The following is a 57,671-nucleotide window of genomic DNA, read 5'->3' as shown; positions in this document are numbered from 1 at the left end:
CCAAGGCCATCCTCGACAAGGTCATTGCGCTGTCCAAGGCCGACGAGTGCACCGCGACCCTGACCGGTTCGATCGCCGGCAACATCCGTTTCGCCCTGAACAACGTGTCCACCAGCGGCATCGTCAGCAACAGCAACCTGGCCGTGCAATCGGCCTTCGGCAACCGCGTCGGCACCGCCAGCATCAATGAGTTCGACGATGCAGCGCTCGAACGCGTGGTCCGCCGCGCCGAAGACCTGGCCAGGCTGGCGCCGGAAAACCCGGAGTTCATGCCAGCGATCGACAAACAAAGCTACAAGCCTAGCCCGACCTTCAGCGCCACGACCGCGGCGATCACGCCCGAGTTCCGCGCCCAGGTCGCAGCCGACTCGATCGCGCCGTGCCGCGCCGACAAGCTCACCGCCGCCGGTTTCCTCGAAGACGGCCAGAGCTTCGTCGCGGTGGCCAACAGCAAGGGCAACTTCGGTTACCAGCAGGCGACCAACTTCGACTACACCTGCACCGTGCGCACCGACGACGGCCGCGGTTCCGGCTGGGTCGGGCGCAACCTCAAGGACGCCGGCGAGTTCAAGGCCGACAACGAAGTGCGCATCGCCATGCGCAAGGCCACCGAGTCGGCCGAGGCCAAGGCGCTGGAGCCGGGCAAGTACACGGTGATCCTGGAACCGGCCGCCGCCGCCGGGCTGATCTCGTTCATGATGAATTTCTTCGACGCGCGCCAGGCCGACGAAGGCCGCAGCTTCCTGTCGAAGAAAGGCGGCGGCAACAAGCTCGGCGAGCAGGTCTACGACCCGCGCGTCAACATCAGTGCCGACCCCTGGGACCCGCGCGCTCCGGTGTTGCCGTGGGATGCGCAGGGCCTGGCGCGCGAGAAAATGTCGGTGGTCGAGAACGGCAAGGTCAGCGCGCTCGACTACTCGCGCTTCTGGGCCAAGAAGCAGGGCAAGCGCGCGGTCGGCACGCCCGGCAACCTGCTCATGGCCGGCGGCGACAAGTCCACCGCCGAGCTGATCAAGGGCACCCAGAAGGGCATCCTGGTCACCCGCACCTGGTACATCCGCATGGTCGACCCGCAGACCGTGCTGCTGACCGGCCTGACCCGCGACGGTACCTTCTACATCGAGAACGGCGTGATCAAGCACCCGGTGAAGAATTTCCGTTTCAACGAGTCGCCGGTGATCATGCTCAACAACATCGAGGAACTCGGCCGGCCGGTGCGCGTGGCCGGCGACGAGTCCAGCTTCGTGATGATGATCCCGCCGATGAAGCTGCGCGATTTCACCTTCACTTCGCTGTCGGACGCGGTTTGATCAACGCTTGAAGGGCGGCGCAGCCGGCGATCCGGCGCGCCGCCCGTCTCGGTTCGCTGCCTCAGCGTTCCTTCAGCCGTCCGCCCAGTGATTCCGCCGAACCCGAGCCGCCCGATGCAACGACGCGATTTTCTCAGTTTCACCGGCCTCGGCCTGGCCGGCCTCGCGCTGCCCTACGGCCGCGCGATTGCCGCCGAGGCCTTGCTGGAGCCGCCCGACCTCGCGCGCCGGCGGCGCCTGGCCGACACCGCGCTGAACGCCGCCCGCGAGGGCGGAGCGGATTACTGCGACGTGCGCATCGGCCGCTACCTGCGCCAATCGGTAGTGACCCGCGAGGCGCAGGTGCGCAACATCGTCAACGGCGAATCCGCCGGTGTCGGCATCCGCGTGCTGAGCCAGGGCGCCTGGGGCTTCGCCGCCACCGATGCCTCGACGCCGGACGCGGTCGCCGCGGCCACGCGTCAAGCGCTGGCCATCGCCCGCGCCAATGCGCGCGTGCAGACCCGCAAGGTCGAGCTGGCGCCGGTCGACGGCGTCGGCGAAACGCGCTGGGCCACGCCGCTGCGCAAGAACGCGATGGCGGTGCCGATCAAGGAGAAAGTCGAGTTGCTGCTCGGCGTCAACGCCGCCGCGCTCAAGGCCGGCGCCGACTACGTCAACTCGACCCTGTTCGTGATCAACGAGCAGAAGTACTTCGCTTCCAGCGACGGCAGCTACATCGATCAGGACATCCACCGCATCTGGCTGCCGCTGACCGCGACCGCGGTCGACAAGGCCAGCGGCAAGTTCCGCACCCGCGATGGTCTGTCGGCGCCGATGGGCATGGGCTACGAATACCTCGACGCCGATCCGGCCGGCAAGGTCGCGTTGCCCGGTGGTCTGACCGGCTACGGCCGCTCCTACGACGTGATGGAAGACGCGGTCGCCGCCGCGAAGCACGCCCGCGCCAAGCTCAAGGCGCCGTCGGTGAAACCGGGCAAGTACGACCTGGTGCTGGACCCCTCCAACCTGTTCCTGACCGTCCACGAGAACGTCGGCCACCCGCTCGAACTCGACCGCGTGCTCGGTTACGAGGCCAATTACGCCGGCACCAGTTTCGCCACCCTCGACAAGCGCGAGCAGGGCTATCGCTACGGCAGCGAGCTGGTCAACTTCGTCGCCGACAAGACCCGCCCCGGCAGCCTCGGCGCGGTCGGCTACGACGACGAGGGCGTCAAGACCCGCGAATGGGACCTGATCCGCGACGGCATCCTGGTCGACTACCAGGCCACCCGCGACGAGGCGCATCTGCTCGGCCACACGCAATCGCACGGCTGCAGCTACGCCGATTCCTGGTCGAGCGTGCAGTTCCAGCGCATGGCCAATGTTTCGCTGAGGCCGGGCAAGAACAAGCTCAGCGTGGCCGAGATGATCAAGGGCGTCGAACGTGGCCTGTACGTGCACGGCCGCGGCTCCTACTCGATCGACCAGCAACGCTACAACGCCCAGTTCGGCGGCCAGCTGTTCTACGAGATCAAGAACGGCCAGGTCGTCGGCATGGTCGAGGACGCGGCCTACCAGATCCGCACCCCGGAGTTCTGGAACGCCTGCGTGGCGGTCTGCGACGAACGCGACTTCCGCCTTGGCGGCTCGTTCTTCGACGGCAAGGGCCAGCCGAGCCAGGTCTCGGCGGTCTCGCACGGGTCGAGCACGACGCGCTTCAACGGCGTCAACATCATCAACACCGCGCGTGCGTTATAGCCGATGGGGTTGAGGCAGGGCATGCTCGTTCCAGGCAACCAGATCGACGCAGGCAGGGGCCGGTGAACCGGGCGCAGTTCCTGCGCCTGATGCTCGGCGCCGCCGCCGGCGCCTGGCTGGCGCGTTCGCCGTTGGCGCAGGCGGCCCGCGCCGACTACGACTTCTGGTTCACCCGGCTCAAGTACGACTCGGGCGACTGGGACGTCGACCAGCGCATGCCGGCCAACCTGATCACCTCCCTGATCGACTACACCAACCTGCGTGTCGACCCGAAAGAACACGTGCTGGCCCTGGCCGACCCGAAGATGCTCGGCGCGCCGTTCTGCTACCTGGCCGGGCACAAGCTGGTCGAGTTCAACCCCGACGAACGCCGCAATCTCGAACGCTATGTGCGCAACGGCGGCTTCGTCTTCGTCGACGACTGCAACCACGACATCGACGGCCTGTTCGCCAAGTCCTTCGAAGAACAGATGGCGAAGATTTTCGGCGCCAAGGCCTTGCGCCGCCTGCCGAAGAACCATGCCCTCTACCGCAGCTTCTTCGTTTTCGACGGCCCGCCGGCGACCGGTTTCGAACTCAACGGCTGGGGCGACGACCTGGTCCACGACTACCTGCAAGGCATCGAGATCGACGGCCGCCTGGGCGTGCTGTACAGCAACAAAGACTACGGCTGCGAATGGGACTACGACTGGCGCAACAAACGCTTCCTGGCCGAAGACAACACCAAGTTCGCGGTCAATATCGTGATGTATGCGTTGGGGGCTTGAGAGTCGAGGCTCGGGACTCGGGACTCGGCAGAGCATGGTAATGCCAGACTTGCTGTTGCCCCCTTTGACAAAGGGGGCGGCGACCGCGCAGCGGACGCGGGGGATTTGCTGTTGCCTTTGCTCTTGCTCTTATTGTTGTTTGCTTGAAGAACACGGAGAGAATCCGTACTGGCTTTCGGGATGACGAAATGAACACGAACGCGACCACCGGCGGCAACGAATCCGAACTGAAGGCGCAGCTCGATCGCCTCGGCACCCTGCGCGAAGCGATCGCCCAGGCGATCGTCGGTCAGCACGAAGTGGTCGAGCAATTGCTGATCGGCCTGCTGGCCGGCGGTCACTGCCTGCTCGAAGGCGTGCCCGGGCTCGGCAAGACCCTGCTGGTGCGCTCGCTGGGGCAGGCGCTGGAACTGCAGTTCCGGCGCGTGCAGTTCACCCCCGACTTGATGCCCAGCGACATCCTCGGCACCGAGCTGCTCGAAGAAGACCACGGTACCGGCCATCGCCATTTCCGCTTCCAGCCCGGGCCGATCTTCACGAATCTGCTGCTGGCCGACGAACTCAACCGCACGCCGCCGAAGACCCAGGCCGCCTTGCTCGAAGCGATGCAGGAGCGCACGGTCAGCTATGCCGGCGTGACCCATGCCTTGCCGGCGCCGTTCTTCGTGCTGGCGACCCAGAACCCGCTCGAACAGGCCGGCACCTATCCCTTGCCGGAAGCGCAGTTGGATCGTTTCCTGTTGCATATCCGCGTCGGTTACCCCAGCGAGCGCGAAGAGCACGACATCCTGTTGCAGACCACCGGCACCCGCAGCGCCGAAGTGCCGCGGGTGATGGGCGGCGAAGAGATGATCGCGCTGCAGTCGCGGGTGCGCGAGGTGCACCTCGGCGACGACCTGCTGGTTTGGATCACTCGATTGGTGCGGGCGAGTCGTCCCGACGAAAGCGCCTTGCCGGAAGTGCGGCAGTGGGTGAAGTGGGGCGCCGGTCCGCGGGCCGGGCAGTCGCTGGTATTGGCGGCGAAGGCGAGGGCACTGCTGCACGGGCGCTACGCCGCGACCCGCGAAGACGTCGTCGCCCTGGCCGCACCGGTGATGCGTCACCGCCTGCTGCTGTCGTTCGCTGCCGAGGCCGAGCTGAAGAGCGCCGACGACGTGATCGCCGCGCTGCTGCGCGGCGTGCCGTTCCCGGGCGCCTGAGCACAGGCGCCGGAGCATCGTGAAGGATTTCATTCCACCGGCGGTACGGGCGCGGCTACGCAGCCTGCGGCTGTTGTCGCGGCGCGCGGTCGGCATCCACGGCATCGGCCTGCACAACAGCCGCAGCCGCGGCGCCGGGCTCGAATTCGCTCAGTACCGTGCCTACGAGCCCGGCGACGAGCTGCGCCAGGTCGACTGGAAGTTGTATGCGCGCTCGGACCGTTTCTTCGTGCGCGAAGCCGAGCGCGAGAGCCCGCTCGCGGTCTGGTTGTTGATCGACGCCAGTGCGTCGATGAATCAGTACGATGCGGCGCGCCCGGATTGGTCGCGGCTCGACGCCGCCAAGGCCTTGGCGGCCTGCGTCGCCGAGCTGGCGCTGCGCCAGGGCGACCGCTTCGGCATGATCGCCTTGCGCGACGATGGCGTGCGCCTGGTGGCGCCGGCCACCGGTGCGCGCCAACGCGACCGTTTGTGGCTGGAACTGCACGGCTTGTCGGCGCAGGGCGCCTGGCCGAGCGCGGAACGCCTGCGGCCGCTGTGGGAACGCATCGCCGCCGGCGACCTGGTGCTGATGATCGGCGACGGTTTCGACGACGGCCGCGATGAGGGCGCGGTCGCCATCGCCGAGCGGCTCGCATCGGCGCGGCGCGAGGTATTGAGCATCCGCATCCTGACCGCCGAGGAGCGCGACTTCCCGTTCCGCGGCGGCTACCGGTTCCGCGACCCTGAGACCGGCGAGGAACTGCTCGGCGACGGCGCCGCCTTGCGCGATGAGTTCCTCGACCGATTCGCCGCCGCGCGCAAGGCGCTCGATGCGCGCTTGGATGCCTGCGGTATCCGCCACACCGAATACGTGCTCGACGAGGCGCTCGATCTGCCGCTGCGACGTTTGTTCGGCGCCCGCGACATGGCGGAGCAGGCGTGAACCTGAGTCTGCTGCTGCCCGCCGCGCTGGCCGCCTTGACGGCTCTGGTCTTGCCGCTGTTGATCCACCTGGCGCGGCGTAGCGAACAGCGCCCGACCGATTTCGCCGCCCTGCGCTGGTTGCGGCAGCGGCCCAAGCCGCGTCACCGCATCCGCTTCGACGAATGGCCGCTGTTGCTGCTGCGCCTGTTGTTGCTGGCCTTGCTCGCGCTATGGCTGGCGCGTCCGGTGTTGTTCGGCGCCGAGAGTGCGCGGCCGTGGATCGTGGTCGCGCCCGGCGTCGACGCGCAGGCCGCACGCACTCAGGCGGCCGCTTCGGATGCGCGCCTGCATTGGCTCGCGCTGGGTTTTCCGGGTCTGGATGCCGCTGAACCCGTTACGCCGGTGCCGCTGTCCAGTTTGTTGCGCGAGCTCGATGCCAGCCTGCCGGCGGCTGCGGCGCTGACCGTGTTCGTGCCCGAGCGGATGGGCGGCGCCGACGGACAACGGCCGCAGTTGTCGCGGCCGGTCGAATGGCGGGTCGTGCCGGGCGCGACGCCGACTGCGGCCCCGATCCACGACACCGCTGCGCCGTCGCCGGCGATCCGCTATGCCGCCGATCGCGCCGCGGCCTTGCCGTATCTGCGCGCCGCGATCGCCGCCTGGCGCGATCCGGCGACGCCGGCCTCGCCGAAGCAGGGTTCGGCAGCACCGAGTATGCAGCCATGGCCGGCCGACAGCCGCGAGTTGATCTGGCTGGTGCCCGGCGCGGTGCCGGCGCAGGTGCGCGAGTTCGTCCGCAACGGCGGTCGCGTGCTGCTCGATGCCGGCAGCGATTGGCCGGGCGATGTGTCCTCGCCGCGCGCACCGTTGTGGCGCGATGCGTCCGGTGCGGTCCTGGTCGAAGGCATCGCGTTCGGCCGCGGCCGGCTCATGCGGCTGACCCGCGCGGTGGCGCCGCAGGCCATGCCCGACTTGCTCGAACCAGGCTTTCCGCAACGTTTGCGTGGCTTGTTCGAGCCAACCGTTCCCGCGCCTTCTCGGGTCTCGGCTAAAGACCATGCGCCGGCGACCGGCGCTGCGGTCCATGCCTTGCCGCCACGCGACCTGCGCCTGTGGTTGGCGCTGCTGATCGCGCTGGTGTTCGTGCTCGAACGCTGGTTGGCGACGCGCGCACGACGCGGGGCGACGCCATGAGCGCGGCGACGATCCTGTCGGTTTGGCTGCGTTCGGCGCGAATGCGTCGCGGTTTCGATCTGGCTCTGTGGCTGCTGCCGTGGGCAGTGGTTGCGGCGGCGCTGGCGTGGCGCCTGCAAGGTATCGCGGGCGCGCTGGTGGTTGCGGTCGTGGTCTGCGCGGCGCTCGTCGCTTTCGTCTGGAACGAAGCCCGGCGTCTCGATGAGGCCTGGCTCGCGCGTCGTCTCAACGCCAGCCGCGGCGACATGGACGACAGCGCCGATCTGCTGTTCGTATCGGGCGAGAGCTTGAATGGTCTGCAGCGCTTGCAGCAGACGCGGCTGCGCGAACGCATCGAAACCGCGAACGGCCCCGACTTGCGCCCGGCCTGGTCGGCACGGCGCCTGCTGCTGTCGACACTAGCGGCCGTGGCGGCCTTGATCGCGGTCGGGTTGTGGCCGCGCGGGCAAAGCGGCGCGCAGGATCTCGAAGCCTTGTCGCCGGCGCCGCAGGTCGCTGCCTTGCCCGGGCAACCGCGGCTGATCGAACAAGGCCTGCGCATCGTTCCACCGGCCTATACGCGCTTGCCGCCGCGCAGCGAACCCACGCTCGAAGGGCGCGTGCCAGAGAACGCGCGCCTGCGCTGGAACCTGCGTTTCGAGCCGCAGCCGAGCGCGGCCGAGCTGGTCTTCCACGACGGCCAGCGCTTGCCGCTAGCCCGCCAAGCCGATGGGCGCTGGAGCGCCGAGCGCGTGCTGGCCAAGCCCGCCCTGTACCGCATCGTCGCCACCGCCGCAGCGGATGCGCAGACGCGCCGTCTTTACCGGCTCGACGTCAGCCCCGATCGCGCCCCGCAATTGCGTGTGCTCGAACCCGACCGCGGCCTGAGCCTGATGAGCGCGGGCCAGCGCAGTTGGCCGCTGGAGTTCGAGGCCAGCGACGACTACGGCCTGGCCGCGAATGCGCAACTGCGCATCACCCTGGCCCAGGGCAGCGGCGAGAACATCACCTTCCGCGAGCAGCGCCTCAGCCTGCGCGGCACCGGCACCGCGACCGGCAAGCGTTATGTGCAGCGTCTCGACCTGGCCAGCCTCGGCTTCGCCAGCGGCGACGATCTGATCGTCCAGCTCAGCGTCGACGACAATCGCTCACCAAAGCCGCAGACGGCGCTGAGCCCGAGCCTGATCCTGCGCTGGCCGGCCGACCTGGGCAGCGAGGCGACCGGCCTGGACGGCATGGTCAAGACCACCTTGCCGGCGTATTTCCGCAGCCAGCGCCAGATCATCATCGACGCCGAGGCCTTGATCGCGCAGCGGCGCAAACTCGACGCACCTGGTTTTATCGAGCGCTCCGACGCGATCGGTGTCGACCAGCGCCTGTTGCGCCTGCGTTACGGCCAATTCCTCGGCGAGGAATCCGAAGGCGCGCCGCGGTTGCCGACCAACGACCGCGACGAAGCCGAGCCGCACGACGAGCATGCGGCTGCGAATAAGAACGAGGGCGCGAATGCCGCCACGCCGGACGAACACGATGAGCATGCGCGCACGCCGAAGCCGGCGGCGCCGAGCTTCGGCGAGGAAGGCTCGGTGCTGGAGCAATTCGGGCATACCCACGATCACGCCGAGGCCGCGACCTTGCTCGATCCGGATACGCGCAAGCTGCTCAAGGCCGCGCTCGACGAGATGTGGCAGTCGGAATTGCATCTGCGCCAGGGCCACCCGCAGCAGGCGCTGCCGTATGCGTACAAGGCGTTGGGCTTCATCAAGAAAGTGCAGCAGGCCACACGCATCTACCTGGCCCGGGTCGGCCCCGAGCTGCCGCCGATCGACGAAAGCCGCCGTTTGAGCGGCGAACGCGCCGGATTGGCGCGACGCGGCGAGATGCTGGTCGCGGCGAACGCGGCCGATCCTTTGCTCGAATCGCTGTGGCGCGATCTGGAATCGAGCCTGAGCACGACCACGGCCACGGCCACGGCCACGGCCACGGCCACGAAGCCGGCCCCGATCGACTACACCGGTCTGCAGCGTTGGTTGCGCGAGCACGAATCGCGCGCGCCCGATCCCTTGGCCTTCGCCGCCGCTTTCGAGGCCTTGCGCAACGAACCCGAATGCCTGCGTTGCCGCGCCGAGCTGCGACGCCTGCTGTGGCCGCTGCTGACGCGGCCGCCGGCGAGCGTGCAACGACGCGGGCAGGGCGATGCAATCGACCGGCGCTACTTCGAGGCCTTGCAGCAGGAGGCCCGGCGATGATCGGCGCCATCGATCTCGATAGCGGCCTGCAAGGCAATCTCGAAGCCGCGATCGCCGGATTGCTCGGCCTCGCCGCCGTGCTGGCGATGGCGAGCCTGATCCTGCGGCAATACCGCGCCGAGGCCGGGACGCGTGCGCGCGGCTGGCGGCTTGCGCTGTTGCTGATCGCGCAGCCGTTGATGGCGGCCTTGCTGTATCTCGCGTTGTTCCCGCCGCTGCAGTACGGCGAAGCCGGCAGCATGGTGGTGGCGACGGCCGGTGCGAGCGCGAGCGACGCCACGATCGTCGGCGAGACCCGCATCGCCTTGCCGGAGGCCACGGCTTCGACCGACAGCGAACGCGTACCCGACCTCGCCACTGGGCTGCGTCGCCATCCCGGCACGCAGCGGCTGCGCCTGCTCGGCGCCGGCCTCGAGCCGCGCGATCGCGATGCCGCACGCGGCTTGACGATCGAATGGCAGCCGACGCCGTTGCCACGCGGACTGAGCGGTCTGTGGGCGCCGCGCGAAGTCGCCGGCGGCGGCGCGTTCAGCGTGACCGGACGAGTCGAAGCGATGCCCGGTGCGGTGGTCGAATTGCTCGACCCGGGCCTGCAACGGGTGGATCGCGCCACCTTGGCGGCGGACGGCGTTTTCCGGGTCGGCGCCATCGCACGCGTGCCGGGCTTGATGAATTTCAGGCTGCGTTTGCGTGACGCGCGTCAGAACGTCGCCGAAGAGATCGAGCTGCCCTTGTCGGTAGTCGCCGACACGCCGCTGCGAGTGCTGGTGCTGGCCGGCGCACCGAGTCCGGAATTGAAGTACCTGCGACGCTGGGCCTCGGACGCCGGGATCAAGCTGCACACCCAGATCGATGTCGGCGCTGGGCTGCAGCTCGGCGATGCACCGCTGAATTTGAACGTCTCGACCTTCGCCGGTTTCGATCTGGTCGTGCTGGACGAACGCGTCTGGGAAGGCTTGGGCGAATCGCAGCGTGCTGCCTTGCTCGGCGCCATGCGCGACGGCCTCGGCGTGCTGCTGCGCATCGGCGGCCCTTTGTCGTCACGCACGCGCACGCAACTGCGGGCGCTGGGCTTCGAACTCAGCGCCGGTGCGGACTCGGTCGAAGTGCGCTTGCCGCCATCGAGCGTGGATGAAGCGGCGACCCGCGCGCGCATAGGCCCGGGCACGAACGACGCGCCGCGTAGCCGCGATGAGGCGGTGGCAGAGTTGCCGGTCTTGAACCGACGCGCGCTCACCCTCGACGGCGCCGGTGCGCATAGCCTGCTGCGTGGTGTGGACGGCAAGGCCTTCGCCAGTTGGCGCAGTGTCGGGCGCGGCCGGTTCGGCTTGTGGACGCTGAGCGACAGCTTCCGCCTGACCCTGGTCGGCCGCGACGATCTGCATGGGCAATGGTGGAGCGCCGCTTTTGGCGCACTGGCGCGGGCCCAGTCGAAGCCGATGCTGCGGATCGATGGCGAGGCGCGGCAGGACCGGCGCGTCTCGCTGTGCGGCTTGAGCGATGGGGCGCTGGTACGTACGCCGCAGGGGCGGGACATTCATCTGTTGATCGACCCGGCCAGTGGCAATGAGCGTTGTGCTGCCTTCTGGCCTGACGAGGCGGGTTGGCATGTGGCGCGCCAAGGCGAGCGCGCGCAACCCTTCGCGGTACGTGGACGCAACGAGGCGCCGGGCTTGCGCGCGAGCGAGCTGCGTGAGGCGACCTTGAGGTTGATGGCCCAGGCGCGATCGCCGACTGCTGCGGCTTCGTCGCCGGTGGATTCGGCCTCGTCTGCGCAGGTTCAGCGCGGTGCGTCGTGGCCGTGGTTTCTGGGCTGGCTGTTCGTCAGTGCGGGAGTGTGGTGGTTGGAGCGCTCGCGGCGGGGACGGATTTTGGTTGGAGCAGGGGTCGAGTCGTAGAGGTAGCGACGGTCAGGACCGCGGGTCCTTTGTAGGAGCGGCGTGAGCCGCGACCGCGGGACGCGCAGAGGGAACGATGCCGATGATATTCATCGAGGCGGCGTGCTTTCGCCAGGGTAGGAGCGGCGCAAGCCGCGACCGTGCAACTGGCGGTTGCTGCGTTTTTTACTGCAAAGCGATGAAGCAACATCTACAGCTTCCGTCCGCTAACGCGGCCGGGTTACTTTCTTTTGCTAAGCCCAAAAGAAAGCTAACCAAAGAAAAGGGCTCTCCTTGCAAGGCACAGGCCACGAGTGCGATGCGCGCGCCGGGATTTTTCGATAGGACATCCTTGTCCTATCGAAAAACGGCGCACGTCCCGTGCGCCGCCCTTCGGGTCTACGGTTGCATCGCAAGTTCGTAGCTGCGCCAAGCTTTCAAGGCAACGGAAACGGCAACGGTGATCGACCACTGTAGGAGCGGCGCAAGCCGCGACCACGAACTGTGGATGGCGACGATATTTCGCAGGCGACGTCAAATCCTGTCCTCGGCCGTGGTTTGGCCTTGGTTGTTGCTGTGCGTCGCTTCGTACTCGCGAAGGCAACAGAAGACCCGGAGGGCGGCGCGCAGGGATGCGCGCCGTTTTTCATCGGGACAGGGATGTCCCGTATGAAAAACCCCCGCGTATGCATCGCTCGTGCGGGCTGGTGATTCAAAACAAAGCATTTTTCTTTGGTTACCTTTCTTTTGTTGCTTATGACAAAAGAAAGTAACCCGCCGCTTTAGTGGCGGAAGCTTTTGGCGTTTGATCTAGATATTGATCTTGCGTGAGCGATGCGCCGCGAGATCGAAACAGCGCGGTCGCGGCTTGCGCCGCTCCTACCCTCGCGAAAGCACGCCGCCTCGATGCGTAGCGCCGGCGTTGTTCTCCCTGCGCGTCCCTCGGTCGCGGCTCACGCCGCTCCTACAGTGGGACGCCGCCGAATTCGGCACGAACCCATTCTCTTAAGGCGAAGGCATTGGTCGAATCATCAAATCGACTGCATCCGCCCACCATCGACGGCGAGACTTACGCCGTTGACGTAAGCCGCGGCGGGGGAGCAAAGGAAAGCGATGCAGGCGGCGATCTCGCCCGGGGCGGCGAAGCGGTTCGCCGGTACCGTCTTGCGCATGGCCTCGATCACCGCATCCGGCGTCTGCCCGCTGTTGCGGGCGCGGTCGCCGATGATCTGTTCTATGCGCGCGGTCTGGGTGTAGCCGGGCAGGACGTTGTTGACGGTGATGCCGTCGGCGCCGAGCTCGCGCGACAAGGTCTTGGCCCAACTGGCGACAGCGCCGCGGATGGTGTTGGACACGCCGAGGCCGACGATCGGCTCTTTGACCGAGGTGGAGATCACGTTGACCACGCGGCCCCATTGCGCTGAACGCATGCCGGGCAGCACTGCGCGCACCAGGGTCTGGTTGGCGAGCAGGTGACGCTGGAAGGCGTCGAGGTAGGCGCTGTCGAGGGCGGTATGCGCCGGGCCGCCGGGCGGGCCGCCGGTGTTGTTGACCAGGATCTGCACCGGCTTGCCGGCTGCCAGTGCTTCAACCTGGGCGGCGAGGGCGGCCGCGTCGGCGACGTCGGCGGCGATCCAGCCGTGCGCCTGCGCGCCGGTGCGCGGCAAGGCCTGCGCCACCGCGGCGAGGGCGTCGGCCCGGCGCGCCAGCACGGTCACGTCGCAGCCCAACAAGGCCAGCTCGTCCGCGGCAGCTCGGCCGATGCCTTCGGAGGCGCCGCAGACCAGGGCGTGCTTGCCGCTCAAGTTCAGATCCATATCAGTCTCCGCTGCTCGGTAGGCTCATGCGCTCGCGCATCAGCGCGGCGACCGCGCGACTGTCGTCGCGGTCCTGCGCCTGCAACTGGGTCGCGACGTTTTCGCGATTGGCCAGGGGCTGGTTCTGGCTGAGTTTGAACTTCAGGGTGATGCGTTCGACCTTGAAGCGAAAGCCGACGATGCCGCGCAATTGTCGGCGCAGTTCTTCGCGTTCGACTTCGAAACGCCAGTCGCTGCCGATGCGGCCTTCGTGGCGGGCGCTGAGGTCGTCGACGAGTCGGGCCAGGCCGGCCTCGTCTTCGAAAGTCTGCAGCTCGCCGTGCAGGTGGGCGATGGCGTAGTTCCAGGTCGGCACCCGCGCCGCGCTTTCCTTGTCCGTGTACCAGCCTGGGGATACGTAGGCGTGCGGGCCTTGCAGGATCGCCAGGGCCGGGCCGGCGTGGCGCGCCTGCGGGTTCGGGCGCGCCCAATGGCCGCGCAGTTCGACCTGCTCGCCGTCGCGCCGGTACAGCAGGGGCAGGTGGCTGACTGTCGGTGCGTCGTCGCGCACGGTGATCAGGCTGGCGAAGTCGTAGGCGTCGGCCAGGCGGTCGAGCGCGCCCAGGTCGGTTTCGGCGAAGGCGCGCGGCAGGTACATGGCGTCGGGCTCAGTGGCGCTGCGGCAGTTTCTGGATCATCAGCGTGCCCAGCGTCTCGTCGTCCTGGGCCTGCGGCGGCAGCAATTCGTCGAGGGCGAAGCCGCGCGCTTGCGCGTCGTCCTCGTCCAGACCTTCGAGCTCGACGAACTCGGCGTCCATCAGCGCGGCACGGGCGGTGTCTTCGCTGTCGTAGGACAAGGTATTGGCGTCGCTGTCGAAGACCTCGGCGGTGCCGGCCTCGCGTATGCGCAAACGCGCCCAGACCACGGTACGGCCGAGGGTGGCCAGCCACCATTGGCCGTCGCCGGACGCCGGGGTGGAATCGGGGGCGTATTCGTTTTCGTTCATCAGGGCACCATCATGGAAAGCAGCCAGAGCAGGCCCGCACAGGCCAGCGAGGCGAACACGATCAGCAGCGAAACCCGGGCCGGCGTGGCCAGCCCGTCGAGATTGCGGTCGGTGGCGACGCGATAGCGTTGGCGCAGCAGCCACAGCCAAGCCGAGGGATTGGCGAACGCGGCTTCGCCGAGTTCGCCGCGCAGGGCCGGATGGCGGTCGCGCAGATGGACCAGGGCCAGCGGCCAGAAGATCGCGAACGCGCAGAACGCGGAAATCGCGATGCCGACGAAGGTCAGGGCCAGGAACAGGATCACGTACGTCTTACCTCTGCGGCCCGAGGGCCTGAATCGATGTCGGGAGCCATCATGTGCCGCGGCCATGGCGGGGTAAAGCGGCGCGAGGCCGCGGGGGCTCCCGCCTGATCACGTCGAACTTCCAGGCCGTCATCCCCGCGTCGGCGGGGATCCAGGGCCCTTCGTGCGAGAACCCCGAGATCGTTGGATCCCCACCTGCGCGGGGATCACGAGCACGGAACGAACCGGGCGACGGGATGACGAACACGGGCCGCGCGAGGCGGGTGCGGATCAGAACTCGGCGCTGCCCGGTGCGCGCGGGTAGGCGATCGAGTCGCGGATGTTGCTCAGTCCGCAGACGTACACCACCAGACGCTCGAAGCCGAGGCCGAAACCGGCGTGCGGCACGGTGCCGTAGCGGCGGAAATCGCGGTACCAGTCGTAATGCGCCGGGTCCAGGCCGAACTGCGCCATGCGCGTGTCGAGCACATCGAGGCGCTCTTCGCGCTGGCTGCCGCCGATGATCTCGCCGATGCCGGGCGCCAGCACGTCCATCGCCGCGACGGTCTTGCCGTCGTCGTTGAGGCGCATGTAGAAGGCCTTGAAGTGCTCGGGGTAGTTCAGCACCACCACCGGACGGCCGACGTGCTGTTCGGTCAGCCAGCGCTCGTGCTCGGTCTGCAGGTCCAGGCCCCATTCGACCGGGAACTCGAATTTCTGCCCGGACTTCTGCAGCAGCGCGATCGCATCGGTGTAGTCGATGCGTTCGAACGGCGAGTTGACGAAGGTCTCCAGGCGGGTGATCGCATCGGGCTGGACGCGCTCGGCGATGAAGGCCAGGTCGTCGCCGCGCTCGTCGAGCACCGCGCGGAACAGGTACTTGAGGAAGTCCTCGGCGATCTGCGCGTTTTCCATCAGGTCGGCGAAGGCGATCTCCGGCTCGATCATCCAGAACTCGGCCAGATGGCGGGTGGTGTTGCTGTTTTCGGCGCGGAAGGTCGGGCCGAAGGTGTAGACCTTGCTCAGCGCCAGGCAGTAGGCCTCGACGTTGAGCTGGCCGGACACGGTCAGGAAGGTTTCCTTGCCGAAGAAGTCGCGCGAGAAATCGACCGCGCCGTCCTTCTGCCGCGGCAGGTTGGCCAGGTCCAGGGTCGAGACCCGGAACATCTGGCCGGCGCCCTCGGCGTCGGAGGTGGTGATGATCGGCGTGCTGATCCAGTAGTAGCCGTTCTCGTGGAAGTAACGGTGCACCGCCTGCGACAGGCAGTGGCGGATACGGGTGACCGCGCCGAACAGGTTGGTGCGCGGGCGCAGGTGAGCGAACTCGCGCAGGTATTCCAGCGTGTGCGCCTTGGGCTGCATGGGGTAGGTGAGCGGGTTCTCGACCCAGCCGACCACGACCAGCTTGCTGGCCTGGATCTCGAAGCTCTGGCCCTGGCCCTGCGAGGCGACCAGGGTACCGGTGGCGATCACCGAACAACCGGCGGTGAGGTGTTTGATCTCCTCGTCGTAGTTGGACAGCGTGTTCGGCGCCACGACCTGGATCGGTGCGAAGCAGGAGCCGTCGCTGACGTTGACGAAGCTCAGCCCGGCCTTGGAATCGCGACGGGTACGCACCCAGCCGCGTACCGTGACTTCACCGCCCGCCGGAATCTTGCCCGCGAGTGCCTGTTCGACGCTTACCACCGTCATGTGATGCCGCCCCAGCGCGTTGAAAAGTAAAGGACGGCGATGATAACGGATGCTGCCGGCACAGGGCGTGCCGGTCGCCGCGGCCTTAGACTGGGTTTCGGGATCACGGGGGCGGGGGCGCGGCATGAAACGGGTCGGACGATGGGGCGGGCGATGGGGTCGCGGGTGGGCCGGCTGGATGCTCGCCATGACGGTTGCGGCGACGTGCGCGCAGGCGGCCGCGGCGACGGCGGCGCCTGAACCGGTGCCGGTGGTGGTGCTCGACGAGGCCCGCGCCGGCCATTTTGCCGGCCTGGCGCTGAGCTGCGTCGGCCGCGAGTACCCGAACAAGATCAGTCATCGCCTCGACGGTGCCCAGGACGTGGCCGCGCCGAGCAAGCTGTATCCGGCCTTCTACGGCTGCTACGACTGGCATTCGTCGGTGCACGGGCATTGGCTGCTGGCGCGGCTGGTCGAACGTTTCCCGCAAGGGCCGTTCGCCGCTCCGGCGCGTGCTGCGTTGGCGCGCAACCTGACCGCGCAGAACATCGCCGCCGAACTGGCTTATCTGCGCCGCAGCAGCGACGAGACCTTCGAGCGCCCCTACGGCCTGGCCTGGCTGCTGCAATTGGGCTCGCAACTGCGCAGTTGGGACGACCCGCAGGCGCGGCAATGGGCGGCCGCGCTGGAACCACTGGAGCGCGAGGCCGCGGCGCGGCTGCTGCGCTGGCTGCCGAAACTGACCCGCCCGATCCGCGTCGGCGAACACAGCCAGACCGCGTTCGCCTTCGGCCTGGCCCTGGACTGGACCCGCCGCAGCGGCGACCAGGTGTTGCGCGACGCGCTGATCGCCCGTTCGCGCTTCTTCTATCAGGGCGACCGCGACTGCCCCTTGGCCTACGAGCCGTCCGGGCAGGACTTCCTCTCGCCGTGCCTGGCCGAGGCCGATCTGATGCGGCGGGTGCTGGCGCCGGACGAATACGCCCGCTGGCTGCGCGAATTCCTGCCGCAGGTGCCGCGCCGCGCGCGTGCCGATTGGCTGGTACCGGCGCTGGTGCTCGACCCCGAGGACGGCAAGCTCGCCCATCTCGACGGCCTCAACCTGAGCCGGGCCTGGATGCTGGAAGGCATCGCTGCCGGATTGCCGCCGCGCGACCGCCGCATCCGCGCCTTGCGCGCGGCCGCCGGGGTGCACCGCGAACTCGGCCTGATGGCGGTCGGCGACAGCCATTACGCCGGCGCCCATTGGCTCGGCAGTTTCGCCACCTATCTGATGGCGCCGCCCGAGCCGGCACCGGCGCCGGCCGCCGCGACCGGAGCGGGGCGCAGCGATTGAGTGGGCGGGCCCGTAGGGGCGTCTTGGCGGGTGCTGCGACAGGCTGGCCAGGCTGGTGGCGACAAGCCGCCTGCTTGAACGCCATCGCAATGCCGCCATATCGGGTACAGCCCGCCGATGCCAGGCTGTTACCATTCCGGTAGCGCTTGATCCGTCCGCAGCCGCATCCGATTGCAGCCGGTATCGAGTCAACATTCCTACGAGTACCGCCATGTCCGTGACCCTCGCCCCCGCCGCGCTCGCCCGTGTCCAGCATTTCCTGACCGAGACGCCGACCGCGCTGGGCCTGCGTTTCGGCGTGACCCGCACCGGTTGCTCGGGCTGGCAGCACATCGCCGACCTGGCCCGCGACGAGCGCGAAGGCGACACCGTGTTCGAGCAGGACGGCGTGCGTATCTACGTCGATCCGATCAGCCTGCCGCTGGTCGACGGCACCCGCATCGATTTCCTCAAGCAGGGCCTGGGCGAGATGTTCGTGTTCCAGAACCCGAACGCGGCCGCCGAATGCGGTTGCGGCGAAAGCTTCACCACCCAGGCCGACGCCGCCTGAGGTTTGCGGGGCAGGGCGCGAGTCGCTCGCGCTGGGTCTCGCTCGCGGCATCCGCGGCATTCGCTCGTCGCGCTGACCAACGACGTCGGCGCGGCCCCAGCCGCCAACTTTCGACATGCGGCAGCGGCGCGGGGCCGGGCTAGACTCGGCCGCTGGTCTCCTGGGGAATCCGCATCATGCTCCGTCCCGTTCTGCTCGCCGCGGCCATTGCCGTGGGCCTGGCCGCGCCGCTGGCCTCGAAGGCCGCTGCCGCACCCGGTACTACCGCCTCCGCCACGCGCAACGCCAATGCCGCCACCGAGGCGCTGCATCGTTTGTTCGACGACGAGTGGGAGCGCGGCCTGCGCGAGAACCCCGAAGGCGCCAGTTTCAACGGCGACAAGCGCTACAACGACCGCTGGACCGACGCCAGCCTGAGCGCCATCCAGGCGCGCCAGGAAAGCGACCGCCAGGCGCTGGCCAAGCTCAAGACGATCGACCGCAGCCAGTTGTCGGAAGCCGACCAGCTCAACTACGACGTGTTCGGCTGGAACCTCGGCAAGAGCATCGAGCGGCAGAAGTACCGCGAATACCTGGCGCCGGTCGGGCAGAGCGGCGGCGTGCAGACCGCCGACGGTCTGGTCGAAGGCCTCTCGTTCGAGCAGGTCAAGGACTATCGCGACTGGCTCGCGCGCATGCGTGCCTTGCCGGTGCTGATCGAACAGAACCAGGCGCTGCTGCGCGAGGGCGCCAAGGCCGGGATCACCCCGCCGCGTGTGCTGATGCAGCGCGTGCCCGGCCAGATCGCCAAGCAGATCGTCGACGACCCGGCCAAGAGCCCGTTCTACAAGCCGTTCAACCGCTTCCCCGACAGCATCCCGGCGGCCGAGCGCAAGGCGCTGCAGGCCGAGGCGAAGAAGCTCATCGCCGACACCGTCGTGCCGGCCTACCGCGAGTTCGGCACCTTCTTCGAGAAGGAATACCTGGCCGCGGCGCGCACCAGCATCGCCGCCAGCGACTTGCCCGACGGCAAGGCCTATTACGATTTCCTCGCCGCCGACTTCACCACCACCAACCTCAGCGCCGACGCGATCCACAAGATCAGCCTCAAGGAAGTCGCGCGCATCCGCGCCGAGATGGAGAAGGTCAAGGCCGAGGTCGGTTTCAAGGGCAGTCTGGCGGAGTTCTTCACCTATCTGCGCAGCGACCCGAAGTTCTTCCACAAGACCCCGGCGGCGCTGCTCGAGGCTTACCAGGCCATCTCCAAGCGGATCGACCCGGAGCTGGTCAAGATTTCCAAGCTGATCCCGCGCCAGCCCTACGGCGTGCGCCCGATTCCGGACAACGTCGCCCCGGACACGACCACGGCTTATTACCTGCCGGGCGCGGTCGACGGCACCCGCGCCGGCTATTACTACGTCAATCTGTACAAGCCCGAGGTCCGCCCGACCTGGGAAATGATGCCGCTGTCGCTGCACGAGGCGGTGCCGGGCCATCATTTCCAGTTCGCCCGCGGCCTGGAGCTGCCGGACGCGCCGATGTTCCGCCGCACCGGCTATTTCGTCGCCTACGGCGAAGGCTGGGGCCTGTACGCCGAGCGCCTGGGCTACGACATGGGCCTCTACGACGACCCCTACGACCGCATGGGCCAGCTGTCCTACGACATGTGGCGCGCGGTCCGGCTGGTGGTCGACACCGGAATGCACAGCAAGGGCTGGAGCCGCGACAAGGCGATCAAGTTCTTCATGGACAACGCCCCCAAGACCGAGCAGGACGTGGTCAACGAGATCGACCGTTACATCGGTTGGCCGGGCCAGGCGCTGGCCTACAAGATCGGCCAGCTGAAGATTTCCGAGTTGCGCGAACGCTCGCGCAAGGCGCTCGGCCCGGCCTTCGACCTGCGCGATTTCAACGACGAGGTGCTGTCGACCGGCTCGGTGCCGCTGCAGGTGCTGGAGAAGCACATCGACGCCTGGATCGCGGCGAAAAAGCCGGCGCCGGCGAAGGCGCCCGTCAAGTCGAAGAAGCGTTGATCTCCGAAATCGGTGAGATGTGCCGGGGTAGGAGCGGCGCAAGCCGCGACCGCGCCACCTCGGCCACCGTGGCATTCGCCGCCGCCCGCGTGGGCGCGGTCGCGGCTTGCGCCGCTCCTACCCAAGAGCAGGGCAGGGACGGCGAACGCGGCCTATCCACCCCGATTTGCACCTAAGCCCTTGTGCCTGCCATACTTTCCGGCTCCCGACTGGCCTGGTGCCGGTCGGGACCTTGCTCCACCGCGTCCGCATCCGGACCCCGGGGGGCTGAACCGGGTCGCCGTCGGCGATCCATCATCCACAAGGAAACACACCCATGCGTCATTACGAAGTCGTGTTCCTGGTCCATCCGGACCAGAGCGAGCAGGTGCCGGCCATGATCGAGCGCTACAAGTCGCTGATCGAAGCCGGCGAAGGCAAGATCCACCGTCTCGAAGATTGGGGCCGCCGTCAGCTGGCCTATCCGATCGAGAACTTGGTCAAGGCCCACTACGTCCTGCTGAACATCGAAGTCACCCAGACGGTGCTCAACGAGCTCGTCGACGGTTTCCGTTTCAACGACGCCGTGCTGCGTCACCTGGTCATGAAGCGCGACGATGCCGACACCGAGCAGTCGCTGATCATGAAGTTCAAGGACGAGAAGGGCGACAAGCCCGAGCGCGGCGAGCGTGGTGAGCGTCGTCGTCGTGACGACGATAGCGAGACCGCCGTCGGCACCGCCGACAACGCCGACGACAACGCCGAAGCCGCCTGAGGATTGCCCCCATGTCCAAGTTTTTCCGCCGCCGCAAGTTCTGCAAGTTCACCGCCGAAGGCGTCAAAGAGATCGACTACAAGGATCTCAACACCCTGCGCCAGTACCTGACCGAGACCGGCAAGATCGTGCCGAGCCGCGTCACCGGCACCAAGTCGAAGTACCAGCGCCAGCTGGCCACGGCGGTCAAGCGCGCTCGTTTCCTCGCGCTGATCCCGTACACCGACAACCACAACGCCTGACGGCGTTGGAGTGAGCGGCGGCTTTGCCGCCTTCAAGGAGTGAGAAACGAGAGAGAGCCTTGCTTTCGCTCACTTCTCACTCCTCTCAACTCGCTCCTATCGATTCATTCCTCGCTTCTTCGGACAGCGAATCCCGCTGCGGACCTACAGGCCCGCTAACGAACACGGAGCAAGACCATGCAACTGATCCTCCTGCAGAAAGTCACCAACCTCGGCAACCTCGGCGACAAGGTCAACGTCAAGCCGGGCTACGGCCGCAACTACCTCGTGCCGCAGGGCAAGGCCGTTCCGGCCACCGCCAGCAACCTGGCCGACTTCGAAACCCGCCGTGCGGAGTACGAAGCCAAGGCCAGCTCGCTGCTGGAAGGCGCCGAAGGCCGCAAGGCCCGCCTGGAAGGCGCTTCGGTGACCGTCCACGCCAATGCCGCGACCGAAGGCAAGCTGTACGGCTCGGTGACCCCGCGCGACATCGCCGAGGCGCTGACCAAGGCCGGCTTCGAAGTCGGCAAGTCGGAAGTGATCATGGGCGAAGGCCCGATCCGCCGTACCGGCGAATACGACGTGCTGGTCCACCTGCACGCCGACGTCGAAGTCACGGTCAAGGTCATCGTCGCTGGCGAAGCCGCTTAATCGCGACCGCCCGATCGTAAGACTGCGAAGGGCGCCGAAAGGCGCCCTTCGTTTTTTCCGCGGGTGTCGGATCTCCGGGCAGGACCCTGGCCGTCGCAGTCTGTGCGACGCGCTCGTGACATAGAAAGGGCAAGTTGTCCCCTTCTTATCCACAGGGTTATCTGCAACAGGCACGACCCGATCGCGACTACGATGCGTGTCCGGCCTCCTTCCTGCGACGTCGACCGACACCCATCGACGCCGATCCCCGGATCGCCGGCGCCCTCACCAGCCCCTGAGCCTAGATCGGCTCGATTGGCCGCACACGCGGCCGAACGACGAGGATCGTCTTCCCGATGAGCGCACGTGGCGGATTCCGTAGCGAAAAACGTTTCGAGACCCGCGCCGAACAGCGCGTGGACCAGCTTCGGGTGCCGCCGCAATCGATCGAGGCCGAACAGGCCGTGCTCGGCGGCCTCATGCTCGCGCCGGACGCCTACGACCGCGTCGCCGACCAGATCGTCGAGGAAGATTTCTACCGCCGCGATCACCAGCTGATCTATCGCGCGATCCGCGACCTGGCCGAGCGTAGCCGGCCGTTCGACGCGGTGACCCTGGGCGAATGGTTCGACTCGCAAGGCCTGTCCGAACAGGTCGCCGGCGGCGCTTACCTGATCGAACTGGCCAGCACCACGCCGTCGGCCGCCAACATCACCGCCTATGCCGAGATCGTTCGCGACAAGGCGGTGATGCGCAAGCTGATCGAAGTCGGCACCGAGATCGTCAACGACGGCTTCCAGCCCGACGGCCGCGACAGCGGCGAGATCCTGGCCAAGGCCGAGCAACAGGTGTTCGCGATCGCCGAAGCCGGCGCCCGCGGCCGTACCGACTTCACCCCGGTCACCAAGGCCTTGTCGGAAGCCTTCGACGTGCTGCAGACCCGCTACGCCAGTGGCGGCGCGGTCACCGGACTGGCCACCGGCTACACCGAGTTCGACGAGATGACCGCCGGTCTGCAACCGACCGACCTGTTGATCCTCGCCGCGCGTCCGGCGATGGGCAAGACCACGCTCGCGCTGAACATGGCCGAGTACGCGGCCTTCCGCAGCAAGAAGGCGGTGGCGATCTTCTCGATGGAAATGTCGGCGAGCCAGCTCGCCCTGCGCCTGATCTCCTCGGTCGGCCGCGTCAACGCGCAGCGCCTGCGTTCGGGTCAGCTCGAGGACGAGGACTGGAGCCGCGTGACCAGCGCGATCCGCCAGCTGCGCGAGGCCAAGATCTTCATCGACGACACCCCGGGCCTGTCGCCGGAGGTGCTGCGCGCCAAGTCGCGCCGGCTCAAGCGCGAACACGACCTGGGCCTGATCGTGATCGACTACCTGCAGCTGATGTCGGTGCCGGGCAACAACGAAAACCGCGCGACCGAAATCTCCGAGATCTCGCGTTCGCTCAAGCACCTGGCCAAGGAACTCAACCTGCCGGTGATCGCGCTGTCGCAGCTCAACCGCTCGCTGGAACAGCGCGCCGACAAACGCCCGGTGATGGCCGACTTGCGCGAATCCGGCGCTATCGAGCAGGACGCCGACGTGATCATCTTCATTTACCGCGACGACTACTACAACAAAGAGACCTCGCCGGACAAAGGCCTGGCCGAGGTCATCATCGGCAAGCAGCGTAGCGGCCCGACCGGCTCGCTCAAGCTCAAGTTCTTCGGCGAATACACCCGCTTCGACAACCTCTCCCACGACAGCATCGGCTCGTTCGAGTAGTCGCAAGCCCTGTCGTGCGATCTGCACGGTCTCGGTAGGTTCAGCCGGTACTCGAAGCCGAAGCCTGAGCTTGGATCGCCCAGGCACTTCAGTGAAGATCCGCCGGCAAGGGTCTTGATCGCCCGTGTTCGTGCCCGGCGGTCGAGTCGTCGAACGGGCGGAGGCGGGGAGGCGGTGGTTGGTTAGTTCGCAAGCAGCGGTGTTCCTCCCCGAGCAACGCCGGCAGCATGCAACTTTTCTCGCTGAATGCGGTCTTATGCTGTCCGCCTTGCAGGAGTGGGCTTTTCGCATGACCCGTCGCTCTCGTCGTCGCTTACGAATCGGCCTTGCGCTGATTTTGTGCTTGCTGTTTCAACAGCTGGCGACGGCGGCCTATGCGTGCTCGATGACCCAGATGCCGGCCGAAGCGGTCGCCATGTCCGAGCATTGCGCGGACATGGGCATGGCGCTGAAGCAGGACAATCCGGCGCTGTGCGACAAGCAGTGCAATCCGGACCACAGCGTGGCGCCGGACATCGTGAAGCTGTCGGTGTTGCCGCTGGCTTTGCCGCCGCTGGGTTTCGCCCCCGTGTTGGCTCCACCGGCTTCTTGCCCGGGCGTGCAATCCGAAGCGCCCATCGCGCGATCCGATCCGCCACCACGACTGCGTTACTGCAGCCTGCTGATTTAAGCCCCGCATCGAACAAACCCGATTGCGCCGACGCGTTCGCGTCGTGCGCTGGCTTTGCTTTCGTTTCGGAGGTTCCATGTCTCGTCGTCCTCTCACCGGCGCCGGTCGCTGTGTGTTCGCACGGGCGCTAACGCCCTGTCTGCTCGTCGCGTCGATCGCGCACGCTTCGGCGCTCAGCGCCGCCCCCCATGATGTTTCCCTCACCCAGGCCGTCCGTATCGCCGTGGAGCGTGCGCCCTTGCTCGATGCGCGGCGCTCATCCGTCGAGTCGGCGCGTCAGGAGTCCGCCCGCGCCGCGGCCTTGCCGGATCCGATGCTCAGCGTCGGGATCGAAGACTTACCGGTCACCGGTGCCGATGCGTTCGATACCCGCGTCGACGAGATGACCATGAAAAAGATCGGGTTGCGCCAGGAGATTCCCTCGCGCGCCAAGCGCGAAGCGCGCCGGACCCTGGCCGGTCGCCTGATCGATGAGGCCCAGGCGCAATCGGCGGCCGAAGACCTGGCGATACGCCGCGCCGCGGCGGAAGCCTGGATCGACTTGTGGGCCGCGCAGCAGCGACGATCCGCGCTGCAAGCGCTGCGAGAGGAGGCCGCGACGGCCGCCAAACTCGCCAAGGCCCGTGTCGCCGGCGGCAGCGATTCGGTCAGCGATGCCTTGGCGGCCGAAGCGGCGGTCCTGGAACTAGACAACCGAATGGAAGCGGCACGCACCTCCGAGGCCGCTGCACAGGCGAGTTTGGCTCGCTGGCTGGCTGAGGATGCGATCGAAGCCGCCGGCGAGGCCCCCGATTTCACTGCCTTGCCCATCCCCAAGGAGCGGCTGCTGAGCGAGGTCGAACGCATGGGCGCTTTGTTGCCGGTCAACGCACAGGTCGAGTCCGCCGCCGCCGAGATCGATCTCGCCCGTGCCGAAAGACGCCCCGACTGGAGCATGGCGGCGTCTTTCGGCCAGCGCTCCGGCGGTCGCAGTGACATGTTGATGCTCGAAGTCGGAATCGGGCTGCCGTTGTTCGCGCGCAGTCGCCAGGATCGTGGCATCGCGGCCCGAGAAGCGGATTATCGGGCGGCGCTGGCGATGCGCGAGGATTCGCGGCGCCAACAGAGCGCCCGATTGCGCGCCGATATCGCACGCTGGGACGGACTCAAACGGCAAGTCGCGCTGCATGAGGCCTCGCTGTTGCCGCTAGCCCGCGACCGCAGTGCGACGGCGATGGCGGGGTATCGCGCGGGCGGCGAATTGCGACCATGGCTCGACGCCAGGCGCGATGAACTCTCGGTCCATTTGTCCCTGGTCGAATATTTGGGCGAGCTCGCCCGCTCTTGGGCCGCCTTGGCCTTCCTGTTGCCTTCGGAGACGCAGCCATGACCCGTTTTGTTCGTATCTTGGCAGTCGCTGCGGCGAGCGTCGCCGTGCTGGGTGCGGCAGGCGCCGGCTATTGGTGGGGGCAGTCGCGCACCGACGCCCAGGCCTTGGCCGATCCGGCTGCGCAGGCCATCGAACGCAAGGCGTTGTACTGGTACGACCCGATGGTCCCGGATCAGCGTTTCGAAAAACCCGGCAAGTCGCCTTTCATGGACATGCAACTGGTGCCGAAGTACGCCGATGGCGCCAGCGAAAACGGAATCGCGATCGCTCCCGGCGTCCGCCAAAACCTCGGCATACGCACGGTCGCGGCGACGCGTGGCCGACTGGAAGTGGCCGTGCGCGTGCCCGGAACCATCGGTTGGGACCTGCGGCAAGAACGTGTGGTCAGTGCCCGGGCCGACTCCATCGTCGAGCGCCAACACATCAAAACGCCTTACGAGCGCGTACGTGCCGGGGAGGCCCTGGTCAGCATCGTCGCACCGGCATGGAGCACCGCACTGGCCGAGTCGCAGGCGCTGGGCCGGGCACGCTCGGCGTCGGCGCGGACCTTGCAATCGGCCTCCCACGAGCGTTTGCGCGCTTTAGGCATTCCGGCGGGAACCGGGCGAGGCGGCCGCATGACATTAACCTCGCCAATTGCGGGCGTGGTCAGCGAAATCGGCATCCGCGAGGGACAATCCGCAGGCATGGGCGCCTTGTTGTACCGCATCAACGGCACCGCGACGGTTTGGGTCGAAGCGGCGGTTCCGCAGAGCGGGTTGTTCGGTATCGCCGCCGGCACGCCGGCCGAGGTCAGCGTGGATGCGTTGCCGGGGCGGATATTTCGTGGCGAAGTCGAGGCCCTGTTGCCGCAGGTGGATGTCGGCAGCCGGACCCAGCGTCTGCGGATCGTGCTGAACAATCCGCAGGGCGTGCTGGCGCCGGGCATGTTCGCGCAGGTCGCGTTGCAACCGAGCACGGGCGACGAACACCCGCTGGTGCCGACCGAGGCCCTGATCGCCAGCGACGGGCAGATGCGGCTGATCCTTCTCGGCGAGGACGGTGCGTTCCGCCCGGTAAGAGTGCAGACGGGCCGCAGCAGCAAAGGCATGACGGAAGTACTTACCGGCTTGCAGGGCGGCGAACGCGTGGTCGCCTCGGGCCAGTTCCTGATCGATTCGGAAGCCAATCTTTCCGGCGCGCTGCAGCGCCTCGGCAGCGACTCCGACGCATCGGCCATGGCTGCGGAGAATGCAATGCCCCCCGCGGCCTCCATGCGCTCGGGCGAACGCAAACCCCTGTATTGGTACGACCCGATGATGCCGGACCGGCACTTCGAGCAGCCCGGCAAATCGCCGTACATGGACATGCAACTGGTGCCCAAGTACCCCGACGAGGCCGAGTCGCCGGAGTCGCGGCCATGATCGCCCGCATCATTCGCGCTTCGATGGCGCATCGCATTTTCGTGCTGCTCGCGGCGATCGCGCTGGCGCTAGCCGGGATATGGTCGGTATCGCGGACACCACTGGATGCCTTGCCCGATCTGTCCGATACCCAGGTCATCATCCGTACCGAATGGCCGGGACAGACGCCGCGCATCGTCGAAGACCAAGTCACCTATCCGCTGACCACGACCATGCTCTCCGTTCCCGGGGTGAAGGCCGTGCGGGGCTTCTCCTTCTTCGGCGATTCGTTCGTCTATGTGCTGTTCGACGACAGCACCGACTTGTATTGGGCCCGTTCGCGCGTATTGGAGTACCTGAGCCAGGTGCGCGATCGCCTGCCGGCGCAGGTCAGTCCCTCGCTCGGGCCGGATGCCACCGGCTTGGGCTGGATCTACGAGTACGCACTGGTCGATCGCAGCGGGCGGCACGACCTGGGCGAACTGCGCGCGCTTCAAGACTGGTTCCTGCGCTACGACCTCAAGACTGTGCCCGATGTCGCCGAGGTCGCCAGCATCGGCGGCATGGTTCAGGCTTGGCAGATCGTGCCGGATCCACAGGCCTTGGCCGCCCGTGGCATCACCGTCGATCGGCTGGTCGCAGCGGTAAAAGATGCCAATGGCGCCACCGGCGGTTCGGTCATCGAGCAGGGCGAGGCCGAAGTCATGGTGCGCAGCGAAGGCTACCTGCGCTCGCGCGAGGACTTCGAGCGCGTGCCGCTGACCTCGGGGAATGACGGCGTACCGGTATTGCTGGGGGACGTGGCGACGGTGCAGCGCGGTCCGAGCTTGCGGCGCGGTATCGCCGAACTGGACGGCGAGGGAGAAGTCGCCGGCGGGGTGATCGTCCTGCGCTCGGGCAAGAACGCGCTCGCGGCTATCGAGGCGGTCAAGGGGAAACTGAAGGTGCTCAAAGCCAGTCTGCCGGCGGGCGTCGAGATCGTCCCGGTCTACGACCGCTCCGGGCTGATTCAGGAAGCGGTACACAACCTCACCCGCAAGCTCGGCGAGGAATTCCTGGTCGTTGCGCTGGTCTGCGTCTTGTTTCTCTGGCATCTGCGCTCGGCACTGGTCGCCGTGGTCAGTCTGCCGTTGGGTGTGCTGGCTGCGTTCATCGTCATGCACCAGCAGGGCATCAGCGCCAACTTGCTGTCGCTCGGCGGCATCGCGATCGCTATCGGCGCGATGGTCGATGCCGCGGTGGTGATGATTGAAAACGCGCACAAGCACCTGGAGCATTTCCTCGACGAACATGGCCGCCAGCCGCAGGGCGAAGAGCGCTGGCAGTTGATGGCGCAGGCTGCGAGCGAGGTCGGGCCGGCATTGTTCGTTAGCCTGCTGGTGATCACCTTGTCGTTCGTGCCGGTATTCGCCTTGCAAGCGCAGGAGGGGCGGTTGTTCTCGCCGCTGGCCTACACCAAGACCTATGCGATGGCCGCGGCTGCGGGCCTGGCCGTCACGCTGATTCCGGTGCTGATGGGCTACCTGATTCGCGGACGCATCCGGCCGGAGCGGGACAACCCGCTCAACCGCGGCTTGATCGCGGTGTATCGGCCGGTGCTGGATGCCGTGCTGCGTTTTCCCAAGCTGACCTTGGTCCTGGCGGGGGGCGTGCTCGCCGTGAGCTTGCTGCCGCTGTCGCGCCTGGGCAGCGAGTTCATGCCGCCGCTGGACGAAGGGACGCTGCTCTACATGCCGACCGCATTGCCGGGGTTATCGGCAGGCAAGGCCGCGGAATTGCTGCAGCAGACCGATCGCATGATCAAGACCGTGCCGGAAGTGGCGCATGTATTCGGCAAGGCCGGCCGCGCGGAGACCGCAACCGACCCGGCGCCGCTGGAGATGTTCGAGACCACGGTGACGTTCAAGCCACGCAGTGAGTGGCGCAAAGGCATGACCCCGGAAAAGCTGCGCGAAGAACTCGATGCGGCGGTCGAGGTGCCCGGATTGACGAATCTCTGGGTGCCGCCTATCCGCAATCGCATCGACATGCTGGCGACCGGCATCAAAAGCCCGATCGGGATCAAGGTGTCGGGACCGGACACCAGCGTGTTGGCCGAGCTGAGCGATCGCATCGAGCGAGTCGCGCGGACCGTACCCGGGGTGAGTTCGGCGCTGGCCGAGCGCATCGCCGGCGGTCGCTATCTGGACGTGAAGCTGCGCCCGGATGTCGCTGCGCGCTATGGGCTGAGCCAGGCCGATGCGCAGCGTTTGATCGCTACCGTGGTGGGAGGAGAGCCGGTGTCCGAGACCATACAGGGCCGAGAGCGCTATCCAGTGGTCGTGCGTTATCCACGAACGCTCCGCGACTCGCCGGCGGCACTTGCGCAGTTGCCGTTGGTCGCGCCGAACGGAGTGCAATTGAGCTTGGGCCAGATTGCCGAACTGAGATTCAGCGAAGGGCCGCCGATGCTGCGCAGCGACAACGCCCGTTTGAGCAACTACGTTTATGTGGATGTGCTCGGGCGCGACCTGGGGTCGGTGGTGGCGGACCTTCAGCAGGCCGTCGCCAAGCAGGTGGCGCTGCCCGCCGGCTACGCTTTGGGGTGGTCGGGCCAGTACGAATACCTGAAGCGTGCCAGCGAACGTCTGCGCGTGGTGGTGCCGATGACGTTGCTCATCATCTTCGGCTTGATCTATCTGGTCTTCCGCCGTGTTTCCGAAGCAGGGATCATCATGCTCAGTCTGCCGTTCGCGCTGGTCGGCGGCTTGTGGCTGATCTGGGCGATGGGCCATGCCGTGTCGGTGGCCACGCTGATCGGTTTCATCGCCCTGGCCGGCGTGGCCGCGGAGTTCGGGATCATCATGCTTCTGTACCTGCGTCAGGCATGGGAGCGCCAACGAATCGCGAACCCGGACTCCGGCCCTATCGATCTGGATGCGGCGATTCGCGAGGGTGCGGTGCAGCGCGTACGGCCGAAAGCCATGACGGTTGCGGTCATTCTCGCCGGGTTGTTGCCGATCCTGATCGGCAGCGGGGCGGGTTCGGAGGTCATGCAGCGAATCGCCGCGCCCATGATCGGTGGCATGCTCAGCGCCCCCTTGCTCTCGATGCTCGTGCTTCCCGCCGCCTATAAGTTGCTGAACCTACGTTCGGTTCGCGCCTCGTGACTGGTTCGGATCGTACAACTTTGGAGCATGCGACTTCGGAGCGTGCAACGCGTCTGTGGGGCCGAGACTGAATCAGACAGCCCGTTGCAGGCGTCTTCGGCTGTTCAGCGCGAACCGCTCGGTTCCGCTGGACGGCTGGGACGCTGGCCAGGCAGCGCATCTTTCCGTTGCAACGCCATGCGATGCCGTGGGGCGTGTCGAGGGAGGCCTACAACGGAATTTCGAGCTGCGCCCGCAGCAACAGCGAAGTCGGGCGCCGTCGCTGGGTGCCTTGCCAGCCTTGCTCGTTGAAATATTCCGCCGCGCTGACGATGTCGCGTTCGAGCAGATTGCCCAGGCTCAGGCGCAACTTGCTGCGCTGGCCCAACTTGATCAAGGCATAGGCGTCGAGCTCGCGCCGCGGCGATTCGCTTTCGGTTTCGTGCAGGCTGGTGCGCACCGGGCCACCGCTGCGGTAACTGTAACTCGCGCCGACCGTCCAGGCCGGGCCGAGGGCATAGTCGGCGGCCAGGGTCGAGGTCAGGCGCGGTTGGCTGTCGATGCGGTTGTCGGGGCCGGGCAGAGCGTCGACCCGCGACCAGTTGCGGGTGAGGTTGAAACGCACATCGACCGGCAGCGCGGCGAACCAGCGCGACAGCGAGAACTGGCTGTCCACTTCCAGGCCCCAACTGCGGGCGCGCCCGCCGTTGTCCGGCAACGCGACCCAGCGTCCGTCGATCAGCCGGGTCTCGGTACGGATCAGATCGTCGATCTCGCGCAGGTAGGCGCCGAGGCTGAGCATCGCGCCGCGGTCCCAATACTTCTCGTAGGCCAGGTCGAGGCCGGTCGCGAGTTCCGGCCGCAGCGCCGGGTTGCCTTGCTGGTCGGGATTGAGCGCGCGGTTATTGGTCGAGGTGTAGGGGCGCGGGATCAGCGAGCGCAGTTCCGGCGCACGGTAGCTGCGGCTCAGGCCCAGGCGCATCTGGTCGTTGCCGGTCTGCGAGAGTTTCCACAAGGACTGCAGCACCGGCGACAGCACGCTGGCGCCGTTGCGCACGGTGGCGAAGCGGTTGCCTTCGCTGCGGGTGTCGATGCGCTCCCAGCGTGCGCCGAGATACAGCGACCACGCGGGGCTCAGCTTCCATTCGTCCTGCGCGTACACGGCCAGCCGGCGGACGGTGGCGTCGAAGGCGAGGTCGCTGATGATTTCCGGCTGGCCGGCGATGGCGCGCAGATGCTGGAGGCGCGATTCGCGGCGGCGTTCCAGGCCGGTCTCCCAGCCGAGTTCGAGCGCGTGCCGGCCGCGGTCCTCCGCATCGGACTGCGACCATGGCAGAGCGTACTTGCCGCTGGTGGTCAGCCCGTGCGCGCGCAACTTGCCGTCGGTAACGTCATCGAGGTTCTGGCTCGTATCGATGGCATAGCCCTGTTCGCGGAAACGCGAGCGTTCGCGATTGCCGCTGAGGCCGAGCTTGCTGCTGAGCTTGCCGGCTTGCTCGAATTCGCGGCTCCAGTGCAGGTCGCTGCGCAGTTGCACGACGTCGGTGCCGGTGAATTGGCGGTAGCGGACGTGGTCGAGCTCCGGCCCGAGCGAGGTCGCCCAGCCGATATCGGCGTACTTGCCGGCATGGCCGGCGTCGAGCCAGGACTGCAGGGCCAGGGTGTCGCCGTTTTCCAGACTCAGTTCGAAGCGCGGTGCGATCGAAAGCGCGTCGCGATAGCCGTCGACGCGCAAGCGGGTGCTGCGTTGCGAGCGCAGCGCTCCATCGCGGTCGCGCGCGATTTCGCCGCCGGTTTCCTCGACCAAGTACTCGCGCCGTGTCAGCGAGGTCTCAAGCGAATGGCTGCGATAGCCGCCGCGGCGCGAATGGCTCCAGTGCAGGCTCGGCAACTGGCGGCCATTCGACCATCCCAGCGCCAGCTTGAGTTCGTCGCTGTCGCGACGCGCCTGCCGGGCCAGCACGATGTTGATGGTGCCGGCGATGGCGGCGCTGCGCAGGTCGGCGGTGGTCGTGCGCAGGATCTCGATCCGTTCGATCATGTCCGGCGACAAGGCGCCGAGGTCGAAACCGGGCGGCGCGGCTTGCCCGTCGATCAGCAACTGGGTGTAGCCGCTGCCCATGCCGCGCAGGGACATGGCGCCCGAGCTGCCCGGCGCGCCGTTGCCGACGCTGACGCCCGGCAAGCGCTTCAAAGCATCGGCGAGACTGCCGTCGCCGTATGCGAGCAGTTCGGCGCGGCTCACCACCGTGCGCGAGGCGGTGTCCTCGCGGCGCGCGTCGTAGCGCCGGCCTTCGACGACCACGGTGTCGAGTTCGGCGACGGATGCCGTCGCCGCGGAGGGCGACGGCGAGGCCTGGGCCGGCTGAGCGCCGGCCGCGGCGCAGGCCAGCAACGCCTGGGCGAGCAGGGCCAGGCGGCATGCCTGGCGCAGCGAAGTCGAGGGTCGAGACGATGTCGATTGCATAGTGACCGGGAGTGAGGGCGCACTCGCGCAGCCCGTCGCGCCTGGCGGCGACGGAGCGGGAGATCGCGGGCAAAGGCCGGCCCTGCCCGCAAGCGGGGCATCGGTGTGAACAGGCCGGGTGTGGGCGGCGACGCGGCTCGCGCGTCGCCGGGGACGATTACGGAGTCATCCAGCTCGTCACTTGGGGCTCATCGCATCGGGCTCATCGCAGCAGCGGCTCCGGGTCGACGCGTTGGCCGTTGCGCAGCATCTCGACATGCACGTGCGGGCCGGTGACCTTGCCGGTGCTGCCGACGCGGCCGATGCGTTCGCCGCTCGCGACCTGTTGGCCGAGCTGGACCTCGTAAGCGTCGAGATGGGCGTACAGCGATTGCCAGCCGCCGCCGTGATCGAGCACGACCACGGTGCCGTAGTTCGGCGCGTCGTCGTAGCGTTCGGTCGCTGCGACCACGACGCCGGCTGCGGGCGCATGCACCGGCGTGCCGCGCGCGGCGGCGAAGTCGAGGCCGCGATGCGGGTTGGTGCGCGGCGGGCCGACTTCGCCGAAGTGGCCGCTGATCCTGGGTTTGCGCATCGGCGAGGAGAACTCGATCTCGGCGTTGGCTGCGGCTGCGGCTGCGGCTGTGGCGACGGCCGGGCGAGGTGCGGCCTTCGCCGCTGTGTTGCTGACTGCGCTCGGCAAACTGCGCATGAGTGCCGGCCTGCTCGTCGCTGCTGTGTTCGTCGTCGGCGTCGCGCCGATCTGCACCGAGGCGATCGCCGCGCCGGCGATCAACGCCGTCGCCGCCAGCACCCAGCGCAACGCCGAAGGCACGCGGCGTCGCCGGTCGCCTTCGATCATATGGGCGATGCGCAGGCGATGATGACCGGGGTCTTTGCGCGAGAACGCCGCCGCCGAAGCGGGCAGGGGCAGGCCGGCGGACAGGCGCAAGGTCTGCAGATAGGCCTGGGCGTAGCTGCGGCGCTGCTCGGTGCGGTCGGCGATGGCGTCGGCATCGCAGCGCAGTTCGGCGGCGATCTGCACGCGTTGGGCGATCAGGCGCAGGAAAGGATCGAACCACAGCACCACCTGGACCAGGCGCATCGCGGCAGCGCGTTGCGGGTCGCGCCGGGCGAGGTGGACGGCTTCGTGGCGCAACACCATGCGCAATTGTTCGTCGCTCATCTGTGCGCTCAATGCGGCCGGGACCAGGATGGTCGGGCGCGGCAGGCAAACCGCGAACGGGCTGGTCGCGTGGTCGATCGTGCGCAGCTCGATGCCCGACTCGCACAGGCGCCTGCATTCGGCGGCGACCGACGTGTCGTTGACCGCGCCGTCGAAGGGACGCGAGGCCGCGACGATGCGGCGCACCGCACGCAGGCCCGACCACCAGCGCAGCGCAGCGACGATCGCACCGCTGAAATACAAGGCGGCGAGCAAGGGTTCGAGCCAATCGCGCAGCGTGCTTGCTGCGGCCGACGTCGCCGGCGATGCGGCGGCCAGGCCCGACCAGGCGCCGCCGTCGCTCAGCACCGGCAGCGGCAGCGAGGGGGTTATCGGCCAGGACGAGGTCTCCGGCCCGAGCCCGCGCAAGGCGAGTGCGGCCGCGGTCGGCAAGGCCGCCAGCGTCCACACCGCGAGCCAGTAACCGCGTGAGGCATGCGACAGATGCAGGGTGCGATGCAGTCCGAGCCCCAGGGCCCAGGCCAGCAAGCCGGTCGCCAGACAGGCGCCCAGGTGCAGCGACCAGAATTCGAGGCTGGGCAAGGTCATGCCTGCGACTCCGGCTCGCCGTCGCGCAGCATCGCTTCGAGTTGCTCGATCTCGTCTTCGTTGAGCAGCCGGCTGTCAGCGAAGGCCTGGGTCGGCAGCGGCCCGTCGATTTCGAGCACGCGCCTGGCGAAGTCGCTGCTCAGCGCGGCGAGCACGGCGACCTTGCCGACCGCGGCGCGGTAGACGTTGAGCCCGTGTTCGCCGATTTCCTCGACCAGGCCCTTGTCGACCATGCGTTCGAGGGTCTTGCGCGTCGACGAGTACGACCAGTCCAGCAGCGGCGCGACGCGCTCGTGCAACTCGCGTGCGCTGCAGGCGTTCTCGCGCCACAGGCACTTCAGCAATTCCAGTTCGGCATTCGACGGGCGGATCATCGCAGGGGCTCCAGCGTCAGATGTCACAAACATGCGACAAATGTCGCATGACGTCAAGTCGAGTCGCTCGAAGGGCAGGGCGGCGAAGTTCCGGCGCTTGGCGTTGGCGGGACAAATCGGTCGTGGCCGCGACGATCGGTCTCCGACAGCGCACGATCCATCGCAGGTGCCGACGGCGAATCGGCGACCGCATCGGCGCGGGCGAATCCATTGACGGCCGACTTGGTTGCGCGCCTCGAATCGACGCCACCGCCGCATCGCGAATCGACGCGGCAGTAGCGACGCACGGCATACGCGCAACGCGTCGCAGATTCGTCGGGCGACCGTGTCGAGTCGGATACATGCTTGCGCGCGTTCAGCATCGCATCGTTAGCCTTGCGAACATGCGCGGCACCGAGCTTGCGACTGGGTTGACGCAGTCGTGACGGATGCCGGCGCATCGTGCATCCCGTCCATACCTCTTATCGGTGAGTCCATGAACTCCAAGCTCAAATCCACGATCGCCGTCGCCCTGATGTCCTGCGTCATGGTGACCGGCGCGGCGACCGCGCAGACCAAGTCCAAGTCCAAGGCGCACCAGCCGCGTTGCTACGACGTCGAAGTGCAGCGTCCGAAGCAGATCAAGGATCAGCACAAGATCGCCGGCACCGCCATCGGTGCGGTCGCGGGCGGTCTGCTGGGCAACCAGGTGGGCGGCGGCAGCGGCAAGAAGCTCGCGACCGCGGCCGGTGCGGTCGGCGGCGCTTTCGCCGGTCGCAAGATCCAGGAAAACCAGCAGAACAAGACCGAGACCGTGATCGAGCGCCGCTGCGACTGAGCCGCGCCGGCTTCGATCGAACTGGCCCGATCCGACTGGTCCGATCCGACCGGTCGACCCGATCGGTCCTCCGATCGGATTCGACCCGAAACCGCGCAGGGTTCGCCCCGCGCGGTTTTTTATGGACGAGGTGTTTGCCGCTCGCGTCGTTTGCGCGGCGTCCCCGTGGCGGCTCGCCGTCGAGCGCGCTGGCGCGCACCGGCGCCCGCTAGAATGCGCGCATGGCACGACCGACTTCCGCAAGCATCCACACCGACGCGCTGCGTCATAACCTCGCCCAGGCGCGCAGCATGGCGCCGCACAGCCGCGTCATGGCGGTGGTCAAGGCCGACGGCTACGGCCACGGTCTGGAACGCGTGGCGCGGGCGCTCGAAGGCGCCGATGCGTTCGGCGTGGCCGCCCTGTCCGACGCCGACCGCCTGCGCGCAGCCGGGCTGTCGCAGCCGATCGTGTTGCTGTCCGGCTTCGACGAAGCCGACGACCTGCCGCAGTTGCGCCGGCTCGGCGTCGAGACGGTGGTCCACCACATCAGCCAGGTCGAGATGCTCGAACAGGCCGGCGCCGGTGAGCCGATCCGCTGCTGGCTCAAGGTCGACAGCGGCATGCACCGGCTCGGCTTCGCTCCGCAGGACGTGCACCAGGCGCATGCGCGCCTGAGCGCGGCACCGAGCGTGGTCGATGGCATCGTGCTGATGAACCACTTCGCCAGCTCGGACGAATTCGACAAACCGCAGACGCGCCAGCAACTGCAGGCCTTCGCCGCGGCCACCGCGGATCTGCCGGGCTCGCGTTCGCTGGCCAATTCCGCGGCCGTGCTCGGCTGGCCCGACGCCCATGCCGACTGGATCCGGCCGGGCGGTCTGCTATACGGCATCAGCGCGGTCGAAGGGCGCACCGGCGCCGATTTCGGCCTGCGTCCGGCGATGACCCTGTCGACCCGCCTGATCGCGGTCAACCGGGTCGGCAAGGGCGAACGCATCGGTTACGCGGCGACTTGGGAATGCCCCGAGGACATGCTGGTCGGGGTGGCCGCGATCGGCTACGGCGACGGCTACCCGCGCGCGGCGCCCTCGGGCACGCCGGTGCGTGTCGCCGGCCACGACACCCAGGTCATCGGCCGGGTCTCGATGGACCTGATGACGATCGACCTGCGCGGCATCCCCGAGGCCCAGGTCGGCGATCCGGTGGTGCTGTGGGGGCCGGAACTGCCGGTCGAGCGCATCGCCGAGGTCAGCGGCACCATCGGTTACGAACTCACCTGTTCGATCACCCGCCGGGTGCGCTTCGTCGAAGCCTGAGCGCTTCGGCGCCGGTCACGCTCCGCCGAGGGGCAGGGCAGGGGTGCGGTCGCGATGCTTGCTTGCCGCGGGGGGGCGGTCGGCGTCCTGAGGGCCGCTTGACCTCGTCTCGTTGGGGTTTGCGAAAGCCGCAACGCCTAAACGTGGTTACCTCCCTACAGGCGGCCAAAACCGTCGTTCATCAGTATAAATTTGTTATGAATATCACAAATTAATAGTTCGTCTGGGCGATTCCTCCCATTCCCAGCCGATCCCCGAGAGCGCTAGCGTCGTTGGAGCGTCGCGGCCAAGACCGCACGCGGCAACCGGCCCGGACCACGTCCGGGCCGCACTCTATCTCGGGGAGTCACGAATGAAGCAACGCAATTTGGTGAGCGCACTGGGTCTGGGCCTGGCGATGATGGTCGCTTCGAGCATGGCCAACGCCGAAGGCCCGAACCCGAACCGGGTCTGGGTCAAGTTCAAGTCCGGTGCCGGCGCGGGCGCCGCCAACCGCGGTCTGGTCCAGGCCAACGTGCAGCAGAAGGTGCAGGCGTTGCGTACCCGACTTGCCGCCGCCCACGGCGGCGACGCCACGGTCAATTTCCAGTTCGACAAGCTCAATGCCGCCGTGCTGACCCTGCCGTCGGCCGAGGCGGTCAAGGCGCTGCGCGACAACCCCGACGTCGAGTCTGTGGAGATCGACCAGCCGCGTTATCCGATGGCGCAGAGCGTTCCCTACGGCATCGATCAGGTCCAGGCCCGCGACGTGTGGGACGCCAATCGCGACGGCGTCATCGACACCGGCGCGGCCACCGGCGCCGGCATCAAGGTCTGCGTGATCGACTCGGGCATGAACTCGGGCCATGAAGATTTCGCCGGCATCGCCATCACCGGTTATCCGACCGGCTGGAACACCGACACCTGCGGTCACGGTACCCATGTCGCCGGCACCATCGCTGCGGCCAACAACAGCACCGGCGTGGTCGGCGTCAGCCCGGGCAAGGTCTCGCTGCACATCGTCAAGATCTTCGGCAGCAACGGCTACAACGGCAGCAGCCACGGCCAGTGCTCGTGGACCTACAGCTCGACCCTGGTCGACGCGGCCAACCGCTGCGCCGCGGCCGGCGCCAAGATCATCAACATGAGCCTGGGCGGCGGCGGCAGCTCGACCACCGAGAGCAACGCCTTCCAGACCCTGGCCAACAACGGCGTGCTGAGCATCGCCGCGGCCGGCAACGACGGCAACGCCACCCTGAGCTACCCGGCCTCGTACCCGAGTGTGGTGTCGGTGGCGGCGGTCGACCAGAACAACGCCAAGGCCGATTTCTCCCAGTTCAACAGCGAAGTCGAACTCGCCGCGCCGGGCGTGGACACCTACAGCACCACGCCGCTCGCCAACGATCCGCTGGTGGTCGGCAACAGCCAGTTCGCCGCCAACCCGATCAGCGGCTCCAAGCAGACCACCGCCAGCGCCGGCTGGGTCAACGGCGGCCAGTGCACGGCGTCCTCGAACACCTGGCGCAACAAGGTCGTGCTGTGCCAGCGCGGCACCAACACCTTCACCGACAAGGCGACCAAGGTGAAGACCGGTCGCGGCCTGGCCATGGTGGTCTACAACAACGTCGACGGCCCGCTGTTGGCCGGTCTGTACAGCTCGGCGACCCCGCCGCAGCCGGTGACCAGCACGTTGCCGGCGGTGGGCATCAGCAAGGCCGACGGCGAAACCATCATCGCCACCCTGGCCGGGCAGAGCGCCACGGTCGATGCGACCCCGTCGGTCAGCAACATCGCCTACGAAAACAAGAGCGGTACCTCGATGGCGACGCCGCACGTCTCCGGCGTGGCCGCAGTGGTGTGGAGCGCCAAGCCGACCGCGACCGCGCAGCAGGTCCGCGATGCCCTGGCGACCACGGCGGTGGACCTGGACGCCGCCGGCCGCGACAACAACACCGGCTGGGGCCTGGTCCAGACCCAGGCCGCGATCACGGAACTGCAGTCCCAGTAAGCAGCCACCGCACGGACGGGGTTCGAGCATGAACCCCGTCCGTTCTGGACGGCGGAGGACGCGGCATACTGCCGCCTCCTCGACCTTGCGGCTGCCGCAATGCCCGAAGCCAACGCGACCGCGCTGATCTGGTTCCGCAACGATTTGCGTCTGGCCGATCATCCCGCGTTGCGTGCCGCGCTGGATGCCGGCTACACCCCGATCCCGATCTACATCCACGCCCCCGACGAGCACGCCGCCTGGCGTCCCGGGGCGGCTTCGGATGCCTGGCGCCAGCGTTCGCTCGCCGCGCTCGACCGCGACCTGCGTAAGCGCGGTTCGCATCTGCGCCATTTCTTCGGCCCCAGCCTGGCCACGCTGCAATCGCTGATCCTCGCCACCGACGCCCAGGCGGTGTTCTGGAACCGTCGCTACGAGCCGCACATCGAACGCCGCGACACCAAGATCAAGCAGACCCTGCGCGGCATGGGCCTGGAGGTCGAAAGCTTCAACAGCGCGCTGATGTTCGAGCCGTGGACCTTGCGGACCAAGCAAGGCGGGCCGTTCAAGGTGTTCACGCCGTACTGGCGTTCGGCCTTGGCGAACTGGAAGGACGAGCCGCTGTGGCAGCCGCCGGCCTCGTTGCCGAGCACTCGCGAAGGGCCGGACGGCGTGCCGCTGGCCGCGTTCAAGCTAGCGCCGGAGCGCGACTGGGCCGAACCGTTCTGGAGCCAGTGGACGCCGGGCGAGGCCGGCGCCGAGGCGGCGCTGGAGACCTTCGTCGACGGTGCCTTGCGCGGCTACAACGAGCAACGCGACCGCCCCGACCGGGTCGGCACCTCGCGCTTGTCGCCGCATCTGCATTTCGGCGAGATCGCGCCGTGGCGGGTGGCGAGCGTGCTGCGCGGGCATCGCAACGCCGGCAATGCCCGCGACGTCGACTCGGCGGTGCGCGAGCTGGGGTGGCGCGAGTTCGCTCATCACCTGTTGCATCACTTTCCGGAAACGCCGGAGCACAACTTCAATCCGCGCTTCGCCGATTTCGACTGGGCGCGCCTGTCGCAGCCGCGCCTGGAGGCCTGGCAGCAGGGCCGCACCGGCATCCCGATCGTCGATGCCGGCATGCGCGAGCTGTGGAGCACCGGCTGGATGCACAACCGCGTGCGCATGATCGTGGCGAGCTATCTGACCAAGCACCTGCGTTATCACTGGCGCCACGGCGCGCGCTGGTTCTGGGACACCCTGGTCGATGCCGACCTGGCCAACAACAGCCTGGGCTGGCAATGGGTGGCCGGCACCGGCGCCGATGCCGCGCCGTATTTCCGCGTGTTCAACCCGGTGACCCAGTCGGAGAAGTTCGATCCCGACGGCGACTACATCGCGCGCTGGGTGCCCGAGCTCGCCGGCCTGCCGGTGCCGCTGCGTTTCGCGCCCTGGCGCGATGCGGCGCTGCTGCGCCAACACGCGCCCGACTATCCACCGCATCCGCTGGTCGACCTGGCGGCCGGCCGCGACGATGCGCTCGAGGCCTACCGCAAGTTGCGCGACTAGCACGCAGGGCGTGCGTGGCGTCGCAAGCCGCGTCGATGAGGCGAGCGCAGCGCCCGCTTCGGTGCGGCTCGCGTTGACGCCGCTCGCGGCAGCGTGATTCACTCGACGCTGACGCTTGGGAGGGCGCATGGCCAAAGCAGAAGCGGGGGCAACATCGCGCAAACGCGCGCGTCGCGAGGCGATGTCGCGGGTCGACACGGCCTGGTTGCGAATGGAACGGCCGACCAATCCGATGATGATCACCGGCGTGCTGATGTTCGCCGAGCCGATGTCGCTGGACGCCCTCAAGCGCGTGGTCAAGCAGCGTTTCCTGGCCTATACGCGTTTCAGCCAGAAGGCGGTGGACACCGCCGCGGGCGCCTATTGGCAGACCGACGAGGACTTCGATCTCGACTGGCACGTCCAGCACACGGCCTTGCCGGGGCGCGGCGGCAAGCGCGGGCTGGAACGTTTCGTCAGCCAGTTGGCCTCCAGCCCGCTCGACGGCAGCCGGCCGCTTTGGCAATTCCACCTGGTCGAGCGTTACAACGGCGGCTCGGCGCTGATCGCGCGCATCCACCACAGTTATGCCGACGGCATCGCCCTGGTCCAGGTGCTGCTGTCGCTGACCGACACCACCGCCGAGCCGGCCAAGGGCAGCGACCTCGCCCATGCCTGGCTCAAGCAGGACGGCGTCGAGGTCGCGCGTCGGGTCGGTGCGGTCGACCGCTACATGAAGCTCGGCAGCAAGGTGGTCGAGAAGAGCATGGAGATGTACCGCGACCCGACCCTCGCCGCGATGCTGGCGAAGGAGGGCGGCGAAATCGCCCGCGAATTGCTGCATGCCTTGTCGCTACCGGACGACCCGCCGTCGCTGCTGCGCGGCAAGCTCGGCGTCAGCAAGCGCGTGGCCTGGGCCGAGCCGCTGGACCTGGAAGAGGTCAAGGCGGTCGGCCGCGCCTGCGACTGCACCGTCAACGATGTGCTGATGGCGACCGCGGCCGGCGCGCTGCGCAGCTACATGATCGAGCGCGGCGACAACGTCGACGGCCTGACCCTGCGCGCGACCGTGCCGGTGAACCTGCGCCCGCTCGAACACGCGCGCAAACTCGGCAACCATTTCGGCCTGGTGTTCCTCGACCTGCCGGTCGGCGAAGACAACCCGATCCGGCGGGTGGAACGCGTCGCCGAGTGCATGAATAATCTGAAGAACTCACGCCAAGCCATTGTTGCATTTGGGCTTTTGGCCGCGCTAGGCATGGCCCCGGCACAGGTGCAGGGCTTGGCGCTGGAGCTTTTTAGCCGTAAGGCCACCGCGGTGGCGACCAATGTGCCGGGCCCGCAGCAACCGCTGTACCTGGCCGGCTGCCGGCTCGACGAGATGATGTTCTGGGTGCCGCAGACCGGCTCGATCGGCATCGGCATTTCGATCCTGAGCTACAACGGGCGCGTGCATTTCGGCCTGATCGCCGACGGCAAGCTGATCCCCGATCCGGACGCGGTGATCCAGCGCTTCGGCAGCGAGTTCGACAAGCTGCTGTACCTGTCGTTGATGGGCAATTGGGACGTCACCCTCAATGCCGAGGCCGCGGACGCCTTGATGCCGGCGCTGTGACGGTCGGCTGAGCGACCGCGGTCCGCGGGTGCGGATCGCTATCCGACCGCGGTCCGGGGTGCGCGGACCGCTCTCCGACCGCGACCTGAATGTGGATTTCCCTCGTCACTCGTCCGCGACGGCGGCGTGATTAGCTTGTCTGCGCCCCGCAACACAGACGAGGAATTCCCATGAACACCCAGATCAAGCTCGCCCTGGCCGCTGCCAGCATGACCGTGTTGCTCGCCGGTTGCGCCACCGGCGGTGGCGGCTATTACGGCGGCCAGCAGCAACCGTATCCGGGCCAGAACCCGCCGCCGGAACAGCAGGGCGGGATGAACCGCACCCAGAAGGGCGCCTTGATCGGCGCGCTCGCCGGTGTCGCGGCCGGCCTGCTCAGCGGCGACGACGCCACCGAACGCCGCCAGCGCGCCCTGATCGGCGCCGGTGTCGGCGGCCTCGCCGGCGGCGCCATCGGCAACTACCAGGACCGCCAGGAACGCGCGCTGCGCGACCGCATGGCCGGCACCGGCGTCGACGTGGTCCGCCAGGGCGACAACATCACCCTGAACATGCCGAGCAATATCACCTTCGCCTTCAACAGCGCCAGCCTCGACCCGCAGTTCTATTCGGTGCTCGACAACGTCGCCAGCACCTTGACCGAGTACAACCAGACCATCGTCGAGGTCGCCGGCCACACCGACAGCATCGGCACCGATGCGGTCAACCAGCGCCTGTCCGAGCAGCGTGCCGCCAGCGTCGGCAATTACCTGATGTCGAAGGGCCTGGTGCGCGATCGCTTCATCCTGACCGGCGCCGGCAAGACCCGCCCGATCGCCAGCAACGACACCGACGCCGGCCGCGCCCAGAACCGTCGCGTCGAGATCACCCTGGTGCCGGTGCGTTCCTGATCGTCCAGGCGAGCGGTCGCTGCTGCTGAGGCGGCCGCTGCCTCGCCTCCGCACAATGCGTTGCGAGAACGCGCATTACGAGAGCGGGCCGCATCGCGGCTCGTTTTCGTTTCCGGCGTCGGCGCTTCAGGCCGCCCGCTCGAACGAGAACAGCCGCGCCAGCGGATGCGGCCGGCGCTCGATCGCGGCGCGCAACAACCCGGCACCGATCATGCTGTAGGTGATGCCGTTGCCGCCGTAGGCCATCGCGAACTGCACGCGCTTGCCGTATTGCGGATGTGCGCCGAACCAGGGCAGGCCGTCGGCGGTTTCGGCGAAGGTGCCGGCCCAGGCGAAGGCCGGTTGCAGGCGCAGGCCGGGAAAGCGTCGGCCGACCTTGTCCACCAGTTTGGCTGCGCGCGATTCGACCCGACGATCGCGCCGCGCCGGCACGTCGACCGCATCGTCGCAGCCGCCGACCACCAGACGGCCGTCGCCGGTGCCGCGCAAGTACAAATACGGCCGCGCCGATTCCCAGACCAAGGTCTTGCCGAGTCGTCCCAACTGCTCGGCTTCGAGTGGATCGGTGGCGAAGGCGTAACTGCTGCGATTGCGCGCCAAACGCTGCTTGAGCCAATGCTGGCCCGCATAGCCGGCGGCGATCACCGCATGATCGGCGCGCACGCGCAGGCCTTCGCCGGTGCGCAGTTCGACCGAACGCGAGGTCGCGTGCAGCCGCTCGATGCGGGTGCGATCGAACACGCCGATGCCGCGCCGCTGCAGCCGCGCCAATAAGCGCAGGGTGAATCGATAGGGGTCCACCGCAGCGGCGCAGGCGCTGAGGATCGCGCCGGGCGCTTGCAGTCCGTAGTCGCTGGCGAGTTGTCGCTGGTCGAGCCAGCGCAAGCGCAGGCCATGTTTCCGGCGCAATTCGGCCTCGTTGCGCAACACCGGCACGTGCCCTGGCTTGCTGGCGAAATACAGGCTGGCGCAGCGCTGGAAATCGACGGCGCGCAAGCCGCGTGCGACCGCCTGCAGCGCCGGGATGGCGTCAGCGCATGCGCGGTAAGCGAGGGCGGCCTGGTCTTCGCCGTATTGCCGGCACAGATCGGCCAGGTGGGTGTCGATTTCGTATTGCAGCAAGGCCGTGCTCGCGGCGGTGCTGCCCCAGCCGATATCGCGTTGTTCGATCACCACGACTTCATGGCCGTGCGCGGCGAGTTCGTCGGCGATCAGGGCGCCGCTGATGCCGCCGCCGATCACCGCCACTTCGCAGCGCAGGTCTTCGCCCAGGCGCGGAAACGCGTGCATCAGGCCGTTGCGGATCGCCCAGAACGGGTAGCCGCTTTTCAGGTCCATGCGTCGGTGAGCCGGGACGACATGCGCCCAGCAGAACCGTTGCGGTGTCGTCGCCGGGTGATCGTGTATCGAAGAGCAGGCATCGCAGCGCGGGCTCCGCAGAGCAGGTTCCGCAAAGCGATCGCCGAAGGGCAAGCCCCTACGGGGAGATTCAGTGACGGACTTCGCTGGCCGCGTGCAGGCCGCCGAGGCCGGGCTGCGGTTCGACCGCGAGCTCTTTTTCCAGTTCGACCCGGAACTGCTCGAAGCTCAGGCCGCGTTCGGCGACTTCGGTCTGCGCCGCGGTGCGCAGCGCGGCCGAACAGCCCAGGCTGACTTCGCGGCCTTCGCCGCGGTGCAGCGATGCGGCGCGTTCGAGCAGGGCCAGGACCCGCGCCGCGCTTTCCGAACCGCCGACGATGCGGCCGCCGAGGCCGAGCGTCCATTCGCCTTCGCGGCGCACGATGCCGCCGAGCAAACGGCCCTGGGCGTCGCGCAACTCGGCGTGTGGTTCGATGCTCGGACCGGGCAGAGGCGCGTTGCGGGCCTTGGCGATCTTGCGTTTCTTGGCGTCGCGGCGGGCCTTGGAATTGATCGACATATGTTCCTCGGCTCAGCCGGTTCGTCCTGGAAAGATCATAGCCTGTCGAGGCGATGGGGCCATAGCGCCGGCCCTGGCGGAAGCCCGCCCGGCTTCAGGCCGCAGCCAGATTGCAGCGGCCGCGGACGGCCCTCGGCGAGCGGTCCCGACGAAGCGCCCGGCCGCCGGGGCCGGGCGCGTTCGCGACCTTACAATCGGTCCGCTTTCGGAACCGGGCCGAGCCTCTTCAGAACCACAGCCGCACGCCGGCGACGAGGCGGGTGTCCTCGATGTCTTCACCCGCAGCGCGGCGGTAATCAGCAGTGCCGCCGAACGCGTGTTCCCAACTGAGGCCGACATAGGGCGCGAAGCGGCGGGTGATCTCGTAGCGCAGACGCAGGCCGGCCTCGACCTTGCTGAGGCCGGAACCGATGCCGCGTTGCGGATCGTCGCGGCCCGACAGGTCGACTTCGACCAGCGGTTGCAGGATCAGGCGATTGGTCAGCAATAGCTCGTACTCGGCTTCCAGGTTCAGCGCGGTGCGTCCCGACTCGCCGACGTAGGCGGTCGCGGCAACCTCGAACTTGTACGGCGACAGGCCCTGCACGCCGAGCGCCGCCCAGGTCTGCGAGCCGTCCGGTGCGAAATCGTGCTTGATGCCGGCGACCAGGTCCCACCACGGCGATATCGCGCGGCCGTACAACACTTCCAGGTCGGCCGATTCGGTCCGTCCGTGTTCGCGTTCGCCTTCGCTGCGCAGCCACAGCCGATCGGTATCGGTGCCGATCCAGCCCTGGCCTTCCCAGGCCTGGGCGCTGCCGTGTTCGACTTCGACCGCTTCCAGCCGGTTGAGCACGAGATAGCGGTTGACCGCCGGCGCATGGCGCATGTGATGCGACACCGGCGGGAACGCGGCGATGCGATCGGCCTCGGTCGGCGTCGGGATCGGCTCGCGCGGCTCGCGTGCGGACGGCGTACCGCCTGCATGCTGCATGCCCGAATGATCCATCTTCGAATGATCCATCCGCGAGTGATCCATCTTGGAATGATCCATCTTCGAATGATGCGTGGGCTGCGACGCGGCAGGCGCCTGCGTCCGCGGCGGCTCCTGCATCGTCGAGTGATCCATCTGCGAGTGATCCATCGACGCATGATCGATTGACCCATGCCCCGATGCCTTGGCATCGGTCGCAGACGGCTCGACCGCGGGCTTGTCGCCGGTTTGTTGCGAGGCGTGCGCGCTGTGGTCGGCGTGATCCATCGTCTGCGCGGTGACGCCGCCCGCCCACAGCAGCGCGAGCGTCAACGTGGAAAAACCCAACGTCAGTGAGGTGTTCATTCTTCGACCCTCACTTCGCGCATCATCCCGGCTTCCATGTGGTAGAGCAGATGGCAGTGATAGGCCCAGCGTCCGAGCGCATCGGCGCGCACGCGGTAGCTGCGCCGGGTGCCGGGCGGCATGTCGATGGTGTGTTTGCGTACCTGGAACTCGCCTTGCTCGTTCTCCAGGTCGCTCCACAGTCCGTGCAGGTGGATCGGGTGGGTCATCATGGTGTCGTTGACCAGGACGATGCGCAGGCGTTCGCCGTAAGTCATGCGGATCGGTTCGGCGCCCTCGAATTTCTGGCCGTCGAAGGACCAGGCGAATTTCTCCATGTGGCCGGTGAGGTGCAGCTCGATTTCGCGGCTCGGTTCGCGTCCGTCGGGATCCTCGAACAAGCTGCGCAGGTCGGCGTAGGTCAGCACCTTGCGGCCGTTGTCGCGCAGGCCGATGCCGGGGTCGTCGAGCTTGGCCGAGGTCGACATCGAGCGCATGTCGATAAGGCGCTGGTCGCCTGCCGTCGACTTGCCCGCTGAGCTGCCGCCCTTCATCGCCGAATGATCCATGCCGGCCATGCTCGCGCTGTCCATTCCCATGTTCGCGCCGCAGCCGCCCTCCATGCCCTTCATCTGCGACATGTCGTGGCCGCCGCCATGCTGCATGCCGCCATGCGACATGCCGGCGTGGCCCATGTCGTCCATGCTCAGCAGCGGGCGCGGGTCGTTGCGCGGCACCTCGGCCTGCAAACCTTCGCGCACGGCCAGGGTGCCGCGCGCATGGCCGGTGCGGGCGTTGTCCTGGGCGAAGATGGTGTAGGCGTCCTGGCCCGAGGGTTCGACCAGCACGTCGAAGGTCTCGGCGACGGCGATGCGGAACTCGTCGACCGTGACCGGGTGGATGTACTGGCCGTCGGCGGCGACCACGGTCATCTTCAAGCCGGGGATGCGCACGTCGAAGTAGCTCATCGCCGAACCGTTGACGAAGCGCAACAGCACTTTCTCGCCGGGACGGAACAGGCCGGTCCAGTTGCCCGCGGGCGCGACGCCGTTGAGCAGATAGGTATAGGTATGGCCGTTGACGTCGGACAGGTCGGTCGGGGTCATGCGCATGCGGCCCCAGTCGCCGCGGTCGCGCAGGGTCGCGGCGAGGCCGCGCTCGCGCGCATCGCGCATGAAATCGCCGACCGTGCGCTTGTAGTAGTTGTCGTAGCTCGACATCTTCTTCAAACGCCGGAACAGCGCGCCCGGGTCGAGGTCGGTCCAGTCCGACAGCAGCAGCACGTGCTCGCGGTCGAAATGGTACGGCGCGGCCTCGCGCGGATCGATCACGATCGCGCCGTACAGGCCGGCCTGTTCCTGGAACAGCGAGTGGCTGTGATACCAGTAGGTGCCCGACTGGCCGACGCGGAAGCGATAGGTATAGGCCTCGCCGGGATGGATGCCGTCGAAGCTGAAACCCGGCACGCCGTCCATGTTGGCCGGCAGGATCAGGCCGTGCCAATGGATCGAGGACATGCCTTCGGCGAGGCGATTGGCCACCCGCAAGGTGACGGTGTCGCCTTCGCGCCAGCGCAGGATCGGTGCCGGCAAGGTGCCGTTGACGGTGATCGCCGGGCGCGTGCGGCCGGTGAAGTTGACCTGCGCGGCGCCGATCGAGAGGTCGAACTCGGTGCCGCGCAAGGTCTGCGCCGTGCCGGCCAGGCCGGTCGAGGCGAATGCGGAATGCCACAGGCCGCTGCCTGCGGCGAGGCCGCCCACGGCCAGGCCGGTGACGAAGCGGCGGCGGCCGGCATCGATCGGCGCGGCGCCGTCGAAGCGGTTGAATCGGTTCATGGTGTTCTTCCTGTTGGCGGAAGAGTCGCAACGGTGTTGCGAAGCGCGCAACTCATAGCGGCCGTTCGGGCCGGTTCTTGAGGCTTGCGCGGGCGGGTGGCGAGCGCTCTCGGCGAGCGTCGGGCCACGGGCCGGGCATAGCCCCGGCCGAGCGATTCAGGCGATCGGAGGTCGGATCGGCAGGCTCGACACGCCCTTGGGCGCGGCGGCTCCGACCGGCAGGGCCAGCAAACTGTCGGACAGCTGCGGCGCTATCGGCAAGGCGATGCGGACGATGGCGACCGCCTGCAGGCAGTCGCACTGGCAGCGGAACTTGCCGCAGCAATCGTCGGGTGTCTGGTCCGGCTCGGCGGGCGATTGCGGCTGCGCGGCGAGGGCAGGGGCCTCGTCTGCTTCATGGCAGTCCGCGCTCATCGCCATGTCCGGCCGGCCGCTCATGGCCGCGCCCGGCTCTGCGGCCATCGCCATCGTCGGCTCGGCCGGCGGCGTCATGGCGGCATGCATGGCATGGGCACCGCCCACCGACATCGCGGCCGCGGTATAGCCGTTGAGGCTGATCGCGACGATCAGCAGCAAGCGCAGCAGGAGCGGGAAATAGGCCATGGAGCGTCGGATCGGAGACGGCACAGGATGCGGCAGGAGACGCGACAGTTTCAACGGTTTCCGGATTCGCTGCGTTAACCGTTCGTGAGAGGCGCCGCGGAAACGGTGGGAAGGTTGCTTCGCTGCGCAGCGAACTCAGGAGCTCAGCGGGCGAGGTCGCCGTACTCGGTGTAGAGCGCTCGCTCGACCAGGGCTCCACCGATACGGTCGCCGGCCTTGAGTTCGCCGCTGCCGGCCGTCGCACCCGCTTCGACGAAGACACGCTCGCCTTCGCCATGCGCCGCTGTTACCTGCACGACCTGATCCCTGTCGGGCGCGCCTTCGAGGCGGTGGGCGAGGAAGTGCTCGCGGCCGCGGCCGAAGGCGATCCACTGCCGCGGATCGGGCGTGCGTCCGGCCTCGAAGCGGCGGAAGTGCACGATCCGGTCGACCTTCACCTCGACGCCGGTGAGGATGGGCGTGCCGCCGCGTTCGAAGTGGCCGCGGTACAGGTCGGCCTTGAAGTGGCCGTCGGGGCGGATCGTATCCGGCAATACCCACTGCTCGCTCGGCGCCAGTGTGTAGTACTCGCCCGGATGCGACTTCGCGTCGGCGCGGTATCGCTGCAACGCTTGGTCGGGCAGGCCGGCCTCGAAGATCAGTTGGTAATCGTGCGGGCGATGGAACATCGGCAGATGCGAGAGGTAGACCACGTCGGTGCCGGCCACCAACATCCCGTGCGTGTTCGGTTGGTCGGCGAACTCGCCCGGCTGCGGAATGCGCGCCAGTACGAACTCGTCGCGCACTTCCTCGTGGAGGAAATCGCCGAGCTCGGCGCAGGTCTGCTGCCACAGCGCCAGACTCGATGCGTCGAGGGCGAGGGCATGCTCATCGGGTTGATAAGCGCTGCCGAGCGGATACAGCTGCCCGGGCCGCGCGCTCATCTCGATGTGCGCGCCGAGCACGCGTTCGACCCGGTGGCGTTGCGCGAACGAGGCCAGGCGCGCCGCGCTGGCGCGATAGGCCGGCCAATCGCGCACGGTCAACAGCCCGGGATACAGGCTGTCGCCGCTGAACAGACTCGCGGTTTGCGCATCGTAGATCGCGATATGCGCGGGCTCGTGCCCTGGCAAGGGCAGCACGGTGAGCGCGCGGCCGCCGAGGTCGAAACGCGCCTCGCCCTCGGGCCAGCGGTCGAGGCCGAAGAACGCGGCGACCTGCTGCGGCTGAGTGCCGACGATCCGGGTGTCGGCACGATCGCGGAACTGGGCATCGCCATGGACGTGGTCGCGATGGCCATGGCTGTGCGCGACCACGAGCGGTAACGCATCCAGCCGATGCTTGCGCTGCCATTCGCCGAGCAGGCGATCGACGGTCGCGCGCAAGGGCAGCTCGCTGCCGGCCGCCTCGCCGTCGCCGGCAGGTTCGGCGCCGGAGTCGAGCAGCAACGCGCGTCGGTCGCCTGCCAACAGGTACAGGAACGGCGCCTCGAAATTGCTGGCCTTGGATTGGCGCAGGATCCACAACCCGGGCGCCGCCTCGTGCACCTGCAGGCTCGCTTCGCCGGGCGCGCCATGGACCCAACGCTCGGGCAGGGCGACCTCGGGTACGGCGGCACCGGCCGGGCTGGCGGTGGCGAGGACGAAGAACAGCAGCAATCGGTGCAAGGCAGGCATTCGCGGGCAGTGGAACGGGAAACGGGCGGGGATTATCCGGTATTGCCGCGCTTCGCGTCGCCGCGCCACCTGCCGTCGTCCCGCGCAGGTGGGAAGCAATGACTTCGGAGCGATGTCGCCTGCCGTCGTGCAGCATGCCGCCATCGCGCATTCGCGCTTGCTACCAATCAGCCCACGTGCGTCGACCTTCAAGATCGGCATCAATTCGTCGTTCGGCGACAGCTGGGTTCGGCGACAGCTGGATCGACTTCGTCGACGGCGGCCAGCAATACGGTCTGGTACGCGACGGCCGCTGGCACGAGGTGAGTATTCCGTTCGGCGCCTTCCACGACCTCGACCTGCATGCGGTGAAACAGAGGTTCATGCTGGTGTCGGACCCACCGGTAGAGAACGTCGATGTGCTGATCGATGACGTCTATTACCAGGATCGCTGACGCGGATTACCGACGCGCACCGGATGTGATGCGCGTCGCAGGGCGGCGATTGCGTGCTGCGATGCGCAGACGCGCCGGTTTGTGTGAAAACCGGCGCGCTCCGCAGCGTTCATGTGTCGCACCCATCGAAAGTGAACGATGCGAGCGCGACACCCAGCTTGCCAAGCCAAGTGGCTCGGCGTAGTTTAATCCGCAGTCGGCGACCCGCCGACGCACGACGATTCCATGACGGGTACGATGCCCGTCATCACTCAGCCAGCCGGCGTTCCTGCCCGCAAGCTCGATCACATCCAGAGCCTGCAGGTAATTACAGTGAACGCATACCGAGGCGCGGCTTGCGCGTCCCCCCGTGTCCGATCCTCTGCCGCGTTGTTGCGGCAGTTCGTCTCCGTCCGTCGCCATGCCGTGTCGATGCGGGCAGGGGGCGGGCGATGATCGGCGAAACGCATGCCCTGACCGCGGTGGAGTCCCCAAGCCACGGCGCCCGCTCGCCTGCGACTCCGGCTTTGTTGTCGAGCTATCTGGCGCACGACTCGCTGTTCTCCTCGGCGACCCATCAACTGCATGCGCGCGGCGTGCTGGAAACTTTGGTGCACTCGATCGACGCCGACCTGGCCGGCGAATCCGAGCGCTTGCTGGCGCGGGTGGCCGTCGACAGCGGGCGCCTGCCGCTGATGGGTGCGGTGCCGTTCAGCGCCTCGGAAGCCTCCTGTCTGTGGGTGCCGTCGCAGGCTGCCTTCGCCGCGGGACGTGCGCGTCATCGCGGCGCCGCCTTGAGTTCGTTGCCGTCGGATCAGAAGTCCGCGCCGCGGGTCGAGTCGGTGCCGGCGCCGGCGCAGTTCAAGCGCAACGTCGAGCGATCGCTCGACCGCATTCACCAGGGCGGCATCAGCAAGGTGGTGATGTCGCGCAGCCTGCGCATCGCCGCGCGGGTCGACGTACCGCAGTTGCTCGCGCAGTTGTTGACGCGTGCGCCCGGCGCCTACACCTTCGCGATGGATCTGGCCGGTGCGGCCGGGCCGAAGGCCTGCCTGATCGGTTCCAGCCCGGAGCTGCTGCTGTCCAAGCGCGGCGCCCGAGTGGTGTCCAACCCGCTGGCCGGATCGATCCCGCGCGTCGCCGATGCCGAGGAAGACCAGCGCCGGGCGCGCGGCCTGCTCGAATCGGCCAAGGACCGCTATGAGCACGCCCTGGTCGTCGATGCGGTCGCCGCGGCCTTGCGTCCGTACTGTCGCGATCTGCGCGTGCCGAAGACGCCGTCGCTGGTGGCCACGCCGACCATGTGGCATTTGTCGAGCGTGGTCGATGGCGAGTTGATCGATCCGAACACCAGTTCGCTGCGTCTGGCGCTGGCCTTGCACCCGACCCCGGCGGTCTGCGGTTATCCCACCGAGCCGGCGCGCGGCGTGATCCACGAACTGGAAGGTTACGACCGCGGTCTGTTCACCGGCCTGGTCGGTTGGTGCGACGCCGAAGGCGACGGCGAGTGGGCGGTGACGATCCGCTGCGCCATGGTCGAAGAAGACAGCGCAACGGTATTCGCCGGCGCCGGCATCGTCGCCGGTTCCGAGCCCGATGCCGAACTCGCCGAAACCACCGCCAAGCTCGGTACCATGCTCAATGCGATGGGGCTGACCCATGCGGTGGAGGCGACCGGCGCGGAGGGTAGGGCATGAGCGGCGCCGATTTGCTCGAGGGTTGCACGCCGTGGCCGCAGGAGTTCGCCGCGCGCTACCGCGCGCTCGGCTACTGGGCCGGGATCGGCCTGTACCAGCGCCTGGCCCAGGTCGTCGCCGAACACGGCGAACGCATCGCCGTGGTCTGCGGCGAACGGCGTTGGAGCTATGCGCAGTTCGACGAGAAGATCCGGAGCTTCGCCGCGGGACTGACCCGCCTGGGCATCGGCCCGCGCGATCGGGTCGTGCTGCAACTGCCGAACCTCGGCGAGTATTACCTCGCTTGCTACGCCTTGTTCCGCATTGGCGCGATACCGGTGTTCGCCTTGCCGGCGCATCGCCGCTCGGAGATCGCTTACTTCGTCGAGCACACCCAGGCGCGGGCCTGCGTGATCGCCGATCGCGAGGCCGGATTCGATTACCGCCAGCTCATGCGCGAAGTGCGCGCATCGCAGGACTGCCTGCGCGACGTCATCGTGGTCGGCGAAGCGCAGGAGTTCCACGCTTTCGATTCGCTCTACGATGCGCCGATCGATCAGCCCGGGCCGGAGGCCGGCGAAGTCGCCTTCCTGCAATTGTCCGGCGGCAGCACCGGCGTACCGAAGCTGATCCCGCGCAGCCACGACGATTACCTCTACAGCGTCCGCGCCAGCGCCGAGATCTGCGGGCTGGACCAGAACTGCGTTTACCTGTGCGTGCTGCCGTGCGCGCACAATTTTCCGATGAGTTCGCCCGGTGCGCTCGGGGTGTTCGAAGTCGGCGGCCGGGTCGTGCTCGCACGCGTTGCCGAGCCGGATTTCTGCTTCGGCCTGATCGACGCCGAACGCGTGACCCTGACCTCGCTGGTGCCGTCGCTGGCCCTGGCCTGGCTGGAGTCGCGCGCGCGCGAACGCCACGACCTGTCCAGCCTGCAGACCGTCCAGATCGGCGGCGCGCATCTGGCCAATGAGGTCGCACGACGGGTGCCGGTGGCGTTTGCCTGCCGCCTGCAGCAGGTGTTCGGCATGGCCGAAGGCCTGGTCAACTACACCCGCGACGAGGATGCCGAGGCACTGGTGCTGAGCACCCAGGGCCGTCCGATCAGCGCCGACGACGAGATCCGCATCGTCGACGACGACGACCGACCGGTGGCCGAAGGCGAAACCGGTCATCTGCTGACCCGCGGGCCGTACACCATCCGCGGCTATTACCGCGCCGAAGCGCATAACGCCCGAGCTTTTACCGAGGACGGCTTCTACCGCACCGGCGACCGTGTGCGGCGCCTGACTTCGGGGCACCTGGTCGTCGAAGGCCGCGCCAAGGACCAGGTCAACCGCGGCGGCGAGAAGATCGCGGCCGAGGAAGTCGAGAGTCATCTGCTCGCGCATCCGGCGGTGTTCGATGCCGCCCTGGTGGCGATGCCGGATCGCTGGCTCGGCGAAAAAACCTGCGCCTTCGTGGTCCTGCGCGAGCCCGCGCCGAGTCCGCGCGAGCTGCAACGCTTCCTGCGCGAACGCGGCATCGCCGCGTTCAAGATTCCCGACCGCATCGAGCCGATCGAACGCCTGCCGCGCACCGCGGTCGGCAAGATCGACAAGAAACTCCTGCGCGCCCGCTTCGTGGCGCCGCCGGCCGATGCCTCGGCCCACACCCATTCACTTCTCGCCGAAACGCTGTCATGACGATTCCGACCATCGCTTCCTATCCCATGCCGGGCACCGCCCAGTTGCCCGCGAACCGCGTCGACTGGCGCCCGGATCCGTCCCGCGCGGTGCTGCTGATCCACGACATGCAGGATTACTTCCTCGCCTTCTACGACCGCGCCCAGGCGCCGTTGCCGGAGCTGCTGGCGAATATCCGCGCCTTGCGCGACGCCTGCGACGACGCCGGCGTGCCGGTGGTGTATACCGCGCAGCCGACCGAACAGAGTGCGGCCCAGCGCGGCCTGCTGCAGCCCTGGTGGGGCCCGGGCATCACCGCCAAGCCGGAGCTGGCACCGGTCGCGCTCGAGATCGCGCCGCGTCCGCAGGACGTGGTGCTGACCAAATGGCGCTACAGCGCCTTCGTTTCCAGCGACCTGCGCGAACGCATGCGCGAGCAGGGCCGCGACCAACTGATCGTCTGCGGCATCTATGCCCATATCGGCTGCATGATGACCCTCGCCGATGCCTTCATGCACGACATCCAGCCGTTCATGGTCGCCGACGCGGTCGCCGACTTCTCGGCCGAGGAACATGCGATGGCGCTGGACTACGTGTCGCGCCGTTGCGGTGTGGTTATCGAACGCGCGGCCTGCATCGATGCGCTCGGCACCGGCCTGGGCCTGCCGCGCAGCCTGATCGCCTTGCGCACCGAGCTGGCGCAGATCATGGAAGTGCCGCTCGACGACATCGCCGCCTCCGACAATCCTTTCGAAGCCGGCCTGGATTCGATCCGGCTGATGACCTTGCTGGAACGCTGGTCGAGCCGCGGCGAGCGCATCGGCCTGGTCGAACTGGCCGAACGCGGCAGCGTCTCGGAGTGGTGGCAGTTGATCGATTCGCGACGGGCCGCCTGATGGACCCGAACACGGTTGCATTGCCGCTGACCGGCCCGCAGTACGGCATGTGGGCCGGGCAACAGCTCGACCCCGACAGCCCATCGTTCTGGACCGCCGAAGCGATCGAACTGCGCGGTCCGCTGGACCTCGCCGCGCTCGAAGCCGCGGTGCGCGAGACCTTATCGGCCTGCGATGCCTTGCACATGCGTTACCGCATGCAGGACGGGCACGTCGTGCAGACTCTGGACACGACACGACCGGTGGTGATCGCCCGCCAGGATTATTCGCACTGCGAGGATGCCTGGCGCAGCGCCCGCGCCTGGATGCACGAGGACCTGCAACGCAGCGCCGACCTGGCGCAGCGGCCCTTGTTCGCGACCGCGTTGATCGCGCTGGGCGCGGATCGCCATCTGTGGTATCTGCGGGCCCACCACATCGCCCTCGACGGCTTCGCCTATCTGTTGTTGATTCACCGCGTCGCTGAACTATATTCGGCGCGGGTCGAAGGACGCGCGGCCGAGCCGGCGCGCGACTGGTCCTTGTCGGCCAGCATCGCCGACGAGGCCGCCTATCGCGCCTCGCCGCGATTCCTCGCCGACCGCGATTACTGGACGCAGCGCTTCGGCGACGTCGGCGAGCCGGTCACCCTGGGGCCGAAGTGCGCGCCCGGCGACAGCTCGTATTCGCAGCGCCGTCTGCTGGCGCCGGCCGAGTACCTTCGCTGGCAGGCCGCGGCGCGGGCGCTCGGCGTCGACTGGGCGACCTGGCTGATGGCTTCGATCTTCGCCTGGCTGCATGCGCGCAGCGGTGCGAGCGATCTGAGCCTGGGTTTGTTGGTGATGAACCGGCTCGGCACGCCCGCGCTCGCGGTGCCGTGCATGGCCATGAACGTGGTGCCGTTGCGCCTGCGCATCGACCCGCAGCAGGGGTTCGACGGCCTGGTCCGCGCGGTGGCCGCCGAACTGCGCGAACTGCGCAGCCACCAACGCTACAACTACGAATGGATGCGCCGCGATCTCGGCCTGGCCGACGGCCATGCCCAGCTCTACGGCCCGGTCGTGAACCTGATGCCGTTCGATCGCGGCTTCGTCTTCGACGGACTGCACAGCCGCGCCCACCCGATCTCGGTCGGCTCGGTCGAGGACCTCGACATCACCGTCTCGCCGATGGCCGAAGGCATCCGTTTCGACATCGAGGCCAATCCGCAGGCTTACGATGCGGCGACTCTGCAAGCGCATCACGCCGCGCTGTGCGATGTGCTCGAAGCGGTGATCGCCGAACCGGCGATCTGCGTTGGCGCGCTGGCTCGGCGGGTCTCTTCGCCGCGCACGGCGGAGGCGGCATGAGCGGCGCACGTCCGCGCCCGCGTTTGCTGCGGGTGCTGCGGGCCGTCGACCTGACCCCGCATATGCGCCGCTTCACCCTCGGCGGCGCCGATCTGGCCGGCTTCCCGAGCGGCAGCGAAGGCGCGCACATCAAGCTGTTGTTTCCCGAGGCCGCCGGCGAGACGCCGGTGTTGCCGAGCTTCGGCGAACGCGGCCCGGTCTGGCCCGAGCATGCACCGCGGCCGCACGTGCGCACCTATACGGTGGTGCGCATCGACCCGGACGCGCACGAGATCGACGTCGACATCGTCCTGCACGGCGACGACGGCCCGGCCTCGCGCTGGGCCCTGCGCGCCGGCATCGGCGACCCGCTCGGCCTGGCCGGGCCGGGCGGCCCCGACTTGTTCCGGGGCCATGCGCAGCGTTTCCTGCTGATCGGGGACCCGAGCAGTTATCCCTTGCTGTACGCAGTCATCGCCAAACTGCCGGCGTCGGCGCAGGTCGATGCCTTGATCGAAGTGCCGGATGCGAGCGAAGTGCAACCGCTGCCGCCGCACCCGCGCTTGAACGCGCGATGGCTGTCGCGCCACGGCGGCCCCGCCGGCGCGAGTCGCTTGCTGCTCGATGCGGTACGCACCTTGCCCTGGAACCAGGCCGAGACCGTGTCGGTGACCCTGGCCGGCGAAAGCGCGCAGGTGGTCGCGATCCGCGATTTCCTCGCCGAGGTCCGCGGCGTGTCGCGCCACATGATGTATGCGGTGCCGTACTGGAAAGACCGCTGGGACGAGGACCGTTACCACGACGAACGCCATCGCATCATGGACGCCTTCGACGAGATTGCGGCTTGAGCGCTGTCGCAGGCAAGCCCGGCGAATTCGCCGGCCGTACCGTGCTGGTGGCCGGTGCCGCGCAAGGCATCGGCGCAGCGACGGCGCAGCGCCTGGCGGGGGAGGGCGCGCGTCTGGCCCTGGTCGACCGCGACGCCGGCTTGCTCCAGGCCGTGGCCGAAGGGCTGCGCGGCGAGGGCGTGCCGGTCCATACCATCGTCCTCGACCTGGCCGATGTCGCCGCGGTTGGCGCGGCGGTGGCCGAGATCGAAGACGGCTTCGGCGTGATCGAACACCTGGCGCATGTCGCCGGCATCCTGCGCGTCGGCGAGTCGCTCGATCTCGATCTGGAGGATTGGGAGGCCTGCATGGCGGTCAATGCCCGCGGCGTGTTCGCGACCACGCGGGCGGTGGCGCGGCGGATGGTCGCCCGCGGCCGCGGCAGCATCGTCCTGGTCGGCTCGAACGCGGCTTCGGCGCCGCGCTTCGGCATGTCGGCCTATGCCGCTTCCAAGGCCGCGGCGACGCAATACCTGCGCTGCCTGGCACTGGAGTTGGCGCCGAAAGGCGTGCGTTGCAACATCGTCTCGCCGGGCTCGACCGACACCGCGATGCAGCGCGCTTTCGTCCGCGACGAAGCGGCGCGCCGCGACATTCTCCACGGCGCCGCCGATCGCTTCCGCCTCGGCATTCCGCTAGGACGCATCGCCGATCCCGACGATGTCGCCGAGGCGGTCTGTTTTCTGCTCTCGGACCGGGCGCGGCATATCACCCTGCACGACCTGCGCGTCGACGGCGGCGCCACGCTCGATGCCTGAAGTACGGAGCTGGCGCCCGGGTGGCGCCCGGCATGAACCGTTCACGCCGGGCGCATGCGCTGGATGTCGATCGGCGCGTCCGCGCCGACCTCGCGCACGGTCTTGTGCACATACGGCGCCAGCAGATCGCGCAGGATGACGATGGACGGCCCCTCAGGCATCGGCCGTGCTCCGGCACAAGGCCTGGAAACTCAGCGCATCGTCGACTGCGTGGCCGGCGGCGGTGTTGTCGAAGATGCACCAGGTTTCGGCCTT

Annotated in this window: 47 protein-coding genes (2 of these 47 only partly in view); 32 read left to right on the top strand and 15 right to left on the bottom strand. The window is 67.9% G+C overall.

The features are described from left to right. The 8 genes from ACTOWK_RS04770 to ACTOWK_RS04735 all read left to right on the top strand — a co-directional run. A protein-coding gene (locus ACTOWK_RS04770; protein WP_441329044.1) for a TldD/PmbA family protein crosses the window boundary here: on the top strand, positions 1-1,310 show its 3' portion. Its footprint begins 25 nt before the window's first position; 1,310 of the gene's 1,335 nt are visible here — the last part of the coding sequence; its start codon lies off the left edge, out of view; it ends in the stop codon at positions 1,308-1,310. Positions 1,311-1,424: 114 nt separating this feature from the next. Further along, positions 1,425-3,050, top strand: a complete 1,626-nt coding sequence (locus ACTOWK_RS04765; RefSeq protein WP_441329043.1) for a TldD/PmbA family protein — start codon at positions 1,425-1,427, stop codon at positions 3,048-3,050. 89 nt (positions 3,051-3,139) lie between these two features. Further along, positions 3,140-3,817 (top strand): DUF4159 domain-containing protein, encoded by a 678-nt coding sequence (locus tag ACTOWK_RS04760; RefSeq protein ID WP_441329120.1) that lies wholly within the window; start codon positions 3,140-3,142, stop codon positions 3,815-3,817. A gap of 188 nt (positions 3,818-4,005) precedes the next feature. Continuing rightward, positions 4,006-5,016: an AAA family ATPase gene (locus ACTOWK_RS04755; protein ID WP_441329042.1), complete on the top strand. Its 1,011-nt coding sequence runs from the start codon at positions 4,006-4,008 to the stop codon at positions 5,014-5,016. Between the two features lie 19 nt (positions 5,017-5,035). Next, a complete protein-coding gene (locus ACTOWK_RS04750) occupies positions 5,036-5,941 on the top strand; it encodes a DUF58 domain-containing protein (RefSeq protein ID WP_441329041.1) in 906 nt (301 codons plus the stop codon). Beyond that, entirely contained in the window at positions 5,938-7,116 is a 1,179-nt protein-coding gene (locus ACTOWK_RS04745) for a BatA domain-containing protein (protein WP_441329040.1), read from the top strand. Before ACTOWK_RS04750 ends, ACTOWK_RS04745 begins: the two co-directional genes overlap by 4 nt. Next, positions 7,113-9,344, top strand: coding sequence for a hypothetical protein (locus tag ACTOWK_RS04740; RefSeq protein WP_441329039.1), 2,232 nt, complete (start codon positions 7,113-7,115; stop codon positions 9,342-9,344). Before ACTOWK_RS04745 ends, ACTOWK_RS04740 begins: the two co-directional genes overlap by 4 nt. Next, positions 9,341-11,242 (top strand): carboxypeptidase regulatory-like domain-containing protein, encoded by a 1,902-nt coding sequence (locus ACTOWK_RS04735; RefSeq protein ID WP_441329038.1) that lies wholly within the window; start codon positions 9,341-9,343, stop codon positions 11,240-11,242. The genes ACTOWK_RS04740 and ACTOWK_RS04735 overlap by 4 nt, the downstream gene beginning before the upstream one ends. Before the next feature lie 1,010 nt (positions 11,243-12,252). Here ACTOWK_RS04735 and ACTOWK_RS04730 read toward each other — a convergent pair. From ACTOWK_RS04730 to asnS, 5 genes are all read right to left on the bottom strand, one after another. Continuing rightward, positions 12,253-13,038, bottom strand: a complete 786-nt coding sequence (locus tag ACTOWK_RS04730) for an SDR family NAD(P)-dependent oxidoreductase (protein WP_441329037.1) — start codon at positions 13,036-13,038, stop codon at positions 12,253-12,255. Position 13,039: 1 nt separating this feature from the next. After that, positions 13,040-13,675, bottom strand: a complete 636-nt coding sequence (locus ACTOWK_RS04725) for an FMN-binding negative transcriptional regulator (protein ID WP_441329036.1) — start codon at positions 13,673-13,675, stop codon at positions 13,040-13,042. 10 nt (positions 13,676-13,685) lie between these two features. Next, on the bottom strand, positions 13,686-14,024 hold the full coding sequence (locus ACTOWK_RS04720; RefSeq protein ID WP_441329035.1) for a hypothetical protein: 339 nt from the start codon (positions 14,022-14,024) through the stop codon (positions 13,686-13,688). Beyond that, the gene (locus tag ACTOWK_RS04715) at positions 14,024-14,329 is read right to left on the bottom strand and encodes a hypothetical protein (protein WP_441329034.1); all 306 of its coding nucleotides are present in this window, start codon (positions 14,327-14,329) and stop codon (positions 14,024-14,026) included. Before ACTOWK_RS04715 ends, ACTOWK_RS04720 begins: the two co-directional genes overlap by 1 nt. A 270-nt stretch (positions 14,330-14,599) precedes the next feature. Then, positions 14,600-16,000 carry an asparagine--tRNA ligase gene (gene asnS / locus ACTOWK_RS04710; RefSeq protein WP_441329033.1) on the bottom strand — a complete coding sequence of 467 codons (1,401 nt, stop codon included), beginning with the start codon at positions 15,998-16,000 and terminating at the stop codon, positions 14,600-14,602. Between the two features lie 187 nt (positions 16,001-16,187). Here asnS and ACTOWK_RS04705 point away from each other — a divergent pair, with 187 nt between their 5' ends. The 11 genes from ACTOWK_RS04705 (at position 16,188) to ACTOWK_RS04655 (ending at position 29,821) form a co-directional block, all read left to right on the top strand. Then, positions 16,188-17,315: a DUF2891 domain-containing protein gene (locus ACTOWK_RS04705; protein ID WP_441329032.1), complete on the top strand. Its 1,128-nt coding sequence runs from the start codon at positions 16,188-16,190 to the stop codon at positions 17,313-17,315. Between the two features lie 211 nt (positions 17,316-17,526). Continuing rightward, on the top strand, positions 17,527-17,865 hold the full coding sequence (locus ACTOWK_RS04700; RefSeq protein WP_031372473.1) for a HesB/IscA family protein: 339 nt from the start codon (positions 17,527-17,529) through the stop codon (positions 17,863-17,865). 176 nt (positions 17,866-18,041) lie between these two features. Beyond that, positions 18,042-19,877 (top strand): DUF885 domain-containing protein, encoded by a 1,836-nt coding sequence (locus ACTOWK_RS04695; protein WP_441329031.1) that lies wholly within the window; start codon positions 18,042-18,044, stop codon positions 19,875-19,877. Between the two features lie 316 nt (positions 19,878-20,193). Continuing rightward, complete coding sequence (gene rpsF / locus ACTOWK_RS04690) at positions 20,194-20,631, top strand: 30S ribosomal protein S6 (protein WP_441329030.1); 438 nt, start codon at positions 20,194-20,196, stop codon at positions 20,629-20,631. Positions 20,632-20,642: 11 nt separating this feature from the next. Continuing rightward, positions 20,643-20,873: a 30S ribosomal protein S18 gene (gene rpsR, locus ACTOWK_RS04685; protein ID WP_031372470.1), complete on the top strand. Its 231-nt coding sequence runs from the start codon at positions 20,643-20,645 to the stop codon at positions 20,871-20,873. Positions 20,874-21,050: 177 nt separating this feature from the next. Next, entirely contained in the window at positions 21,051-21,503 is a 453-nt protein-coding gene (gene rplI, locus ACTOWK_RS04680) for a 50S ribosomal protein L9 (RefSeq protein ID WP_441329029.1), read from the top strand. 335 nt (positions 21,504-21,838) lie between these two features. Continuing rightward, the gene (locus ACTOWK_RS04675) at positions 21,839-23,251 is read left to right on the top strand and encodes a replicative DNA helicase (RefSeq protein WP_441329028.1); all 1,413 of its coding nucleotides are present in this window, start codon (positions 21,839-21,841) and stop codon (positions 23,249-23,251) included. Positions 23,252-23,507: 256 nt separating this feature from the next. After that, positions 23,508-23,921: a hypothetical protein gene (locus tag ACTOWK_RS04670; RefSeq protein ID WP_441329027.1), complete on the top strand. Its 414-nt coding sequence runs from the start codon at positions 23,508-23,510 to the stop codon at positions 23,919-23,921. Between the two features lie 76 nt (positions 23,922-23,997). Further along, positions 23,998-25,290, top strand: a complete 1,293-nt coding sequence (locus ACTOWK_RS04665) for a TolC family protein (RefSeq protein WP_441329026.1) — start codon at positions 23,998-24,000, stop codon at positions 25,288-25,290. Then, positions 25,287-26,693 carry an efflux RND transporter periplasmic adaptor subunit gene (locus ACTOWK_RS04660; protein ID WP_441329025.1) on the top strand — a complete coding sequence of 469 codons (1,407 nt, stop codon included), beginning with the start codon at positions 25,287-25,289 and terminating at the stop codon, positions 26,691-26,693. The genes ACTOWK_RS04665 and ACTOWK_RS04660 overlap by 4 nt, the downstream gene beginning before the upstream one ends. After that, the gene (locus ACTOWK_RS04655) at positions 26,690-29,821 is read left to right on the top strand and encodes an efflux RND transporter permease subunit (protein ID WP_441329024.1); all 3,132 of its coding nucleotides are present in this window, start codon (positions 26,690-26,692) and stop codon (positions 29,819-29,821) included. Before ACTOWK_RS04660 ends, ACTOWK_RS04655 begins: the two co-directional genes overlap by 4 nt. A gap of 208 nt (positions 29,822-30,029) precedes the next feature. Here ACTOWK_RS04655 and ACTOWK_RS04650 read toward each other — a convergent pair whose 3' ends face one another. The 3 genes from ACTOWK_RS04650 to ACTOWK_RS04640 all read right to left on the bottom strand — a co-directional run bounded on the left by ACTOWK_RS04650 (position 30,030) and on the right by ACTOWK_RS04640 (position 34,394). Further along, complete coding sequence (locus ACTOWK_RS04650) at positions 30,030-32,267, bottom strand: TonB-dependent receptor plug domain-containing protein (RefSeq protein ID WP_441329023.1); 2,238 nt, start codon at positions 32,265-32,267, stop codon at positions 30,030-30,032. 202 nt (positions 32,268-32,469) lie between these two features. After that, positions 32,470-34,020, bottom strand: a complete 1,551-nt coding sequence (locus tag ACTOWK_RS04645; protein WP_441329022.1) for a M23/M56 family metallopeptidase — start codon at positions 34,018-34,020, stop codon at positions 32,470-32,472. Continuing rightward, a complete protein-coding gene (locus ACTOWK_RS04640; RefSeq protein WP_441329021.1) occupies positions 34,017-34,394 on the bottom strand; it encodes a BlaI/MecI/CopY family transcriptional regulator in 378 nt (125 codons plus the stop codon). The genes ACTOWK_RS04645 and ACTOWK_RS04640 overlap by 4 nt, the downstream gene beginning before the upstream one ends. A gap of 475 nt (positions 34,395-34,869) precedes the next feature. On the opposite strand from ACTOWK_RS04640, the gene ACTOWK_RS04635 reads away from it, so the two are divergent. The 6 genes from ACTOWK_RS04635 (at position 34,870) to ACTOWK_RS04610 (ending at position 42,510) form a co-directional block, all read left to right on the top strand. After that, on the top strand, positions 34,870-35,211 hold the full coding sequence (locus tag ACTOWK_RS04635) for a glycine zipper 2TM domain-containing protein (protein ID WP_441329020.1): 342 nt from the start codon (positions 34,870-34,872) through the stop codon (positions 35,209-35,211). Between the two features lie 221 nt (positions 35,212-35,432). Further along, positions 35,433-36,509: an alanine racemase gene (gene alr, locus ACTOWK_RS04630; protein ID WP_441329019.1), complete on the top strand. Its 1,077-nt coding sequence runs from the start codon at positions 35,433-35,435 to the stop codon at positions 36,507-36,509. 352 nt (positions 36,510-36,861) lie between these two features. Beyond that, positions 36,862-38,496 carry a S8 family serine peptidase gene (locus ACTOWK_RS04625; protein WP_441329018.1) on the top strand — a complete coding sequence of 545 codons (1,635 nt, stop codon included), beginning with the start codon at positions 36,862-36,864 and terminating at the stop codon, positions 38,494-38,496. Between the two features lie 99 nt (positions 38,497-38,595). Then, a complete protein-coding gene (locus ACTOWK_RS04620; RefSeq protein WP_441329017.1) occupies positions 38,596-40,026 on the top strand; it encodes a cryptochrome/photolyase family protein in 1,431 nt (476 codons plus the stop codon). Positions 40,027-40,153: 127 nt separating this feature from the next. Continuing rightward, positions 40,154-41,620 carry a WS/DGAT/MGAT family O-acyltransferase gene (locus ACTOWK_RS04615; RefSeq protein WP_223621052.1) on the top strand — a complete coding sequence of 489 codons (1,467 nt, stop codon included), beginning with the start codon at positions 40,154-40,156 and terminating at the stop codon, positions 41,618-41,620. Positions 41,621-41,790: 170 nt separating this feature from the next. After that, positions 41,791-42,510 (top strand): OmpA family protein, encoded by a 720-nt coding sequence (locus ACTOWK_RS04610; RefSeq protein ID WP_441329016.1) that lies wholly within the window; start codon positions 41,791-41,793, stop codon positions 42,508-42,510. 126 nt (positions 42,511-42,636) lie between these two features. On the opposite strand, the gene ACTOWK_RS04605 is transcribed toward ACTOWK_RS04610, so the two are convergent. The 6 genes from ACTOWK_RS04605 to ACTOWK_RS04580 all read right to left on the bottom strand — a co-directional run bounded on the left by ACTOWK_RS04605 (position 42,637) and on the right by ACTOWK_RS04580 (position 49,809). Beyond that, a complete protein-coding gene (locus ACTOWK_RS04605) occupies positions 42,637-43,848 on the bottom strand; it encodes an NAD(P)/FAD-dependent oxidoreductase (RefSeq protein ID WP_441329015.1) in 1,212 nt (403 codons plus the stop codon). A 151-nt stretch (positions 43,849-43,999) separates the two neighbouring features. Beyond that, positions 44,000-44,428: a hypothetical protein gene (locus ACTOWK_RS04600; RefSeq protein ID WP_441329014.1), complete on the bottom strand. Its 429-nt coding sequence runs from the start codon at positions 44,426-44,428 to the stop codon at positions 44,000-44,002. A gap of 226 nt (positions 44,429-44,654) precedes the next feature. After that, positions 44,655-45,746 carry a copper resistance protein B gene (locus tag ACTOWK_RS04595; RefSeq protein ID WP_441329013.1) on the bottom strand — a complete coding sequence of 364 codons (1,092 nt, stop codon included), beginning with the start codon at positions 45,744-45,746 and terminating at the stop codon, positions 44,655-44,657. Beyond that, entirely contained in the window at positions 45,743-47,560 is a 1,818-nt protein-coding gene (locus ACTOWK_RS04590) for a copper resistance system multicopper oxidase (RefSeq protein WP_441329012.1), read from the bottom strand. The genes ACTOWK_RS04595 and ACTOWK_RS04590 overlap by 4 nt, the downstream gene beginning before the upstream one ends. 156 nt (positions 47,561-47,716) lie before the next feature. Further along, on the bottom strand, positions 47,717-48,217 hold the full coding sequence (locus ACTOWK_RS04585; RefSeq protein WP_441329011.1) for a CopL family metal-binding regulatory protein: 501 nt from the start codon (positions 48,215-48,217) through the stop codon (positions 47,717-47,719). An 89-nt stretch (positions 48,218-48,306) separates the two neighbouring features. Then, on the bottom strand, positions 48,307-49,809 hold the full coding sequence (locus ACTOWK_RS04580; RefSeq protein ID WP_441329010.1) for an MBL fold metallo-hydrolase: 1,503 nt from the start codon (positions 49,807-49,809) through the stop codon (positions 48,307-48,309). A gap of 185 nt (positions 49,810-49,994) precedes the next feature. On the opposite strand from ACTOWK_RS04580, the gene ACTOWK_RS04575 reads away from it, so the two are divergent. From ACTOWK_RS04575 to ACTOWK_RS04545, 7 genes are all read left to right on the top strand, one after another. After that, positions 49,995-50,252 (top strand): hypothetical protein, encoded by a 258-nt coding sequence (locus ACTOWK_RS04575; protein ID WP_441329009.1) that lies wholly within the window; start codon positions 49,995-49,997, stop codon positions 50,250-50,252. A gap of 431 nt (positions 50,253-50,683) precedes the next feature. Continuing rightward, a complete protein-coding gene (locus ACTOWK_RS04570) occupies positions 50,684-51,928 on the top strand; it encodes an isochorismate synthase (RefSeq protein ID WP_441329008.1) in 1,245 nt (414 codons plus the stop codon). Next, on the top strand, positions 51,925-53,589 hold the full coding sequence (locus tag ACTOWK_RS04565) for a (2,3-dihydroxybenzoyl)adenylate synthase (RefSeq protein ID WP_441329007.1): 1,665 nt from the start codon (positions 51,925-51,927) through the stop codon (positions 53,587-53,589). The genes ACTOWK_RS04570 and ACTOWK_RS04565 overlap by 4 nt, the downstream gene beginning before the upstream one ends. Continuing rightward, positions 53,586-54,464, top strand: a complete 879-nt coding sequence (locus ACTOWK_RS04560; RefSeq protein ID WP_441329006.1) for an isochorismatase family protein — start codon at positions 53,586-53,588, stop codon at positions 54,462-54,464. Before ACTOWK_RS04565 ends, ACTOWK_RS04560 begins: the two co-directional genes overlap by 4 nt. After that, a complete protein-coding gene (locus tag ACTOWK_RS04555) occupies positions 54,464-55,792 on the top strand; it encodes a condensation domain-containing protein (RefSeq protein ID WP_441329005.1) in 1,329 nt (442 codons plus the stop codon). The genes ACTOWK_RS04560 and ACTOWK_RS04555 overlap by 1 nt, the downstream gene beginning before the upstream one ends. Then, positions 55,789-56,619, top strand: a complete 831-nt coding sequence (locus tag ACTOWK_RS04550; RefSeq protein WP_441329004.1) for a siderophore-interacting protein — start codon at positions 55,789-55,791, stop codon at positions 56,617-56,619. The genes ACTOWK_RS04555 and ACTOWK_RS04550 overlap by 4 nt, the downstream gene beginning before the upstream one ends. After that, complete coding sequence (locus ACTOWK_RS04545) at positions 56,616-57,416, top strand: 2,3-dihydro-2,3-dihydroxybenzoate dehydrogenase (protein WP_441329003.1); 801 nt, start codon at positions 56,616-56,618, stop codon at positions 57,414-57,416. Before ACTOWK_RS04550 ends, ACTOWK_RS04545 begins: the two co-directional genes overlap by 4 nt. Positions 57,417-57,569: 153 nt before the next feature. Here ACTOWK_RS04545 and ACTOWK_RS04540 read toward each other — a convergent pair whose 3' ends face one another. Then, on the bottom strand, positions 57,570-57,671 hold the final stretch of the coding sequence (locus ACTOWK_RS04540) for a DUF72 domain-containing protein (protein ID WP_441329001.1). Its footprint extends 666 nt past the window's final position; 102 of the gene's 768 nt are visible here — the last part of the coding sequence; its start codon lies off the right edge, out of view — the gene reads right to left on this strand; it ends in the stop codon at positions 57,570-57,572.

Source organism: Lysobacter sp. CA196 (assembly GCF_052078695.1).
Lineage (GTDB): Bacteria > Pseudomonadota > Gammaproteobacteria > Xanthomonadales > Xanthomonadaceae > Lysobacter.
Note: the sequence above shows the minus strand (reverse complement) of the source record. Positions and strands in the feature narration are given on the sequence as shown.

What these genes read in the sequence shown, in the direction of transcription:
- ACTOWK_RS04725 (WP_441329036.1), bottom strand. Translation starts at nt 13,675, where the DNA reads ATGTACCTGCCGCGCGCCTTCGCCGAAACCGACCTGGGCGCGCTCGAC.
- ACTOWK_RS04695 (WP_441329031.1), top strand. Translation starts at nt 18,042, where the DNA reads ATGCTCCGTCCCGTTCTGCTCGCCGCGGCCATTGCCGTGGGCCTGGCC.
- ACTOWK_RS04620 (WP_441329017.1), top strand. Translation starts at nt 38,596, where the DNA reads ATGCCCGAAGCCAACGCGACCGCGCTGATCTGGTTCCGCAACGATTTG.
- ACTOWK_RS04665 (WP_441329026.1), top strand. Translation starts at nt 23,998, where the DNA reads ATGTCTCGTCGTCCTCTCACCGGCGCCGGTCGCTGTGTGTTCGCACGG.
- ACTOWK_RS04735 (WP_441329038.1), top strand. Translation starts at nt 9,341, where the DNA reads ATGATCGGCGCCATCGATCTCGATAGCGGCCTGCAAGGCAATCTCGAA.
- ACTOWK_RS04640 (WP_441329021.1), bottom strand. Translation starts at nt 34,394, where the DNA reads ATGATCCGCCCGTCGAATGCCGAACTGGAATTGCTGAAGTGCCTGTGG.
- ACTOWK_RS04760 (WP_441329120.1), top strand. Translation starts at nt 3,140, where the DNA reads ATGCTCGGCGCCGCCGCCGGCGCCTGGCTGGCGCGTTCGCCGTTGGCG.
- ACTOWK_RS04705 (WP_441329032.1), top strand. Translation starts at nt 16,188, where the DNA reads ATGACGGTTGCGGCGACGTGCGCGCAGGCGGCCGCGGCGACGGCGGCG.
- ACTOWK_RS04670 (WP_441329027.1), top strand. Translation starts at nt 23,508, where the DNA reads ATGCTGTCCGCCTTGCAGGAGTGGGCTTTTCGCATGACCCGTCGCTCT.
- ACTOWK_RS04700 (WP_031372473.1), top strand. Translation starts at nt 17,527, where the DNA reads ATGTCCGTGACCCTCGCCCCCGCCGCGCTCGCCCGTGTCCAGCATTTC.
- ACTOWK_RS04720 (WP_441329035.1), bottom strand. Translation starts at nt 14,024, where the DNA reads ATGAACGAAAACGAATACGCCCCCGATTCCACCCCGGCGTCCGGCGAC.
- ACTOWK_RS04730 (WP_441329037.1), bottom strand. Translation starts at nt 13,038, where the DNA reads ATGGATCTGAACTTGAGCGGCAAGCACGCCCTGGTCTGCGGCGCCTCC.
- ACTOWK_RS04570 (WP_441329008.1), top strand. Translation starts at nt 50,684, where the DNA reads ATGATCGGCGAAACGCATGCCCTGACCGCGGTGGAGTCCCCAAGCCAC.
- rpsR (WP_031372470.1), top strand. Translation starts at nt 20,643, where the DNA reads ATGTCCAAGTTTTTCCGCCGCCGCAAGTTCTGCAAGTTCACCGCCGAA.
- ACTOWK_RS04675 (WP_441329028.1), top strand. Translation starts at nt 21,839, where the DNA reads ATGAGCGCACGTGGCGGATTCCGTAGCGAAAAACGTTTCGAGACCCGC.
- ACTOWK_RS04615 (WP_223621052.1), top strand. Translation starts at nt 40,154, where the DNA reads ATGGCCAAAGCAGAAGCGGGGGCAACATCGCGCAAACGCGCGCGTCGC.
- rpsF (WP_441329030.1), top strand. Translation starts at nt 20,194, where the DNA reads ATGCGTCATTACGAAGTCGTGTTCCTGGTCCATCCGGACCAGAGCGAG.
- ACTOWK_RS04600 (WP_441329014.1), bottom strand. Translation starts at nt 44,428, where the DNA reads ATGTCGATCAATTCCAAGGCCCGCCGCGACGCCAAGAAACGCAAGATC.
- ACTOWK_RS04610 (WP_441329016.1), top strand. Translation starts at nt 41,791, where the DNA reads ATGAACACCCAGATCAAGCTCGCCCTGGCCGCTGCCAGCATGACCGTG.
- asnS (WP_441329033.1), bottom strand. Translation starts at nt 16,000, where the DNA reads ATGACGGTGGTAAGCGTCGAACAGGCACTCGCGGGCAAGATTCCGGCG.
- ACTOWK_RS04595 (WP_441329013.1), bottom strand. Translation starts at nt 45,746, where the DNA reads ATGAACACCTCACTGACGTTGGGTTTTTCCACGTTGACGCTCGCGCTG.
- ACTOWK_RS04565 (WP_441329007.1), top strand. Translation starts at nt 51,925, where the DNA reads ATGAGCGGCGCCGATTTGCTCGAGGGTTGCACGCCGTGGCCGCAGGAG.
- ACTOWK_RS04650 (WP_441329023.1), bottom strand. Translation starts at nt 32,267, where the DNA reads ATGCAATCGACATCGTCTCGACCCTCGACTTCGCTGCGCCAGGCATGC.
- ACTOWK_RS04560 (WP_441329006.1), top strand. Translation starts at nt 53,586, where the DNA reads ATGACGATTCCGACCATCGCTTCCTATCCCATGCCGGGCACCGCCCAG.
- ACTOWK_RS04660 (WP_441329025.1), top strand. Translation starts at nt 25,287, where the DNA reads ATGACCCGTTTTGTTCGTATCTTGGCAGTCGCTGCGGCGAGCGTCGCC.
- ACTOWK_RS04605 (WP_441329015.1), bottom strand. Translation starts at nt 43,848, where the DNA reads ATGGACCTGAAAAGCGGCTACCCGTTCTGGGCGATCCGCAACGGCCTG.
- ACTOWK_RS04645 (WP_441329022.1), bottom strand. Translation starts at nt 34,020, where the DNA reads ATGACCTTGCCCAGCCTCGAATTCTGGTCGCTGCACCTGGGCGCCTGT.
- ACTOWK_RS04765 (WP_441329043.1), top strand. Translation starts at nt 1,425, where the DNA reads ATGCAACGACGCGATTTTCTCAGTTTCACCGGCCTCGGCCTGGCCGGC.
- ACTOWK_RS04635 (WP_441329020.1), top strand. Translation starts at nt 34,870, where the DNA reads ATGAACTCCAAGCTCAAATCCACGATCGCCGTCGCCCTGATGTCCTGC.
- ACTOWK_RS04740 (WP_441329039.1), top strand. Translation starts at nt 7,113, where the DNA reads ATGAGCGCGGCGACGATCCTGTCGGTTTGGCTGCGTTCGGCGCGAATG.
- rplI (WP_441329029.1), top strand. Translation starts at nt 21,051, where the DNA reads ATGCAACTGATCCTCCTGCAGAAAGTCACCAACCTCGGCAACCTCGGC.
- ACTOWK_RS04590 (WP_441329012.1), bottom strand. Translation starts at nt 47,560, where the DNA reads ATGAACCGATTCAACCGCTTCGACGGCGCCGCGCCGATCGATGCCGGC.
- ACTOWK_RS04555 (WP_441329005.1), top strand. Translation starts at nt 54,464, where the DNA reads ATGGACCCGAACACGGTTGCATTGCCGCTGACCGGCCCGCAGTACGGC.
- ACTOWK_RS04550 (WP_441329004.1), top strand. Translation starts at nt 55,789, where the DNA reads ATGAGCGGCGCACGTCCGCGCCCGCGTTTGCTGCGGGTGCTGCGGGCC.
- ACTOWK_RS04655 (WP_441329024.1), top strand. Translation starts at nt 26,690, where the DNA reads ATGATCGCCCGCATCATTCGCGCTTCGATGGCGCATCGCATTTTCGTG.
- ACTOWK_RS04755 (WP_441329042.1), top strand. Translation starts at nt 4,006, where the DNA reads ATGAACACGAACGCGACCACCGGCGGCAACGAATCCGAACTGAAGGCG.
- ACTOWK_RS04625 (WP_441329018.1), top strand. Translation starts at nt 36,862, where the DNA reads ATGAAGCAACGCAATTTGGTGAGCGCACTGGGTCTGGGCCTGGCGATG.
- alr (WP_441329019.1), top strand. Translation starts at nt 35,433, where the DNA reads ATGGCACGACCGACTTCCGCAAGCATCCACACCGACGCGCTGCGTCAT.